Origin of the sequence: Serratia sp. CY56464 (genome assembly GCF_052168435.1) — a bacterium.
Lineage (GTDB): Bacteria > Pseudomonadota > Gammaproteobacteria > Enterobacterales > Enterobacteriaceae > Serratia > Serratia marcescens.
Window position 1 is genome coordinate 2643035 of sequence record NZ_JBJNMV010000001.1, and the last position, 56299, is coordinate 2699333.

Sequence of the window (56299 nt, forward strand, 5' to 3'; positions counted from 1 at the left end):
AGCGCAGGTTGGTCAGCGTCTGGCTGGACACCTGCCCCAGCGCTTCACCGGTTACCAGCGCCTGCACGCCGTAGCGTTCGGCCACTTGCGAAGCGGCGCGCACCATCATGCGCTTGAGCACCACGCCCATCTGGCCGTCGTCGACTTTCTCCAGGATCTCGCCCACCACCGGTTCGAAGTCGATGGCGACGAAGCGCACCTTGTGCGAACTGGCGAAACGGTTCCACAGATAGTGCGCCACCTGCTTCACGCCAATCTCATGCGCGGCGCCGCCCAGGTTAAAGAAGCAGAAGTGCACGCGGCAGCCGCGACGCATCAGCATATAGCTGGACACGCCCGAGTCGAAACCGCCGGAAATCAGCGACATCACGTCTTCCTGGGTGCCGACCGGGTAACCGCCGATGCCTTCGAGGCGGCGTTTGACCAGCATCAGCTTGTCGTCTTCAATCTCCAGATTTACCGTGACCTGCGGGCGGGTCAGGTTAACGCGCGCGCTCTCGATATGCTGGTTCAGGCCGCCGCCGACGTAACGCTCCACGTCCTGCGAATTGAACGCCTGCTTGCCGCGGCGCTTGACGCGCACGCAGAAGGTTTTGCCTTCCAGCTGGGCGCGGTAGGCTTCCAGCGTCTGCTCGAAGATGTGGTGGATGTCGGTATAAGCGCGATCTTCCACTTCCAGAATATGGTGGATGCCGGGAATGCGCGTCAGCGCGTCGGCGATGATCGGCCGTTGGTTTTCATCTTTGGCGCGAACTTCGATATGATCCCAGTGACGGACGACCGCCAGCGTTTCATCATACTGCTTCAGGACGTTGCGAATATTGGTCGAGAGAATCTTGATAAAGCGCAAGCGCACAGATTGGCTCTTGATGGTGATTTCCGGGAACAATTTAATGATAAACTTCATGGCGGTCTTTGTTGTCAGATAAGAATTACGGCGCGGAGTATATCACCATATCGCCGCGCTCTGCGCACAAAACCACACATGAGCGCCATGATTTGCTAATCAAGATCCGCTAGGATAGGCTCTGGCGCCACGGTTCACATGATGACGTAAAAAGAAAATTATGCCGAAAAAACCAGCACAATCAGCCAGTACAGAGCAAACAGCCAGCTTTGAAAGCGCCCTCGGCGAGCTGGAAAGCATCGTGACGCGTCTGGAGTCGGGCGAACTGCCGCTGGAAGACGCGCTGAACGAATTCGAACGCGGCGTGCAGCTGGCGCGCCAAGGCCAGCAGAAACTGCAACAGGCGGAACAGCGTGTGCAGATACTTCTTAACGACAGCGCCGACGATGCGGCGCTGGCGCCTTTCACACCGGATGCCGAGTAACCGACATGTCTGAGATCGCCCCATCGGCCGCTTTTGCCGATCAACTGCAGATTTTCCGCCAGCGCGCCGATCGCGCGCTGCTGGACTTCATCGCCCCGCTGCCGTTCAACGACGGCAACATGGTGGCGGCGATGCGTCATGGCGCCTTGCTGGGCGGCAAGCGCCTGCGCCCGTTCCTGGTGTACACCACCGGCCAGATGTTCGGCGTATCGCTGGCCAACCTGGACGCGCCGGCGGCGGCGGTGGAATGCATTCACGCCTACTCGCTGATCCATGACGATCTACCGGCGATGGACGACGACGATCTGCGCCGCGGCCAGCCGACCTGCCACATTAAATTCGGTGAAGCCAACGCGATCCTGGCCGGCGATGCGCTGCAAACGCTGGCGTTTTCGATCCTGGCCGATGCCGAGATGCCTGACGTGGCGCTGCGCGATCGGCTGGCGATGGTTTCCGAACTGGCGACCGCCAGCGGCGTAGCCGGCATGTGCGGCGGCCAATCGCTGGATCTGGAAGCTGAAGGCAAGCGCGTCGATCTGCAGGCGCTGGAACAGATCCACCGCCACAAAACCGGCGCGCTGATCCGCGCGGCGGTGCGCCTGGGCGCGCTGAGCGCCGGCGAAGCCGGGCGAGCGGCGCTGCCGCAGCTGGATCGATATGCCGCCGCGGTTGGCCTGGCGTTCCAGGTGCAGGATGACATTTTGGACGTTGTCGGCGAGACTGAAAAGATCGGCAAGCGCCAGGGAGCGGACCAACAACACGGAAAGAGTACCTACCCGGCGTTGCTCGGGCTTGACAGCGCGAAAGCAAAAGCGTGGGATCTCTATCAGGAAGCATTAGCTGCATTAGACACTTTGGCAGCGCAATCTTACAACACAGCGCCATTGCGAGCGTTAGCCAGCTTCATTATTGAACGCGACAATTAACGTGTGACGTTAACTCCTCTGATATGAGTATCGAATGAGTCTTGATATAGCCAAATACCCAACCCTGGCGCTAGCGGAAAACCCCGAGGAACTCCGCTCACTGCCCAAAGAGAGCTTGCCGAAGCTGTGCGATGAGCTGCGGCAATATCTGCTGAACAGCGTCAGTCGCTCCAGCGGCCACTTTGCCTCCGGGCTGGGTACCGTCGAACTGACGGTGGCGTTGCATTTCGTCTACAACACGCCGTTCGATCATCTGGTGTGGGACGTCGGCCACCAGGCCTACCCGCACAAAATTCTGACCGGTCGCCGCGACCGGATCGCCACTATCCGGCAAAAGAACGGCTTGCACCCCTTCCCGTGGCGTGCCGAAAGCGAATACGACGTGCTGTCGGTCGGCCATTCGTCAACCTCGATCAGCGCCGGCCTCGGCATGGCGGTGGCGGCGGAGCGTGAAGGCAAAGGCCGCCGCACGGTATGCGTGATCGGCGATGGCGCCATCACCGCCGGCATGGCGTTTGAAGCGATGAACCACGCCGGCGACATCAATCCGGACATGCTGGTGGTGCTGAACGACAACGAGATGTCGATCTCGGAAAACGTCGGCGCGCTGAACAACCATCTGGCGCAGCTGCTGTCCGGCAAGCTTTACTCCACCCTGCGCGAAGGCGGCAAGAAAGTGCTGGCCGGCGTGCCGCCGATCAAGGAGCTGGTGAAACGTACCGAAGAGCACCTGAAAGGCATGGTGGTGCCGGGCACGCTGTTCGAAGAGCTGGGCTTCAACTACATCGGCCCGGTAGACGGGCACGACGTGCAGGGGCTGGTCGCCACGTTGAAAAACATGCGCGATCTGAAAGGCCCGCAGCTGTTGCACATCATGACCAAGAAAGGCCGTGGCTACGCGCCGGCGGAAAAGGATCCGATCAGCTTCCACGCGGTGCCGAAGTTCGATCCCGCCAGCGGCACGCTGCCGAAAAGCGCCGGCGGTCTGCCGACCTATTCGAAAATCTTCGGCGACTGGCTGTGTGAAACCGCCGCCAAAGACAGCTCGCTGATGGCGATCACGCCGGCGATGCGCGAAGGCTCCGGCATGGTGCAGTTCTCCCGCGACTACCCGCAGCAATATTTTGATGTGGCGATCGCCGAGCAGCACGCGGTCACCTTCGCCGCCGGGCTGGCGATCGGCGGCTACAAGCCGGTGGTGGCGATCTATTCCACCTTCCTGCAACGCGCCTACGACCAACTGATCCACGACGTGGCGATCCAAAACCTGCCGGTGATGTTCGCCATCGATCGCGGCGGCATCGTCGGCGCCGATGGTCAGACTCACCAGGGTGCGTTCGATCTGTCGTTCATGCGCTGTATCCCGACCATGGTGATCATGACGCCGAGCGACGAAAACGAATGCCGCCAGATGCTGTATACCGGCTATCACTACAATGCCGGCCCGAGCGCCGTGCGCTATCCGCGCGGCACCGGCACCGGCGCGGCGCTGGAGCCGCTCAACATGCTGCCGATCGGCAAAGGCGTGGTGCGCCGCCAGGGGGAAAAGATCGCCATTCTCAACTTCGGCACTCTGCTGCCGGAGGCCGCGCAAGCGGCGGAAGCGCTCAACGCCACGCTGGTCGACATGCGCTTCGTCAAGCCGCTGGACGAGCAGTTGGTGCTCGAACTGGCCGCCAGCCATGAAACGCTGGTGACGCTGGAAGAAAACGCCATCATGGGCGGCGCTGGCAGCGGCGTCAACGAACTGCTGATGGCCAAACGCCGGCCGGTGCCGGTGCTGAACCTCGGTCTGCCTGACAGCTTCGTCTCGCAGGGCAGCCAGGAAGAGCTGCGCGCCGATCTGGGGCTGGACGCCGCCGGCATTCAGCGCCAAATCGAAACCTGGCTGGCGCAGTAATCCCCCCCGCGCCTGAAAAAACGCCTCCGCTCTCGGAGGCGTTTTCGTTTCCGCCCTCCGGGATCCGCGCTACAGTTACTGTCTGAGCTGTGAATGGGAGGCAAACATGAAGTACCTGAAACTGGGCAACACCGATCTGAACGTTTCGCGCATCTGCCTGGGTTGCATGACCTACGGCGAACCGAATCGCGGCAATCACGCCTGGACGTTGCCGGAAGAGAGCAGCCGCCCGCTGCTGAAACAGGCGCTGGAAGCCGGCATCAACTTTTTCGACACCGCCAACAGCTATTCCGACGGCAGCAGCGAGGAGATCCTCGGTCGGGCGCTGCGCGACTATGCGCGCCGCGAGGACGTGGTGATCGCCACCAAGGTCTATTTCCCGCTGAGCAACCTGGAGCGCGGTTTGTCGCGCGCCAAGATCATGCAGTCCATCGACGACAGCCTGCGGCGCCTGGGCACCGACTATGTCGATTTGCTGCAGATCCATCGCTGGGATTACGAAACGCCGCTGGAAGAAACGCTGGAAGCGCTGCACGACGTGGTGAAAGCCGGTAAAGCGCGATACATCGGCGCCTCCTCGATGTACGCCTGGCAGTTCGCCAAAGCGCTGTATACCGCCGATCTGCACGGCTGGACGCGCTTTGTCAGCATGCAGGATCAATACAACCTGATCCAGCGCGAAGAAGAACGCGAGATGCACCCGCTGTGCGCCGCCGAAGGCATCGCCGTGCTGCCGTGGAGCCCGCTGGCGCGTGGCCGCCTGACCCGCCCCTGGGGCGAAACCACCGCGCGGCTGGTCTCCGACCAGTTCGGCAAGAGCCTGTACGAGGACACTGAAGGCATCGACGCCATCATCGCCGAGCGCGTCGCCAGCCTCGCCGACGAACGTGGCGTTTCACGCGCGCAGATCGCGCTGGCCTGGCTGCTGAACAAACCGACGGTCAGCGCGCCGATCGTCGGTGCTTCACGCAGCGAGCAGTTGGATGACGCCATCGCCGCGGTCGATTTGAGTTTGTCGCCACAAGAGGTGGCGGAACTGGAGACGGCCTACGTGCCGCACCGGGTGACAGGGTTTGAATAAAGAGAAGCGGGCGCGAAGAAGCGCGCCCGTCTGTCAGAACAGCCCGATAGGCCAGTGGTGGCCAATCAGGTAGATGATGCCGGCGGACAGCACGCCGGCGATGATATCGTCGACCATGATGCCCATGCCGCCATGCACGTTGCGGTCGAACCAGCGGATCGGCCACGGCTTCCACATATCCAGAATGCGGAAGATGACGAAACCGGCGGCGACCCAGCGCCAGTCGTTGATCGGCAGCGCCATCAGCGTGATCCACATGCCGACGAACTCATCCCAGACGATACTGCCGTGATCGTGCACCTTCATGTCTTTTGCCGTGCGGTGGCAAATATAGACGCCGATACAGATGCTGAACATCACCGCCAACGAGTAGAGCTGCCACGGCAGCTGGATCAGCAGCAGCCAGAACGGGATCGCCGCCAGCGATCCCATGGTGCCCGGCATCACCGGCGACAAACCGCTGCCAAAACCGGTGGCCAGCAGGTGCCACGGATTGCTCATCCGCAGCCGACGTTTGGCTTCATCCATGGGTGCCCGGCTCCGCATTGAAATGATCGAACCCGGCCCAGTCCAGCTCTACCGCTTCGTCGTCGCGATAATAGCGGATGCCTTCAGACAGCGGACCAATTTGGCCGATGCAGGTGTAGTCGGCGCCGAGGTGGCTCAGCGCCACTTCCAGCGCGCCGCGGTTGATCTCCGGCACGGTGAAGCACAGCTCGTAATCTTCGCCGCCCGCCAGCGCCCAGCGCAGCGCCTGCTCGGCGTCGGTGTGGCTGCTCAGCGCCTGCGACATCGGCAGCTCGTCCAGCACGATGCGCGCCCCGCAGTCGCTGGCCTTCAGGATGTGTTTCAGATCGGAAATCAGGCCGTCGGAGATGTCGATCGCCGAGCTGGCCAGATCCCGCAGCGCCTGCCCCTGCAGCACCCGCGGCTGCGGCCGCAGATGGCGAGCGAGCAGGTAATCGCGCGCCGCCGCATCCGGCACCGCCAGGCGATCCTGCAGGATCGCCAGACCGGCGGCGCTGTCGCCCAGCGTGCCGGTCACGTAGATCCAGTCGCCGATGCGCGCGCCGCTGCGGGTCAACGCCCGACCGGCCGGGATCAAACCCTGAATGGTTAACGTCATGCTCAGCGGGCCGCGCGTGGTATCGCCGCCGATCAGCTGCATGCCGTAATAGTTGAGCTGATCAAACAGGCTGTCGCTGAAGGCCTTCAGCCAGGGTTCGTTCACCTCCGGCAGGGTCAGGGCCAGCGAGAGCCACGCCGGATCGGCGCCCATCGCCGCCAGATCGCTCAGATTGACCGCCAGCGCTTTATAACCGAGATCGGCCGGATCGATATCCGGCAAGAAGTGCACGCCCGCCACCAACGTATCGGTACTGACGGCCACCAGCTGTTTTTCCGGCACTGCCAGCAGTGCGCAGTCATCTCCAATGCCCAACTGTACATCCCGGCGCACGCGCTTAAACCGGTCAAAATAGCGGGCAATGAGGTCAAATTCGCCGCATGCCATATCGATATTCCACGAGAAGAAATTAAGGCCGGGAATGCCGGCCTTAATGTTTTACTTTTTCTTGCGAAGGGTTGGCGCCACTTTATCCAGCACCCCGTTCACAAACTTGTGGCTGTCTTCCGCGCCGAAGGTTTTCGCCAGCTCGATCGCTTCGTTGATCGCCACTTTGTAAGGGACATCCTCGCGCATCTTCAGTTCAAACAGCGCGACGCGCAGCACCGCGCGCTCCACCTGGCCCAGCTCTTCGAGCTGACGCGACAGGTATGGCGCCATCAGTTCGTCCAGCATACCTGCATTCACTGCCGCGCCGGACAGCAACTCGCGAAAATAGGCGACGTCAACATCTTTGACATCCTGCTCCGTCAGGAACTGGTGTTCAACATCGGCAAGGTCGTTTTTAGACAACTGCCAAGAGTAAAGCGCTTGAACAGCGCACTCACGAGCGCGGCGACGAGCAGCAGGTTTCACGGAATTCCCCTTAACTAAATTCAGGCTTTAATAGCTTTGATAACATTAATCATTTCAAGTGCGGTCAACGCGGCTTCAGCGCCCTTGTTGCCCGCTTTGGTGCCGGCGCGTTCGATCGCCTGTTCGATGCTTTCGGTGGTCAGCACGCCAAAGGCAACCGGGATTTCGGCATTCATCGCAACGTTGCCGATGCCGGAGCTGGCTTCGCCCGCCACATATTCGAAGTGCGCGGTGCCCCCGCGGATAACGGTGCCCAGCGCGATAACCGCGTCGTATTTGCCGGTTTTGGCCAATACGCTCGCCGTCAGCGGCAGCTCGTAAGCGCCCGGGACCCAGACAACGGTGATGTTGTCGTCAGCAACCTGACCAATGCGTTTCAGCGCGTCGATGGCGCCTTCCAGCAGGCTGTCGTTGATGAAATTGTTAAAACGTGCAATTGCGATCGCCACACGGGCATTTGGAGTAGCAACAACACCTTCGATAACTTTCATGGGCTTTCCTTAAAAATGGGTTCAATACCCCGCAGGGGGGCGGATTCTATCATATTCTTTCATCGCCTGCGCGGCGCTTTTGTAAAACCGGCGCGCGGGCGCGAGATTCAGTGTTTCGCCCGCAGGCGCAAACGCAGATCGGGGCCGACCTGGCGCACGTCGCTAAAGACGAATTCCGGCGCGTCGGCCAGCCGTTCCAGGCCCGGCAGATGACACAGGCCACGGCCATTATCGCCCAACAGTTTCGGCGCGATGTACAAAATGAGCTCATCCACCAGGCCGGCCTGCAGCAGCGCGCCGGCCAGCATTGCGCCCGCCTCTACCCAGATTGAATTCACCTGGCGCTTGGCCAACAGCATCATCATCACCACCAGATCAATGCCGCCGCCGTGCGCCGGGCAGATAAACTGTTCGACCTCTTGCGGCCAGGCCTGTTCATCCGCCTGCAGGCGCGCCAGCCAGGTAGCGCCCGGCTGCTGCACCACGCGGTGCTGCGGGGTGATGCGATTTTGGCTGTCGAGCAGGATGCGCAGCGGCTGGCGCAGATTTTCGCGCGGATAGAGGCGCTGCGTCTCGGCGTCCAGCTCATCCCAACGCACCGTCAGCGACGGATCGTCCGCCAGCACGGTGGCGCTGGTGCTGAGAATCGCGGCGCTCTGCGCGCGCAGGCGCTGCACGTCCTGACGCGCTTCGGGTGAGGTGATCCACTGGCTCTCGCCGGTGGCCATCGCCGTGCGGCCGTCCAGCGACGCGCCCAGCTTCAGCTGCACGTAAGGGAAACCGGTGCGCATGCGCTTGAGGAAGCCCAGGTTGACCGCTTCGGCCTCGGCCAGCATCAGGCCATGACGGACTTCGACGCCGGCCTGCTGCAGCTTGTACAGCCCGCGCCCCGCCACCTGCGGATTGGGATCTTGCATCGCCGCGACCACCCGCGTCACGCCGGCGGCCACCAGCGCATCGGCGCAGGGCGGTGTGCGGCCGTGGTGGCTGCACGGCTCGAGCGTCACATAGGCGGTGGCGCCGCGCGCCTTGTCGCCCGCCATGCGCAGCGCGTGCACTTCCGCGTGCGGCTCGCCGGCGCGCAGATGGTAGCCTTCACCGACAATTTCGCCGTCGCGCACGATAACGCAGCCGACGTTCGGATTGGGCGCGGTGGTGAAACGCCCCAGGCGCGCCAGTTCGAAGGCGCGCGCCATATAAAATTCGTCGTGATGCATGAAAGATCCTTTAGTCTTGCAGGCGGGCAATCTCTTCGCCGAACTCGCGCACGTCCTCGAAGCTGCGGTACACCGACGCAAAGCGAATGTAGGCGACCTTATCCAGCTTTTTCAACGCGTCCATCACCAGATTACCCACCAGTTTGGTCGGCACTTCGCGTTCGCCGGTGGCGCGCAGTTGGGATTTGATATGATTAAGGGCGTTTTCCACATCGTCCGAGCTTACCGGGCGCTTTTCCAGCGCTTTCAGCATGCCGCGGCGCAGTTTGTCTTCGTTGAACGGCTCGCGCACCTCATCGCTTTTAATCACTCGCGGCATCACCAGCTCGGCCACCTCGAAGGTGGTGAAGCGCTCATTGCACACCAGACACTGGCGGCGGCGGCGCACTTGCGAACCGTCCCCCACCAGGCGGGAATCAATGACTTTGGTATCAACGGCGGCGCAGAAAGGGCAATGCATAACACGTCCTGATAAACGTTTTTATAGATAAACGCAGTTTACCCCGAAGTGCAGCCACAACAAAGGGCGGCGGCCATTTGTTGCGACACGCCGCCGGGAAGCGGCGCCGATATGACTTTCCCCTCCGAGCGGACTAAGCTGATAGCAGGAGATTCAGCATAGGAAATCGCCGTCATGACAACCTGTTACCCCAAAATCGCCCTGCTCGCCGCCGCCGTGTTGCTGGCAGGCTGCGCGCACAACGCCGCCGTGCCTCAACTGCGCCATCAGGTCGCCGCGCTGAACCAGAAAGTGAGCGTGCTGACCGATCAAACCACCGCGCTGGAGCGGCAGAATATGCTCAATCAGCACTCCGACAACGGCGTCTACCTGCTGCCGGCGGCCCGAAGCGCCGCCCGTTTGCAGAGCGGCATCGGCGAGCTGAGCGTTTCGCTGAGCCACATCAAGAGCGAAGCCAACGGCACGCAGGCGCAGCTGCATGTGCGCATCCTCTCACAGGCCACGCTGCCGCCGTTCAAAGCGGTGGTGGAATGGGGCCAACTGGACGACGCCACCGGGCGGCCGCTGACCGCCGAGGCGCTGTCGCAACCGATCGCCAGCGCCGATTCGCTGCTGCCGAAACCCGGCCAGGACTTTGAGCTGCGCTTCAGCGGCGTGACGCCGGAACAATTGGGCTATATCCGTCTGCACAGTCTGGTTTCGACCGCCCAACCGGCGGTGGTGCAGCAACGCTGAAACCCAAAGCAAAAAAAAGGAGCGCCGATGGGCGCTCCTTTTCATTTCGCTGAATACTGCGGCGGTTAAGGCAGAATCGAAGGCTGATCCGCGCCCTCTTTTTCCACTTTTTGCTGCAGCATGTGCTCGCGTTTCATCCCCAGTTTCAACGCCAGCGCGGACGCGACGTAGATGGAGGAGACGGTACCGATCGACACGCCGATCAACATCGCCAGCGAGAAACCTTGCAGCATCGCGCCACCGAAGATGTACAGCATCAGCACCACCATCAGGGTAGTACCGGAAGTCATCAGCGTACGGCTCAGCGTCTGGGTCAACGACACGTTCATGATCTCGTAAGGCGTGCCGCGGCGGATCTTGCGGAAGTTTTCACGAATACGGTCGGAAACCACGATGCTGTCGTTCAGCGAGTAACCGATAACCGACATCAGGGACGCGACGATGGTCAGGTCAATCTCGATGTGGAACAGCGACAGCACGCCCAGCGTGATGATCACGTCGTGCGCCAGCGCGATAACCGCCCCCAGCGCCAGGCGCCATTCGAAGCGGAAACCGACGTAGATCAGGATACAGATCAACGCCACCAGCAGCGCCATGCCGCCGGTTTGCGCCAGTTCGCTGCCCACGCTCGGGCCGACGAACTCGATGCGCTTCACGGTGGCGTTTTTATCCACCGAGTCGTTGATCACGCCGATCACCTTGTTGCCCAGTTCCTGGCCTGCGGTGCCGGTCGCCGGTGGCATGCGCACCATCACGTCGCGGCTGCTGCCGAAGTTCTGGATGATCGGATCCTGGAACCCGGCCTTCTCCAGCGTATCGCGCATCAGGTCGAGGTTAGCCGGTTTCTCCAGGTTGATTTCAATCACCGTACCGCCGGTGAAATCCAGACCCCAGTTAAACCCGCGCACCGACATGGTGACGATCGACGCGACCAACAGCAGCAACGAGATGCCGAAGGCCAAATAGTCCCAGCGCATAAAGTCGTAGACTTTACGGCCGTAGTTGAGTTGCTCAACAGTATAATCCTGTGCCACAACGCACTCCTCAGATAGACAGCTTGTTAATGCGTTTGCCGCCGTAAAGCAGGTTGACGATGGCACGGGTACCGACAATCGCGGTGAACATGGACGTCGCCACACCGATAGCGGTGGTGATCGCAAAGCCTTTGATCGAACCGGTGCCCACTGCGTACAGGATGACCGCGGTGATCAGGGTGGTGATGTTGGCATCGACGATACTGGAGAACGCGCCTTTATAGCCCTCATGGATCGCCTGCTGAACGGACCGGCCGTTCTTCAGCTCTTCCTTGATACGTTCGTTAATCAGTACGTTGGCGTCAACCGCCACCGCCAGCGTCAACACGATCCCGGCGATACCCGGCATGGTCAGCGTCGCCCCCGGCAACAGGGACATCACGCCGACGATCAGCACCAGGTTGGCGACCAGCGCCGTGGTGGCGATCACGCCGAACTTACGGTACCAGACCACCATGAAGACGATAGACGCCACCAGGCCCCACAGACAGGCTTCCAGACCTTGGGTGATGTTCTGCTGACCCAGGGTTGGGCCGATGGTGCGCTCTTCGACGATCTGAATCGGCGCGATCAACGCACCCGCACGCAGCAGCAGCGAAAGCTGACGCGCTTCGTTCGGGTTGCCGATGCCGGTGATGCGGAAGCTGTTGCCCAGACGCGACTGAATGTTCGCCACGTTGATCACTTCTTCCTGTTTCACCAGCACCGCACGGCCGTTAGCGTCTTTCTTGCCGCTGTCCTTATACTCCACGAACAGGGTCGCCATCGGCTTGCCGATGTTATCCTTGGTGAAGTTGGACATGGACGTGCCGCCGGCGCTGTCCAGCGAGATGTTAACCTGCGGCTGGTTGTATTCGTCGGTGCTCGAGGTGGAGTCGGTGATGTGGTCACCGGTCAGGATCACGCGCTTGTACAGCACGATCGGCTGGCCGTCACGGGTGTATTTCACCTCGGAGTCGCCCGGCACGCGGCCGTTGGCCGCCGCAGTGGCGTCCGCATTGGTGTTCACCAGGCGGAACTCCAGGGTCGCGGTGGCGCCCAGAATTTCTTTGGCGCGCGCGGTGTCCTGAATGCCCGGCAGCTCAACCACGATGCGGTCGGCGCCCTGGCGCTGCACCAGCGGTTCGGCGACGCCGAGCTGGTTGACGCGGTTACGCAGGATAGTGATGTTCTGCTGGACGGCGTATTCGCGCGCTTCGCTCAGACGGGCGTCCGTCAGGTTGGCTTTCATGGTGTTGGCGCCGTTGGCGGACAGCACCAGATCGCGCTGACGCGGACCGATGTAGCTGATGGCCTGATCGCGAGCCGCATCGTCGCGGAAGCGAACTTCCACGCCGTTGTTGTCCAGCTTGCGGATAGACGCGTAAGGAATGCCCTTCTCGCGCAGCTCGCTGCGCAGGGTATCCATGGTCTGTTCCTGCAGCTTGCTCAACGCGGTGTCCATGTCCACTTCCATCAGGAAGTGTACGCCGCCGCGCAGGTCCAGGCCGAGTTTCATCGGCTCTGCGCCCAGCATGGCCAGCCAGGTCGGCGTGGCCGGCGCCAGGTTCAGCGCCACGACGAATTTGTCACCCAGCTCGGTCACCAGCGCTTCGCGGGCGCGCAGCTGAACGTCAGGATCTTTAAAGCGAGCCAGGATGGCGCCATTTTCCAGCGCAATCGACTTGCTCGCGATGTTGTCTTTTTCTAATACGGTACGGACCTGGTCCAGCGTAGTTTCACTGGCGGCGACGCCGCGCGCGCCAGTGATTTGTACGGCCGGATCCTCACCGTAGATGTTGGGAAGCGCATAAAGCAGACCGACGAGGATCACGACGATCAACATCAGATACTTCCACAAAGGATAACGGTTTAGCACGGCAATTCCCTTCGGGAAAAAAGATTACAGGGCCTTCATGGTACCTTTCGGCAGAACGGCCGCCACGAAGTCACGCTTGATCATCACTTCCGTGGTGTCGTTCAGCGCGATGGCGATGATGCCGGTGTCGGCCACTTTGGTCACTCGACCGATCAGGCCGCCGGTGGTCAGCACTTCGTCGCCTTTACCGATGGAGTCCATCAGCTTCTTGTGATCTTTAGCGCGCTTCTGCTGTGGGCGCAGGATCATGAAGTAGAAGATCAGGCCGAACACCACCAGCATAATGATCAGAGAGTACGGGCTTCCCTGAGCCGGAGCCCCTGCGGATGCGACGGCGTCAGAAATGAAAAAGCTCATTGAAATTCCCTCATTAAGTTATCAATTATTAGATCAAGCGTTTAAAGGCGGAATCGGCTTGCCGATCCGACCATAGAAATCCGCAACAAACTGCTCTAATTTACCCTCTTCGATAGCCTGGCGTAAACCCGCCATCAGGCGCTGGTAGTGACGCAGGTTATGAATTGTGTTCAGTCGAGCACCCAATATTTCGTTGCAACGGTCGAGATGGTGCAAGTAGGCGCGGCTGTAATGGCGACACGTGTAGCAATCACAGTCCTTATCCAGCGGAGAAGTATCATCCTTGTGCTTGGCATTACGGATTTTTACCACACCGTCAGTCACGAACAAATGGCCGTTGCGGGCGTTGCGGGTCGGCATGACGCAGTCGAACATGTCGATGCCGCGGCGCACGCCTTCCACCAAATCTTCCGGCTTGCCGACGCCCATCAAATAGCGTGGCTTATCTTCCGGAATTTGCGGGCAAACGTGTTCAAGAATGCGATGCATATCCTCTTTCGGCTCGCCTACAGCCAAGCCGCCCACAGCGTACCCGTCAAAGCCGATATCCACCAGCCCTTTGACGGAAACATCACGTAAATCTTCGTAAACGCCGCCCTGAATGATGCCGAACAGCGCATTTTTATTTTCCAGCTCGTCGAAACGCTGGCGGCTGCGCTGCGCCCAACGCAGCGACATTTCCATCGAACGCTTGGCGTAGTCCCAGTCGGCCGGGTACGGCGTACATTCATCGAAGATCATCACGATGTCGGAACCCAGGTCATACTGGATTTCCATCGATTTTTCCGGGCTCAGGAACACCTTGTCGCCGTTGATCGGGTTGCGGAAGTACACGCCTTCCTCTTTGATCTTGCGCATCGCCCCCAGGCTGAACACCTGGAAACCGCCGGAGTCGGTGAGGATCGGGCCCGGCCACTGCATGAAGTCGTGCAGATCGCCGTGCAGCTTCATGATCTCCTGGCCCGGGCGCAGCCACAGGTGGAAGGTGTTGCCCAGCAGGATCTGCGCGCCGGTCTCTTTCACTTCTTCCGGCGTCATGCCCTTGACCGTGCCGTAGGTGCCGACCGGCATAAAGGCCGGGGTTTCCACCACGCCGCGGTCGAAAATCAGGCGGCCGCGGCGTGCGCGGCCATCGGTAGTTTGTAGTTCGTACTTCACAAAGCCTCCAGCATCAGAGAAACAGTCTGATGTCGTTGAAACGGGGCCGCGCCGTAGGCGCAGCCCGGGAAATTAACCGCCGACGGACTCGTTTTCCGCCTGCGGGTTACGGCTGATGAACATCGCATCGCCGTAGCTGAAAAAGCGATACTGCTCGGCCACCGCCTGCTGATAGGCGTTCATGGTATTTTTATAGCCGGCGAAGGCCGATACCAGCATGATCAGGGTCGATTCCGGCAGGTGGAAATTGGTCACCAGCGCGTCGATCACCTGGTAGTGATAGCCCGGATAGATAAAGATGCTGGTATCGCCGAAGAACGGCGCAATCAGCGCCTCTTTGCTGGCCGCCGCGGCGCTTTCCAGCGAACGCACCGAGGTGGTGCCCACCGCCACGACGCGCTTGCCGCGCGCTTTGCAGGCCAGCACCGCATCCACCACGTCCTGCGGCACTTCGGCGTATTCGGCGTGCATCACGTGATCTTCGATGGTTTCCACGCGCACCGGCTGGAAGGTGCCGGCGCCGACGTGCAGCGTCACGAACGCCATTTCCACGCCTTTGGCGCGCAGCGCCGCCAGCAGCGGTTCGTCGAAGTGCAGGCCGGCGGTCGGCGCGGCGACCGCGCCCGGTTTCTCGCTGTAGACCGTCTGATACAGCTCACGGTCGGCGTCTTCATCCGGGCGAGCGATATAAGGCGGCAGCGGCATGTGGCCGGCCGCGTTAAGAATGGTGAATACGTCGCGTTCGTCGTTGAAGCGCAGCTCGAACAGCGTCTCGTGGCGCGCCACCATGGTGGCGGCGATGCTCTCGTCATCCCCCAACAGCAGCTCGGCGCCCGGCTTGGGCGCTTTCGACGCGCGCACGTGCGCCAGCACGCGATGGTCGTCCAGCACGCGCTCCACCAGCACTTCTATCTTGCCGCCGCTGACCTTGCGGCCGAACATGCGCGCCGGGATCACGCGGGTATTGTTGAACACCAGCAGGTCGCCGGCTTCCAGCTTATCCAGCAGATCGGTGAATACGCCGTGCGTCAGCGCCCCGCTCGGCCCATCCAGCTGCAGCAGGCGGCATGCGCTGCGCTCGGCCTGGGGATAGTGGGCAATCAGGGATTCGGGAAGTTCAAACGAAAAATCAGCGACGCGCATGGGTATTCACTTCTTCAATTTAAGGCTGGTTGGTAAAAAACAGGCGGCCTAGTCTAAAGCCGGGGGCGGTCAGCGGCAAGAAATAAGGAGGATTTGCCTGACTTCAGGTATAGTTGAGGGATGAATTTTCTCGCTCACCTTCACCTGGCCATGCTGGCAGACAGCTCGCTGCTGGGCAACCTGCTGGCCGATTTCGTTCGCGGCAACCCCGCCGCCGACTACCAGCCCGAGGTCGTGGCCGGCATCATGATGCACCGCCGCGTCGACGTGCTGACCGACAGCCTGCCGCAGGTGAAAGCCTGCCGCGACTATTTCAGCGCCCCCTACCGCCGCGTGGCGCCGATCACCCTCGACGTGGTGTGGGACCATTTTCTGGCGCGCCACTGGCAACAGTTGGAGCCTTCACGCGACCTGCACCAGTTTACCCAGGAAGCCCGCAGCCAGATCGAACCTTACCTGCCGCTCACGCCCCCGCGTTTTCAGAACCTGAACGGCTATCTGTGGCCGGAACGCTGGCTGGAACGCTACGCCGAATTGCCGTTCATCGCCCGGGTATTGCAGGGCATGGCCAGCCGCCGTCCACGCCTCGAAGCGCTGGCCGGCTCGTTCGCCGACGTCGAACAACATTATCATCAGCTTGAAACACACTTCTGGCAGTTTTATCCGAAAATGATGCAGCAGGCGAAGGAAAAAACGCTCTGAGGTCAAGCCCAAGCGTTTGAAATTGCAGCGCATTGCAAGAATTTACGTTTTGCCGCTTGCCCTTTTGCAGGAAAAGGTTATTTTTAAAGCTTGATAAATTATATCAACGACTTTGATAGGTAAAAGCTATCTCATTGATTGGTCTTTTACCCTTTATTCACCAAGTCATGGCCCCTATACTGGCCCTTGTTTTTACATCCACCCTTTAACACCTATTACAGGAGTAATTATGGTCCTGGTAACTCGTCAAGCCCCTGACTTCACTGCAGCTGCCGTACTGGGTAGCGGCGAAATCGTTGAAAACTTCAACCTGAAGAAGCACCTGAACGGCAAACCGGCCGTGCTGTTCTTCTGGCCAATGGACTTCACCTTCGTATGCCCTTCCGAGCTGATCGCTTTCGATCACCGCTATGAAGAGTTCCAGAAGCGTGGCGTTGAAGTGGTTGGCGTTTCCTTCGACTCAGAATTCGTCCACAACGCATGGCGTAAAACCCCTGTCGACAAAGGCGGCATCGGTGAAGTGAAATACGCAATGGTTGCTGACGTTAAGCGTGAAATCCAGAAAGCTTACGGCATCGAACACCCGGAAGCCGGCGTTGCGCTGCGCGGCTCCTTCCTGATCGACAAAGACGGCATCGTGCGTGCTCAGGTTGTTAACGACCTGCCAATCGGCCGTAACATCGACGAAATGATCCGTACCGTTGACGCGCTGCAATTCCACGAAGAGCACGGTGAAGTCTGCCCGGCTCAGTGGGAAAAAGGCAAAGCAGGTATGGGCGCTTCCCCAGACGGCGTGGCAAAATACCTGTCTGAAAACGCTGCCAAGCTGTAATTTCAGCCTGATAGTGAATCAACCGGCCCACGCGGCCGGTTTTTTTATGCCCCTTTTTGGGGCAGACCGCCCGTCTTCAGTGCTTTATTTCCCTGTTTCCGCTCACATTTCCCGCCCAGTTCGCCGCGCGAATGCCCATCTGCGGCTACTATCAATAACGCTGGCTCGCGCTTTGCAAGCGAACAGCGGCAAGCAAACACAACACAATAAAAAACTGACAGGGTAGGAATAACTATGTTTTTACAGAAATGGAGCAAACCCCTGACCATGGCGGCGCTGCTGGTCAGCGGCAGCCTGTATGCGGCATCCAACCCAGCGGTGGAAGCCCAAAACGGCATGGTGGTCACCTCGCAGCATCTGGCCTCGCAGGTCGGGGTGGATATCCTGAAGATGGGCGGCAACGCCATCGACGCCGCCGTGGCGGTCGGCTATGCGCAAGCGGTGGTGAACCCCTGCTGCGGCAACATCGGCGGCGGCGGCTTTATGACCGTCCACCTGGCGGACGGCACCGATACCTTCATCAACTTCCGCGAAACCGCGCCGGCGGCGGCCAGCGCCAACATGTATCTGGACGCCGACGGCAAGGTGAAGAAAGACGCCAGCCTGTACGGCTATCTGGCGGCGGGCGTGCCGGGCACCGTGCTGGGGATGGAAACCGCGCGTGAGAAGTACGGCAAACTGAGCCGCGAACAGGTGCTGGCGCCGGCGATCAGGCTGGCGCGCGAAGGCTTTGTGCTGACCCGCGCCGACACCGATATCCTCGACACCACCATCGCGCGCTTCAGGCAGGATCCCGAGTCGGCCAAAATCTTCCTGCGCCCGGACGGCAGCCCGCTGCAGCCGGGGGACAAGCTGGTGCAAACCGATCTGGCCAACACGCTGGAAGCCATCGCCAAAGGCGGAACCGACGCCTTCTATAAAGGCAAGATCCCGCAGGCGGTAGAGGCGGCGGCCAAACAGGGCGGCGGCATTTTGACCGCCGCCGACTTCGCCAACTATAAAGTCACCGAAACCCCGCCGATCACCTGCAGCTATCGCGGCTACAAGTTCGTGTCAGCGCCGCCTCCCAGTTCCGGCGGCGTGACGCTGTGCGAAATCCTCAACGTGGTGGAAGGCTATGATCTGAAAAGCATGGGCTTCAACTCGGCGGCGGCCATTCACACCATGACCGAAGCGATGCGCCATGCCTACATGGATCGCAACACCTACCTTGGCGATCCGGAATTCATCAAGAACCCGATCGACCGACTGGTGAGCAAGAGCTACGCCGAGCAGATCCGCAAGAAAATCGTCGCGGACAAGGCCACGCCGTCGGAAAACGTGCAGCCCGGCATGGAGCCGCATGAGAAGCCGGAAACCACCCACTATTCGATCGTCGACCATGACGGCAACGCGGTCTCCACCACCTATACCGTCAACGGCCGCTTCGGCGCCGTGGTGATCGCACCGGGCACCGGCTTCTTCCTCAACGATGAGATGGACGATTTTACGGTCAAAGTGGGCGAGAAAAACCTGTACGGGCTGGTGCAGGGCACCGCCAACAACATTGCCCCCGGTAAGCGCCCACTATCGTCAATGAGCCCGACGCTGGTAACCAAGGACAACAAGATCTTTATGGTGCTGGGCTCGCCGGGTGGTTCGCGCATCATCACCATCACCCTGCAGACCGCGTTGAACGTGATCGACCACGGCATGGCGCCGCAGGAAGCGGTGGACGCACCGCGCATCCATCACCAATGGCTGCCGGATGAGGTGTACTACGAACAGCGCGGCGTTTCCGCCGATACGCTGAAGCTGCTGAGCGGCATGGGCTACAAGATGGTCGAGCAAACGCCGTGGGGCGCCGCCGAACTGATTCTGGTCGGTTTGCCGGGCGCGGCGGGCGTCAGCCCGGCCAACTCCGGCAACGATTCGGCGGTATCCGGCAAAGTGCGCGAAGGCTATCTGTACGGCGCCAACGACGTGCGCCGCCCGGCAGGCTCCGCGGTCGGTTACTGATGTAAACGCCTACTCACCTTAACCGCGGGGGCGTTTCTGCCCCCGCACTCCCTTTAGCCCTCGCAGCGCCACACGGTGGCCGACTCTTCCGCCAACTGCAGGCGCAACCCGCCGGCCGTTTCGCTCAACTCGCCTCGCCCTTCCACACGCCGCCACGGGCCGCGGGCCAACAGCGGGTTGTGCGGCAACTGCGCCTGGCCGCTGCCGTCGCGCTGCAGCGCCACCAACACCAGCTCCTGCTGATACAGGCGCACGAACACCAGCGTTTCTCCGCTGGCGTACAGCACCTGACAGCCGCCTCGGCGCAACGCCAGGCTCTGTTTACGCAGCGCCGCCATGCGCTGGAACAGCGTCAACAACGGCCGATCCCAGTCGCCGACGTCCCATGGGAACGGCTTGCGGCAAAACGGATCGTTGCCGCCATCCAGGCCAATCTCATCACCGTAATAGAGGCAAGGCACGCCGATCCAGCTCAGCAACCACACCGCCGCCATCTGCATGCGCGCCGCATTCCCCTGCAACAGCGTGAGGAAGCGCGCGGTATCGTGGCTGTCCAGCTGATTGAACTGGATCAGTTGGCGGCTGTGCGGCAGCCCGGCGCGGTAACCGTCCATCCACTGCGCGCACCCGGCGGCGTCCAGCCGCACCGGGTGGTAGGCCACGTCCAGCCCCGCCAAAAACGCCCGCACCGGCAGCGCGAACCCCATGTAGTTCATCGCCGCATCCTCCACGCCGGCGTGCAGCCAGCGGCGCGCGTCGCCGAAGTGCTCACCCAAGACATAGGCCTGTGGATTCTCCTGCTTCACCGCCTGATAGATGCCCGCCAGGTGGCGCAGATTGCCGGTGGCGCCGCCGTTCTCCCCCAGCATATGCACCACGTCCAGCCGCCAGCCGTCGATGCTGTACGGCGGGCGCAGCCAGTGACGCACCACGCTGCCTTCCCCCTGATAAATCGCTTCCGCCACCTGCGGCTCGGCGAAATTGAGCTTCGGCAGGCTGGCGTTGCCCTTCCAGTCGAGCGCGCGGCCGTCCGGGTAAAAGTTGAACCAACCGCGATACGGCGAATCGGGGTGGTGACAGGCGCCGTTTTCGCCCTGACGATGGCGGTCGAACCACGGGTGCGAGTCGCCGGTGTGGTTGAAGACCCCGTCCAGCACCAGTTTCATGCCCACTTTGTGAGTGCTCACTCGCAAACGCTGCAGCGCCGCGTTGCCGCCGAAGTGCGGATCGACCTGGTAATAGTCCTCGGTATCGTACTTATGCACGCTCGGCGCGGTAAAAATCGGGTTCAAATACAGCGCCGTCACGCCCAGCTGCTGCAAATACGGCAGTTTGGCGCTGATGCCATCCAGATCGCCGCCGTAAAAGGTCGAGGCGGCGTGGCGATCCTCCAACGGGTGCTGCCAGTCGCGCCGAATCACCTCGGCGCCGGCCGCGTGATGGCGATAGCTGCCGCTCTGGATGCCGTGCTCGCCGCCGCTGCTGGCGAAGCGATCGGGGAAAATCTGGTAGAACAGCTGATCCGCCACCCACGCGGGGCCATTGTCAGGATCGTCGACGGCGAACTGCGCCAGCTGGCCCGGCGGCGTTGGCGACCAGCCCTGCGGGCCGAACCACTGTTGGCGATCGGCCCACAGCAGCTTGAAGCAGTAACGCCGCGTCGGCTCGCCCTCATTCAGCGTCAGGCTGGCCTGGTAGCGCCGCATCCCCTCGTGGCGCTGCGCTTTCATCGTCAGCAGCCACTCTTCGTTGTCCGGTTCGGCGCGCAAAAATACCCGTTCCGGCAGTTCATCCCCTTGTAACCACAGCGTGATATCCAAACGTTGCCCTTGTTTCACCACAAAAGGCGGGACCGGTTGATGCCAGGCGTTAAGCATACTGTTCTCCTGCTGTACCAAACGAAATCGACGGCGTTCTTCAAAAACGAACAATGCCACGTTAAGTGCAACTCCCCCTCCTCTCTGGCCGCAAAACCCGGGGATGAGCCGGGGGGCGGAGACTGAAAAATAACGCTAACTTGATGTAAAAAAAGGTAAACAGGCACAAATCCTGCACGTTACCCCTTAGGCTAACGCGTTTTAAGTTTACAGGATATTTTTTGCGCATTTTTTAAGGAGCGGTAATGCAACAACAGATAACGCGCTGGCTGGAACAGTTTGGTTTGGAATTCGGCGGAGTGATGTCGCTGTTGATGGTATTGGGGTTGATTGTTCTGATCTCGGTCGCGATCCACCTGGTGCTGCACCGGGTGGTGTTGGCGGCCCTTCAGCGCCGTGGCCAGCAGTCGCAGCGCGTCTGGCAACAGGCCATCACCCAATACAAACTGTTCCAGCGCGTGGCGCTGCTGCTGCAAGGGGTGATCATCAGCATCCAGGCGACGCTGTGGCTGCAGAGCGGCAGCCAGACTCAGGCGGTGATCGTCACCGCCGCGCAGGTGTGGATCCTCGCCTTCACCCTGCTGTCGCTGTTCTCGCTGCTGGATACGCTGCTGGCGCTGCTGCGCCAAAGCCCGATTTCCAATCAGCTGCCGCTGCGCGGCATTTTCCAGGGCCTGAAGCTGGTGGCGGCGATCCTGATCGGCATCATGATCGTCTCATTGCTGATGGGCAAATCGCCGCTGCTGCTGCTCAGTGGCCTGGGCGCCATGACCGCGGTCTTGATGTTGGTGTTCAAGGATCCGATCCTCGGGCTGGTGGCCGGCATCCAGCTCTCCGCCAACGACATGCTGAAGATCGGCGACTGGCTGGAAATGCCGAAATACGGCGCCGACGGCGCGGTCACCGACATCGGCCTGACCACGGTCAAAGTGCGCAACTGGGACAACACCGTCACCACCATCCCCACCTACGCGCTGATCTCCGACTCATTCAAGAACTGGCGGTCGATGTCGGAATCCGGCGGGCGCCGCATCAAGCGCAGTTTGAATATCGACACCGGCAGCGTGCACTTCCTGTCGGAAGAGGAACAGCGCCGCCTGCAGCGCAACCCGCTGCTGCACAGCTATCTGAACGTTAAGACCCAGGAGCTGAGCCAGCACAACCAGGAGATCGCCGTCGATCTGGCCTCGCCGCTCAACGGCCGCCGCCTCACCAACCTCGGCACGCTGCGCGCCTATCTGGAAGCCTACCTGCGCGCTCACCCGCGCATTCACCAAAACATGACGCTGATGGTGCGCCAGCTGGCGCCGACGCCGGAAGGCCTGCCGCTGGAAATCTACGCCTTCACCAACACCACGGTCTGGGCGGAGTACGAAAGTATTCAGGCGGATATTTTCGACCATATCCTGGCGGTGATCGACGAGTTCGGCCTGCGCGTGCATCAGACGCCAACCGGCAATGACCTGCGCGGCATGCTGCGACAAAGCGCGAACGCTTCCTGACGTCGGCTGACGTAACTGTGTCTGCTGGTAATTATTCTCTTTCAATTGCCAGCAGATATCTCCATCCCCTTCTTTTCCCCGGCGAAAACGGCGTTAATGCGCCATCACCTTCACCACCGAGAGGGAAAGCCCTTGCTGAAACGGATACGTCATCGGCTGTTTACCCTGCTGGCCACCCTGCTGTTTATCGGCTGCCTGCACAGCGCGTCGCTGGATGAAAGCCGCATGCCCCGCAATCTGCAACCTTCGCTGAGCGCCCTCAGCAGCAACCTGCAGGACATTCGCGAAGTGCTGGCGCGCTGCGCCGGCGAGGAAGAGGAGGAACGGCTGAACGACGGCGGCATGCGCATCGAAGCGCGCGCCGCCGGGGAGGAGGAAGCGGAAGACAAACGCTTGGCATAGCAGGTTAAAAAACGCCCCATCTTGTTGCGCCACACGCAACACCTGGCTGTGATGCGTATAGCGCAACACTCATGGAGCCATCAGGATGATAAGAAGCTTCAAGCATAAGGGACTCAAAAAGTTTTTCGAAACCGGTTCAACGGCAGGTATCGCCGCCAAGCAGGCGAAGAAAATCGCGCTGCGGCTGAGCGTGCTGGATCTGGCGAAAGTGATTGATGACGTAGATCTGCCCGGCTTCTTCTTGCACCCGCTAACGGGCGCTCGCAGCGGGCAGTGATCCGTCACCGTCACCGGCAACTGGCGTATCACGTTTGAACTGGTCGAGGGTGATGTTTATATCGTGAATTATGAGGACTATCACTAATGAACCGCATGCATAATCCTCCTCATCCTGGAGAATTGATCAAAGAAACCATGGAAACGCTGAATCTCAGCGCACGCGCGCTGGCCAAAGCATTGGACGTCGCGCCGTCTACGGTTCAACGCCTGATCAGCGGAAAATCCGATATCTCGCCGGAAATGGCCATCCGCCTGTCCATCGTAATAGGCAGTTCCGAACAGGTCTGGATGGGCATGCAAGATGCTTACGATCTGTGGCAGGCCAGGCAGTCCATCGACGTTTCGAAACTGCGCAAGCTGGACTTCGCTTAACGCCTGCCCCTAAAAAAACACCGGCCTCAGCCGGTGTTTTTCCATTTAGTCTTGCTGCGTCGCCAACGGCGCGCGTTTTTTCTGATGGTTGACCTTGAACCAGTACCCCGCCAGCAGCAACACCACCCAGACCAGGCCGGCGTACAGCGAGACGCGCGTGGTCGGGAAGTAACCGATCAGGCCGATGATGAACACCAGGAACACGATCGCCACCACCGAGGTGAACACCCCTCCGCGCAGCGGGAACGCCAGCTGCTTCACCTGCTCTTTGCTCAGGCTGCGGCGGAAGGCGATTTGCGAGAACAGGATCATGATCCACACCCACACGGTGGCGAAGGTCGCCAGGGAGGCGATCACCAGGAACACGCTCTCCGGCATGATGTAGTTGAGGTATACCGCCAGCAGCAGCGCCAGCATCATCACCACCACCGTCACCCAGGGAATGCCGCGTTTCGACACCTTGCTGAACATCTTCGGCGCGTGCCCTTGCTCGGCCATGCCATGCAGCATGCGGCCGACGCCGAACACGTCGCTGTTGATCGCCGACAGCGAAGCGGTGATCACCACGAAGTTGAGGATGCCCGCCGCCACGGTGATGCCCATATGCTGGAAGGTCAGCACGAACGGGCTGCCGTTGGTGCCCACCTGGTTCCACGGGTAGATCGACATGATGACAAACAGCGTGCCGACGTAGAACACCAGAATGCGCCACGGCACTGAGTTGATGGCTTTGGGAATCGATTTTTTCGGATCCTTGGCTTCGCCGGCGGTGATGCCGATGATTTCAATGCCGCCGTAAGCGAACATCACCAGCTGCAGCGACAGGATCATGCCGATAACACCGTTGCTGAAGAAGCCGCCGTTCGACCACAGGTTATGAATGCCGGTCGGTTGCCCGCCGTTGCCGATACCCCAGATGATGATGCCGATGCCGGCCGCGATCATGATGATGATGGTGGCGACCTTGAAGAACGAGAACCAGAACTCCAGCTCGCCGAATACCTTGACGCTCATCAGGTTGATGGCGCCGATGATCAGCACCACGCTCAGCACCCAGATCCAGTGCGGCACTTCCGGGAACCAAACCCCCATATAGATGCCGAAGGCGGTCACGTCGGCGATGGCGACGATCAGGATCTCAAAGCAGTAAGTCCAGCCGGTGATGTAACCCGCCATCGGGCCGAGGTAGTCCTGCGCGTAGCGGGAAAATGAGCTGGCCTGCGGGTTGTTGACCGACATCTCCCCCAGTGCGCGCATGATGATAAAGGCCACGATGCCGCCGATCAGGTAAGCCAGCAGCACGCTCGGGCCGGCCATTTTGATGGCGTCCGCCGAGCCGTAGAACAACCCGGTGCCAATGGCCGATCCCAGCGCCATAAAGCGGATATGACGCGTGCTGAGGCCGCGTTTCAGCTTATTGTCGGGGGCAGTGGTGGGTGACTGTTGTTGCATGAAAATGACCCATAGTTTTAAACGAAAAAAAGCCACGGACATGTCCGTGGCCCTGGATTTAGCCGGGGGATTATCAGTGCGCGGTCACTTGGGAACGCGTGCACACCCGATCATAAATCGCGACCAGCGCCAACATCAGCAGCGAAGGCGGCAACCATGCCAACCCCTGCTCCGCCAGCGGCAGGTGAGTGGACCAGGCCGGCAGCAGTTGCTGGAAACTGGACGCTTTCACCGCGTCAAGAATACCAAACAACAGGCTGACAAGCATCACCGGCGCAATGATGCGCGGCGCGCTGTGCCACCAACGCAGGGTGAAGCTCAGCACCACCAGCACGATGCACGGCGGATAAATCGCGGTCAGCACCGGAATGGAGATCTGGATCAGGTGGCTCAGGCCGAGGTTGGACACCACCATCGAGAACAGGCCCAGGATAAACACCAGCGTCTTGTAAGAGAACGGCAGGTATTGCGCGAAGAACTCGGCGCAGGCGCAGGTCAAGCCCACCGCGGTCACCATGCAGGCGATGAAGATCAGCGCCGCCAGGAAGAAGCTGCCGAGGCCGCCGAAGGTGTTCTGAACGTAAGCGTGCAGGATCACCGCGCCGTTGGTGGCGTCAGGCACCAGCGCGCCGCTGCCGGAGCCCAGCTTGAACAGGCTCAGATAAACCAGCGTCAGACCCACGCCGGCGATCAAACCGGCCAGAATGGTGTAACGGGTCAACAGACCGGCGTCTTTCACGCCGCGCGAGCGCGCCGCGTTGACGATAACGATGCCGAATACCAGCGCGCCCAGCGTATCCATGGTCAGATAGCCGTTAACGAAGCCGGAGGAGAAAGGCACGCTCTGATAAGCCGCCGTCGCCGGGATAGGCGCGCCGGCAGGCCACAGCAGCGCGGCGATGCCCAGTACGGCCAGCGCGACGATCTTCAGCGGCGCCAGCACGTGGCCGACGGTATCGAGCAGACGGCCCGGATACAGGGAGATGCCGATCACCAGCGCGAAGTACACCAGACTGTAGATGAACAGCGGCATGGCGCCGTCGCCGGTCAGCGGGGCGATACCCACTTCGAAGGACACGGTGGCGGTGCGCGGCGTGGCGAACAGCGGGCCGACGGCCAGGTAGCAGACGGTCGCCAGCAGCAGGCCGGCGCCGCGGCCGATCGGCGAACTGAGGGCGTCGATGCCGCCGCCGACGCGCGCCAGCGCGATGACGGTGATGACCGGCAGGCCCACGGCGGTGAGCAGGAAGCCCAGCGCAGCGATCCAGACGTGTTCACCGGACTGCAAGCCGACCATCGGCGGGAAGATGATGTTCCCGGCCCCAACGAATAAGGCAAAGGTCATGAAGCCCAGTGCCAGGATATCTTTTGACGTTAAACGATGACTCATACGATGTCGTGTTGCCTGTTCAAATGAAAAAAAATTGTCCGATAGCGTGGTGGCGAAACGCCCCACCCGGTTGCCGGCATGCCCGATCGTCGCAGCGCCAAATAAGCACCCTAAACGCAGTCGATCCGGCGTTTATGTCCCTATTCGAAAGTGGCCGCTCATGAAGATGGGCAAAATTTTAGGAGTTATAAAAATGGAGGTTTAATCCGACAACGAAGGCTAAGGTAAACGTTTATAGCGCTTCAAGGCAAGACGCACGGCGAAAAGCAGAGCTATCGACCATATAAACTTTAGCCACCAGTCGATCATATTGGCTATCAATAAATATACACTACATGATTTGTATCATTTTTGAACAATGAATTCACGAAACGTGAAGCATATATCGCTTTACCGCGCGAAAACGCCAATAAATGCCCGGTTTTCGCGTGGTATAAGCTCCGTTTTACCGTGAAAAAAGGCGAAAATTACGCCGATTCTTGTCGCTTATTGCGCCGTGGCCAGCGCGAGCGGTGGCAACCCGAGCGCCTGACGAGTCTTCTGCAGGGCGGCCGGCGGCAGCGGCAGATAGCCGTCGTGGTTGACCAAGCTTTGCCCTGGTGTCGACAGCACGCGATCGAGGAACGCGGCGGTCAACGGCTCCAGCGGTTGATTGGGGGCTTTGTTGATGTAGATATACAGATAGCGCGACAGCGGGTAGCGATCGTTGCGCACGTTGGCGGCGGTAGGCGCGACATAGTCTTCTCCCGACTCCGCCAGCGGCAGCAGCCGCACGCCGCTGGCGCGAAAACCGATGCTGGCGTAGCCGATGCCGTTGAGCGAACCGGCCACCGCCTGCACCACCGAAGCCGAACCGGGCAGCTCATTGACGCGCGGCATGAAATCGCCGCCGCACAGCGCGCGCAGTTTGAAATAGCCGTAGGTGCCGGACGCCGAGTTGCGGCCGAAGCGTTGCAGCGAGCGTGTCGCCCAGTCGCCGCGCAACCCCAGCTCGCCCCAGCGCGTCAGCGGCTGGCTTTCACCGCAGCGCCGGGTGGCGGAGAAAATGCGATCGAGCTGCTGCAGGTTAAGGCCGCGCAGCGGATTGTCCTGATGCACCAACACCACCAGCGCATCCACCGCTACCGGCACCGCCAGCGGCGCATAACCGTAACGGTGTTCGAACGCCGAAACCTCGGCCGCCTTCATCGGCCGGCTCATCGGGCCCAGCTGCGCGGCGCCCGCCGCCAACGCGGTCGGCGCGGTCGACGAACCGGCGGCCTGGATCTGCAGGTTGACGTTGGGATAATGCTGGCTGAAATCCTGCGCCCACAGCGCCATCAAATTCGCCAGCGTGTCGGAGCCGACGCTGGACAGGTTGCCCGCCAACATGCCGTCAGGCTGCGCCAGCGCGCCGCGTCCGGCCAGCAGCGCCAGGCAAAGCAACAGCCCTCGGGTAATTCGGGTCATACCGGTGTCTCGCGTTAATTTTTCACCGCATTCTCTGATAAAGCGGCGGGAACAATCAACCGATTGGGCAAGGTAAAGATAAAGCGGGTGCCGATCCCCGGTTCGCTGAGGATCTCCAGCCGCGCGTCGTGATGGCTGAGCGCGTGCTTGACGATCGCCAGCCCCAGCCCGCTGCCGCCGGTCTGGCGCGAACGGGCCTTGTCGACGCGATAAAAACGCTCTGTCAGGCGCGGCAGATGCTCGGCTGCGATGCCCGGCCCGTTGTCGCTGACCTGGAATTGCGCGCCGTGCGCCGTCTGCTGCCAGCTGACTTCGATATGGGTGCCCTTCGGCGTGTGGTTGACCGCGTTGTACACCAGGTTAGACACCGCGCTGCGCAACTGGTCTTCATTGCCGAACACGTTGAGCTGTTCGTTCACCCGGAAGGTGATCTCGTGATTCCCGCCGCTCAGCGATTGCGCCTCGCGCTGCAACACCCGCAGCATCAGCGGGATATCCACGCGCTCGTTCATGTCGACATTGGGCGCCGCCTCGATGCGCGACAGCGTCAGCAGCTGCTTGACCAGCCCGTCCATCCGGCGGGTCTGCTCTTGCATGGTGCTAAGCGCCTTGCTGCGCAGCGAGCCATCCTGCTCTTCGTCGCCCATCATCTCCAGATAGCCCTGCAGCACCGTCAGCGGCGTGCGCAGTTCATGACTGACGTTGGCGAAGAAGTTGCGCCGCGCGCCCTCCAGCTGGCGCATCTGGGTGACGTCGCGCGCCACCATCAGCAGTTGCCCTTCGGAATACGGCATCACGCGGAATTCGACGTAGTGTTCGTTGTTCAGCTGCAGCGTCAGCGGGCGCGAAAACTCCTGCTGTTGCAGATAGTGGCTGAATTCCGGATAACGCAGCAGGTTAAGGATGTGCTGGCCGTTGTCTTCCGGCCAGCGAAAGCCGAGCAGATGCTGCGCCAGCCCGTTGCACCAGAAGATGTTGCCCTCGACGGTGGTCATCACCACCGCGTCAGGCAGCGATTCGGCCCCGCTGCGAAAGCGCTTGATCAGCAGCGCCAGCTCGCGCCGGCGGCGGCGGTTGCGCTGCTGCATCTGATACAGGCCATAGAACAGCGGCTCCCAGCTCCAGCGGCCGGGCGGCGGCGTCATGCTGCGGTCGATCCACAGCCAATGGGAGAGTTTGAGCTGGTTGTAGAAATTCCACACCAGCGCTGCCAGCGCGGAGGCCAGCAGGAACCAGGGCAGATAACCGAAAATCAGCCCCAGCAGTAAGGCGGGCAGACAGAAAAGAGCCAGCTCCAGAGCCAGCCTCTTCCACGACAGACGTTCTAACACGGCATATTCTCCAGCGCGGCGCGATCAGTAGCGCGTTGAGAACCGGTAGCCGGTGCCCCGAACGGTTTGAACCATTTTATCATGCCCACTGGTTTCTAACGCTTTGCGGAGCCGACGGATATGCACGTCAACGGTACGGTCTTCCACATAAACGTTAGTGCCCCAGACGTGATTAAGCAACTGCTCACGGCTATAAACCCGCTCCGGGTGGGTCATAAAGAAGTGCAGCAGCTTGAACTCGGTCGGCCCCATGTCCAGCGCCTGATCGTTCGCCATCACGCGGTGGGAGGACGGGTCCAGGCTCAGCCCTTGCATTTCAATCACCTCCTCCACCGCCATCGGCGAAATGCGGCGCATGACCGCCTTGATGCGCGCCACCAGCTCCTTGGGCGAGAACGGCTTGGTGATGTAATCATCCGCCCCCACTTCCAGGCCGCGCACCCGGTCTTCTTCTTCGCCGCGCGCGGTCAGCATCATCACCGGGATATCGCGGGTCAGCGCTTCGCGCTTCATATGTTTGATAAACTGAATGCCGGAACCGCCGGGCAACATCCAGTCAAGCAACACCAAATCAGGGAACGGCTCAGACAGACGCGTCACGGCGCTGTCATAATCCTCGGCTTCCAACGGTTGGTAACCATTCTGTTCCAACACAAAGCACACCATCTCACGGATCGGCGCTTCGTCTTCCACCACCAGTATGCGTCTTGCCATCGTCAATCCTGCCAATGTGTTAGCGACTTTTCGGGCGCCATTATGCGTCAGTTTTGTGACACTTTTATGAAAAAAACCGGCTGTTATAGGCAGTAAGCATAGCGATTATTTCCCGCAGTAACGAAAAATCATCCGGTTGTCATCATCATTGCGCCGGGACAGCCGCCGCCGTGGCCTTTATAATCATCGCCATTATCTTCGCATCCGGGAGTGTCATGCGCCTGATCCACACCTCTGACTGGCACCTTGGCCAGTACTTTTTCACCAAAAGCCGCGCCGCCGAGCACCAGGCTTTTCTGAACTGGCTGATCGAACAGATCGAACAGCAGCAGGTGGATGCGCTGATCGTCGCCGGGGATCTGTTCGATACCGGCTCGCCGCCCAGCTATGCCCGCGAGCTGTACAATCGCTTCGTGGTGGAACTGCAGCGCACCGGCTGCCAATTAGTGGTGCTGGGCGGCAACCACGATTCGGTCGCAACGCTGAACGAATCGCGTGAACTGCTCTCTTGCCTGAACACCACGGTGATCGCCAGCGCGCAGGGCGCCCCGGAACAACAGATCGTGGTGCTTAACCAACGCGACGGCCAGCCGGGCGCGGTGCTTTGCGCCATCCCGTTCCTGCGGCCACGCGACCTGCTCACCAGCCGCGCCGGCGAATCCGGCGCGCAGAAACAGCAGGCGCTGCAGGAAGCCATCGCCGAACATTACCAAGCGCTGTATCAGGCGGCCTGCGAGCGCCGCGACCAGCTGGGCCTACCGCTGCCGATCGTCGCCACCGGCCACCTGACCACCGTCGGCGTCACCACCTCCGACTCGGTGCGCGACATCTATATCGGCACCCTCGACGCCTTCCCGGCGCAGGCCTTCCCGCCCGCCGACTATATCGCGTTGGGCCACATTCACCGCGCGCAGAACGTCGCCAAATCGGAGCATATTCGCTATAGCGGCTCACCGATCCCGCTCAGCTTCGATGAGCTGGGCAAAGCCAAAAGCGTCTTCCTGGTCGATTTCGCCGACGGCGCTTTGCAGCGGGTAGACGCGTTAACGATCCCGCAGTTTCAGCCCATGCAACTGATCAAAGGCGATCTGGCCGAGATCGAACGGCAGCTGCGGCAATTTGCCGACCATGCCGGCGAGCTGCCGGTGTGGCTGGATATCGAAGTGGCGACGCAGGACTACCTCAGCGACATCCAGCGCCGCATCCAGCTGATGGCGGATGAGCTGCCGGTGGAAGTGGTGCTGCTGCGGCGCAGTAAAGAGCAGCGCCGCCAGGCGATCGCGCAGCAGGATAAAGAAACGCTGAACGAGCTGAGCGTCAACGAGGTGTTCGAACGGCGTCTGACACAGGAGGCCGACATGCCCGAAGCGCGCCAACGGCGGATGCACCAACTGTTCCGCCAGGTGGTCGAAGCGGTGCAGCACAACGCCGAGGAGACCAACCCATGAAGATCCTCAGCCTGCGGTTAAAAAACCTCAACTCGCTGCAGGGCGAATGGAAAATTGACTTCACCGCCGAGCCGTTCGCCAGCAACGGCCTGTTCGCCATTACCGGCCCGACCGGCGCGGGCAAAACCACCCTGCTGGACGCCATCTGCCTGGCGCTGTACCACCAGACGCCGCGCCTCAACGTCACGCCGAGCCAGAATGAACTGATGACCCGCCACACCTCCGAATCGCTGGCGGAGGTTGAATTCGAGGTCAAGGGCGTCGGCTATCGCGCCTTCTGGAGCCAGCGCCGCGCCAAAAACGCGCCGGACGGCAATCTGCAGGCGCCGAAGGTCGAACTGGCGCGCCGCGAGGACGGCAAGATCCTGGCGGACAAGGTGCGCGACAAGCTGGAGCTTACCGCCGCCATCACCGGGCTGGACTTTGGCCGCTTCACCAAATCGATGATGCTGTCTCAGGGGCAGTTCGCCGCGTTCCTCAACGCCGACGCCAACGATCGCGCCGAACTGCTGGAAGAGCTGACCGGCACCGAAATCTACGGGCGGTTGTCCGAACAGGTGTTCGAGTCGCACAAGCAGGCCAAAACCGACCTGGATGCGTTGCATCAACGCGCCAGCGGCATCGAACTGCTGAACGACGAGCAGCGCCAGTCTCTGGCCGAACAGCTGATGGCGCTGAGCGCGCAGGAAATCGCCCTCGGCGAGCAAACCCAGCGGCAGCAACAGGCGCTGAGCTGGCTGCAGCAATGGCAACGCCTCCGGCAACAGCAAAGCGAGGGGCAATTGCGGCTGGACACCGCCCAGCGCGAGCAGGCGGAGGCCGCCCCGCAGCTGCAGCGGCTGGCGCGCAGCGAACCGGCCGAGAAATTGCGGCCGCTGCGCGGCGAACGCGATCGTTGCCGCGCCGAGCTGCAGACGATACAACAGCAGGCAGCCCAGCTGACGCAACAACAGGAACAGCACTCGGCGCAGCTGGCGCCGCTGCAGCAGGCGGTGGAAAAAACCCGTCTGGCGCAGCAAGCCCATGCCGAGCATATGCGGCAACAGCAACAGTTGATCGATGACCAGGTGGCCCCGCTCGACCATCAAATAGCCCAACTGCAGTCGACACAGGCCGAGCGGCGACAGGCCGGCGATGCCGCCGCGCAGCAATGCGCCCAGCAGCAGACCGCGCTGGAGCAGCTCACCGCCCAGCGCAGCCAACTGACGACGCAGGCCGCACAGCATCAGCAGCAGTTGAACGCGCTGACCGAAGCGCTGGCCGTTCAACAACAGCAGCAACAGGCGCTGGAGGCGCAAACGCCGTTGGCCCCGCTGCGCCAACGCCTGAGCGCCCTGGCGGATCTGCGCCCGACGCGCCGGCAGTTATTTGCTCTCGCTTCTTTATCGCAGCAAATCGTTAAACGGCTGGAACAACAGCGGCAAGAGCTAAACAGCGGCCAACACGAACTTACCCAGTTGGAACCACAGCTAGAACTCATCCGTCAGCAATTTAAGCAGCAGAAAGCCCACCAGGCCGATGTTGAAAAAACCTATGCGCTGGAACAACGGATCGTGGGTCTGGAGGCCGAGCGCGCCCGTTTGCAACCCGGCGCCCCCTGCCCGCTGTGCGGCTCATGCGAGCACCCGGCGGTAGAACAATACCAAGAGGTAAAACTGTCAGAAACCGCGCAACGTCTGGAGCAAATGAAAGTCCAGACCGAAGCATTGCAAAAACAAGGCGTCGAGCTGCGAGCCCGTTACGACAACCTGCAACAGCAATTGCAGCGTCAGCAGCAAACCATCGCGCAGGATGAACAACAGCTGGCCGGGCAACAGCAGCAGTGGCGGCAGCTCAGCGCGCCGTTGGCGTTCGACTTTACGCTGGCGGATGGCGAGCAACTCAGCGCCTGGCTGAACGGCTGCGACGACGAAGAACGGCGCGGGCAACACGCGCTGCAACAGCATGAACAGGCGGCGCAGGCGGTACAGCAGGCGAAGGATGCGCTCATCGCTCTGCAAACGCAGCAGCAGCAGACGCAGCAACAGCTGGCGTTGCTCGAAGAACGCTTTACGCTGCTGCAGAAAGCCCACGCCGACAGCCTGCAACAGCAGCAAGAGCTGCATCAACGCTGGCAAGAAGGCGAGAAGACCCTTGCCGAACGACGCGCGCAGCGGCTGGCGCTGTTCGGCGAACAGCAGGTCGCCGAGGTGCGCGAACAGCTGCGCGCCAAACAAACCGCCTGCGAACAGGCCAGCGTTCAGGCCGCCGAGCAGTGGCAAAAGGCGCAGGAACTGCGCGAACGCCTGGCCGGCCAGCAGGCCGGGCTGCAACATCAACACACTCAGATGCAGGAGCGGCTGCAGCAGGCGCAGCAGCAGTGGCAGCAGGCGCTGGCCGACAGCGAATTCGCCGATGAAACCGCCTTCACCGCCGCGCTGCTGGACGATGTCCTGCGCCGCGAATTGCAACAGCGCAAAGAACAGCTGCAACAGCGGCAGGTGGAGGCCGCCGCCCTGCTGACGCAGGCGACGCAAACGCTGGAGCAGCACCGGCAAAACCGCCCTGAAGGGGTGGATGAAGCCAACGCGGATCTCGATGCGCTCACCCAATCGCTGGCCGAACTGGCACAGCAGTTGAAGGCGCTGCAGCTGCGCCAGGGCGAACTGCGCAACCAGCTGGAAAGCGACGCCGAACGCCGTCTCAATCAACAGGCGCTGTTCGAGCAGATCGCCCGCAGCCAGCAAGACTACGACGACTGGAGCTGCCTCAACCAGCTGATCGGCTCAAAAGAGGGCGACAAATTCCGCCGCTTCGCTCAGGGGCTGACGCTCGATCATCTGGTGTATCTGGCCAACCTTCAACTCGGTCGGCTGCACGGGCGCTACCTGCTGCAGCGTAAGACCAGCGACGCGCTGGAGCTGCAGGTGGTGGACACCTGGCAGGCCGACGCGCTGCGCGATACCCGCACCCTGTCCGGCGGCGAGAGCTTCCTGGTCAGCCTGGCGCTGGCGCTGGCGTTGTCCGATTTGGTCAGCCACAAAACCAGCATCGACTCGCTGTTCCTCGACGAAGGTTTCGGCACGCTGGATGCCGAAACCCTCGATACCGCGCTGGACGCGCTGGACAGCCTGAACGCCTCCGGCAAAACCATCGGCGTGATCAGCCACGTCGAGGCGATGAAAGAACGCATTCCGGTGCAGATCAAGGTGAAAAAGGTCAACGGGCTCGGCGTCAGCCGGCTGGAGGCGCACTTCAGGCTGGAATGATCCCGCCGCGCGCCGCGCAGAAGTGTGACCGCGGCGGCACTCCGCGGTGAAAAGCGTTGAGCCGCGGCGGGCACGGGTTATTATGCCAGCATAACAGGATTGTTACTGTATCCCCTCCGCCGCTCAGGCCGCAGGGCAGAAACATAAAATACAGGCAAAACCTGACGCCCGGGATCGCTTCCGGGCGTCAGGTTTTTTCGTTTTCAGGATGCTGAAACACCGGGAAAAACCATGAAAATCGCTAAAATACTCAATAATAACGTGGTGATTACGCTGGACGACCGTCAGGCAGAGACGGTGGTGATGGGAAAAGGAATCGGCTTTAAAAAGAAGCCCGGCGATACGCTGGACGAAAGCCTGATCGAAAAGGTCTTCACCCATAACGGCGGTGAAATCGCCGAGCGCTATAAAGAGCTGCTCGCCGAGATCCCATTGGCCTGCGTCACCACCGCCGACAGGATCATCACCCTTGCCCGCGAACGCCTGCCGGGCAAGCTGCATAACATCGTCTACATCACGCTGACCGATCACATCCACTTCGCCCTGCAGCGCCATGCGCAAGGGCTGGATATCAAAAATGCGCTGCTGTGGGAGATTAAAAAGCTCTACCCGGCCGAGTTCGCCGTCGGGCTGGAGGCGCTGGCCCTGATCGCCCAGCGGCTGGATACCGCGCTGCCGGAAGACGAAGCCGGATTTATCGCCCTGCACCTGGTCAACGCTCAGCTTAACGACGAGATGCATAACACGCTGCACATCACCCGCGTGATGCAAGAGATCCTCAACCTGGTCAAATACCATTTCCGCTTTGATTACAACGAGGAATCCCTAAGCTACCACCGCTTCGTCACCCATTTGAAGTTCTTCGCCCAGCGCCTGCTGGGGAAAAACTACGTCGACAGCGACGACGACTCGCTGTATCAGGTGGTGAAAGAGAAATACCGCGAGTCTTTCGCCTGCGCCGGCAAGATCAACCGCCACATCGAAAAGCACTATCAGCATCAGCTCACCACGGAAGAGATGATGTTTCTGACCATTCATATCGAACGGGTGCGCAGCGAAAGCGAGGAAAAGCCGGTTTAACGGCGGGCGTCCGCCACCCGCACGCCGTACTGCGGAAACACCGCGTCGGCGGAGATCAGCGTCAGCCCCTCGGCCTGCGCCTGTGCGATCAGCATGCGATCGAAAGGATCCTGATGATAGGGCGGCAACTGCCCGGCCTGTTGGCAGTGAAAGGCGTCCATCGGCAACGACAGAAAATCCTCGGCCTCGATGATCGCAAAGATGTCTTCCGGCAGCGCCAGTTTGCCCAGCGCCTGCTTGATCGAGATCTCCCAAATGCTGACCGCGCTGACGTACACCGCATTGCCCGGATCGGCGATCTGCCTTTTGGCGTTCGCGCCCAGGCAGGCGTCATCAATCAACCACCACAGCAACGCGTGGGTATCCAGCAACAGGCGCTTCATTCATCGCCCTCAAACAACGCCGCAATGGCCGCATCCCCCGCGTTGAAATCCGCCGGCACGGTGAACTTGCCCTTGGCGGCGCCAGGGCGGCGCGCTTCCCCCTTGATGGCGACCAGCTGTACGTACGGCTTCCCTGCTTTTGCAATAATCACGGTTTCTCCCTCCGAGGCTCTGTCCGCCAACTGACTCAGATTGGATTTGGCTTCGTGCATATTGGCCTGAATCGGCATACGCGTCCTCCTTAGCTAAGTTAGCTAAAGCATAAAGCGCCGTCCAGTTTTTGTACAGTGAAGGGTTTAAAGCGCGAGCAGCCTCGCGCTTTGTTGCAACGCTTAGCGCTGCTGTTGCGGCCACAGCCAGGCCGCGCCGCGCACGCCGCTGGAGTCGCCGTGAACCGCCTTGCGGATCGGCGTTTCACACTCGCCGCCGAACACCCAGTCTTTCACTCGCTGCGGCACCGTGCGGTACAGGCGATCCACGTTGCTCATGCCGCCGCCGAGCACCACCACGTCCGGATCCAGCATGTTGATCACGTGCGCCAGCGATTTCGCCAATCGCATTTCGTAACGTACGATCGCCTGCTCCGCCAGCGCATCGCCCCGCTCGCTCAGCGCCATGATCTCATGCCCTTGCAGCGCGTTGCCGCTCAGGCGCGCATAGTCGGTGGCGAAACCGGTGCCGGAAATAAAGGTTTCGATGCAGCCCGGTTTGCCGCAGTAGCACGGCACTTCGCGGGCGTAACGCAGCTCATCGTCATCCTGCCACGGCAGCGGGTTGTGGCCCCATTCGCCGGCAATGCCGTTGCCGCCGGAATGCGCCTGGCCGTTCAGCGCCACGCCGGCGCCGCAGCCGGTGCCGATGATGACCGCAAACACGGTTTTCGCGCCGGCGCCGGCGCCATCGGTGGCTTCCGACACCGCCAGGCAGTTGGCGTCGTTGGCGATGCGCACCTCGCGCGCCAGCAGCGCCGACAGATCCTTATCCAGCGGCTGGCCGTTGAGCCACACCGAGTTGGCGTTCTTCACCCGCCCGGTAAACGGCGACAGCGTGCCGGGAATGCCGATCCCGACCGATCCTCGTTCGCCGGTATGATCCTCCGCCAGTTTCACCAGTCCGGCGATCGCCGCCAGGGTTTGCCGGTAGTCATGGCGCGGCGTGGCGATGCGATGGCGAAACAGCTCTCGCCCGTCATTCGCCAACGCGATCACTTCAATTTTTGTTCCACCCAAGTCGATGCCAATGCGCACGTATTTTTTCTCCTCAATGCCACGCAGCGTTGTCACAGCCTAATGTAAGCGCGCGAATGAATCACCTGTTTCCCATTCTCCGTCCCGTCCTTCCCCGGTGCGCAAAGCGACGCAATTCGGAGAGAATGGGGCGATTTTTCAGCGTCAATTCGTTATCATGCCGCCCTGCTTTTGACGAATCAGCGTGCCGAACGCACGCCCAGCCAGGGATAACATTATGCTGTGGTTTAAGAATTTGATGGTTTACCGTTTGAGCCGCGAAGTGGCGTTAAACGCGGATGAAATGGAAAAACAACTCAGCGCGTTCGCCTTCACGCCGTGCGGCAGCCAGGACATGGCGAAGACCGGCTGGGTCTCCCCGATGGGCTCGCACAGCGATGCGCTGACGCACGCGGTCAACGGCCAGATCGTCATCTGCGCGCGCAAGGAAGAGAAAATCCTGCCGTCGCCGGTGATCAAGCAAGAGCTGCAGGCCAAGATTGAGCGCCTGGAGGCGGAGCAACACCGCAAACTGAAGAAAACCGAGAAGGACGCGCTGAAAGATGAAGTGCTGCACAGCCTGCTGCCGCGCGCGTTCAGCCGCTTCAACCAGACCTTCATGTGGATCGACACTGTCAACGATCTGATCATGGTCGACGCCGCCAGCGCCAAACGCGCCGAAGACACGCTGGCGCTGCTGCGCAAAAGCCTCGGCTCGCTGCCGGTAGTGCCGCTGACCATGGAAAGCCCGATCGAACTGACGCTGACCGAATGGGTGCGTTCCGGCGAGATGCCGGCCGGCTTCGCCATTCAGGATGAAGCGGAACTGAAAGCGATTCTGGAAGAAGGCGGCGTGATCCGCTGCAAGAAGCAGAATCTGATCAGCGACGAAATCGCGGTGCACATCGAAGCCGGCAAGCTGGTGACCAAGCTGGCGGTGGACTGGCAGGAGCGCATCCAGCTGATGCTGTCGGACGACGGCTCGCTCAAGCGCCTGAAGTTCGCCGACACGCTGCGCGAGCAGAACGACGATATCGATCGCGATGACTTCGCCCAGCGCTTTGACGCCGACTTTATCCTGATGACCAGCGAGCTGGCGGCGTTGATCAAAAACACCATCGAAGCGCTCGGCGGCGAAGCCCAGCGTTAATCCCGCCTCAGAAACGACCAGGGCCCAGCCTTCGCTGAGCCCTGCGTTCCCCTAACGAGCAACGTTTATTTGCTCAGGTAGCGGCACAGATAGGCGGTGACGTCGGCCACCTGCAGGTTGAACTCGCTGTGCCCCGGCACGAAGAACTTCTCGCCCGGCGTAAACACCTGCCAGTCCGGCGCCCCCGGCAGCAGCACTTTCAGCGCTCCGGTGATCACCGTCATTTCTTCCGGCTGCGCGGTGGAGAAGGTGTATTCGCCCTCTTCCATCACGCCCACGCTGGTAAGACCGATGCTGCTACTGTCAAAACCGATAGACTTCACTTTTCCGGCAAAATACTCATTCACTTTCAGCATAGACTGGCACCCGCGTAATCATCTTGATGGAAAATCCATATTGGGGGATTGCGGTTGATCTGTCACTGGTTTTTCGCGCGAAATGCGATCGCGGCGCAGAGGCAAAGGTTTCCGTGCGCCACGCTCAGGCCATCGCCATGAAACAACCGCGTCAAAAACCCGCGCCGCGCAAACTGAAATCGATCGGCAACGTCAATTCCACCGTGCCGTTGACGTAGGCGTCCGCCGGCGGCGTGGGCAGCGGCGACGCGCGTTTGACCAGCGCCTGGATTTCACGATCCAGCGACGGCAGCCCGGCGCTGCTGACCAGCGTCACCGCCAGCACGTGGCCCTGTCTGTCCAACGTGAAACGCACTTGCCCGACGCCCTGGCGCTTCAGCCGCAGTGCGTCTTTGGGGTAACGCTTAAAGCGATTCAGGCGGCCGCTGATGCGGCTGCGCCAGTTGTCCTCCCCCGCCTGAGCATAGGGTGTCAGGCGGGTTTGCGGCGCGGCCGTTTTATCCGCGCGGCCCGGCGGCGGCGCGCCGGCGCTTTGCTCCTGAACCTTCGGCGGCGCGATGATTCTCTCCTGCGGCGGCGTGCGGGGCAGGTTGTTTTTCTTCACCGGCTTAGGTGGTTTTTTCTGTTTCGGCGGCACGGCGATGTTCGGCTGCGCGGCGTCAGGCGCTTTCACCAGCGGCAACGGCTCCGGCAGCGCCGACGGTTCAGCCTGAGGCGGCAGCGTCCTTTGTCCCGGCGGCTGTTTCACCTCGGCCGGGGCCTGCGGCGCGGCGGCCATCAGCACCATCACCGCCGGCGGCGGCACCCACGGCGGCACGGCCTTGTCTCTCCAGGGCCAAAGCAGCGCGGCAACCAGCAGATGCAGCGCCAGCACCAACACCAGACAACGGCGCCAGGGCATGGCGGCGCCGGGCGCGGCGAAAGGCAGCGGCGAAACCGACATGCTCACTCTTCCGTCAGCGCCAAATGAAGGCGATCGGTCAGCGGTTTGAACAGATAGTTCATCATCGAACGCTCGCCGGTGCGGATGAACCCTTCAACCGGCATCCCCGGGCGGATCTCCAACTCGTTCAAACGTTGCAATCCTTCTTCGCTGACCTTGGCGCGCACGCTGTAATAAGGCGCGCCGCTTTTCTCGTCGGTCAGGCGATCGGCCCCGACCAGCGTCACTTCACCCTCGACGCGCGGCGTGGTGCTTTGGTTGAACGCCGAAAACAACAGTTCGACCGGCAGTCCCACCTGCACCTTGTCGATCAGTTCGACCGGGATGCGCGCCTCCACCTGCAGCCCCCGATCGCTGGGCACGATCTCCATCAGTTGCTGACCGGCGCCGATCACGCCGCCTTCGGTGAACACGCTCAACCCCACCACGGTGCCCGCCACCGGCGCTTTCACCTGCGTATGCCCCAGATCGGCCTCCGCCTTGGCCAAGCGGTTATCCAGCTCGTCCAGTTTCATCCGTACCTCGGCCAATTGGCTGCTGACCTCTTTCTGATACTCCTCCCGCCGCTGGATCGCCCGCAGTTTCAGCTCCAGGATTTGGCGGCCCAGGCGGCCGATATTCCCGGTATCCTCGGACGCCTGGCCGTCGATCTGCGCATGCTGCCCTTCCAGATCCAACAGCCGATTGCGCGCCACATACCCCTGCGCCGCCAGCTTGCGCATGCCGCTCAGTTGCTCCTGCAACATGGCCTTTTGCCGTTGCTTGCTGGCGTAAGATTGCCGAACCCCTTCCAACATCGCCTGCGATCCGGCGATGCTCTCCGCGATCGCCGCCAGCTCGCTCTGCAGCGCCGCACGGCGGCTGGTGAACAGCTGTTGTTGCAGCAGCATCAGCGACATCACCTCCGGCTCTTCTCGCCGCGCTTGCAGCAATGGCGGGAAAGCGATCGCCTGCAGACCGTCGCGCTCGGCCTGCAGCCGCGCCTGCTGCGCGGCGTTGCTCAACTGCTGGCTGCGCAGCGCATCGCGCTGGGTGCGGCTGTCGACGGTATCCATCAGTAACAGCACCTGCCCGGCGCGGACCCGGTCACCCTCATGCACCTGAATCTGCGACACCACGCCGCCGCTCGGGTGCTGCACCGCCTTGCGGTTACCGGCCACCACCACGCTACCGGAAACCGGCACGCCCTTATCCAACGGCGCCAACAGCCCCCACAGCAGGAAGCCGCCAAATCCCAGCAGCACCAGCCAGCCGCCGAGCCGCAGATGGCGCCCTTCGTCAAACTGCCGGGAAAGGGTGTCGATATCGCCGGGGATCACACTCTGATTGCTCATACTTTTCGTTCACCGCTGGCCGTTTTGGCGAAATTGGCGTAATTGACGTTGAAGCCGCCGTTGCTGCGCCCGGTATTGGCCGGAGCGGCGGCAGCGGCGGGCGCAAAACCAGGCAGTTTTTTCAGGATGGCGTCGCTGGGGCCGAAGTGCTGCACCTGGCCGGCGGTCAGCACCAGTAATTTGTCGGTGGTCGCCAGGATCGCCGGTTTGTGGGTCACCAACACGATAGTGGTGCCGCGCGCCTTTAGCGCTTCGATCGCCCTCTGCAGCGCCTCTTCCCCTTCGCGATCGAGGTTGGCATTCGGTTCGTCCAACACCACCAGCGCCGGAGATCCATACAGCGCGCGCGCCAGCGCCACCCGTTGACGTTGGCCTCCGGACAGGCCGCTGCCGCCTTCACCCAGCTCGGTCTCATAGCCTTTCGGTAAATGCAGGATCAGCTGATGCACGCCGGCCAGCGCCGCCGCGGCCACCACCTTCTCGGCGTCGACCTGGCCAAAGCGGGCGATGTTGTCCGTCAAGGTGCCGGCGAACAGCTGGATATCCTGCGGTAAGTAGCCGATATGCGGCCCGAGTTGTTGCTTGTCCCACTGTTGAATGTCTGCACCGTCCAGCCGCACGTCGCCGCTGATCGGCGTCAGCGCGCCGACCAGTTGGCGCATCAGCAACGTTTTGCCGGAGCCGGACGCGCCAATCACGCCCAGCACCTCGCCGGCTTCCAGACGAAAACTGACGCCGTGCAACACCGGCGCCGTGCCGCCGGGCGCACTGGCGGTCAACTGGCTCACGGTCAATGCGCCGCCGGGCGCCGGCAGCGGCAGACTCGGTATTCGTGGCGGGTTAGCGGCCAGCATCACCTCCAGACGCTGCAGGGACTGGCGCGCCGATGACCACTGCTTCCAGGCGCCGATCAGCTGATCGATCGGCCCCAGCACCCTGCCGATCAGGATCGATCCGGCGATCATCATGCCCGGCGTAATGTCACCGCTGACCGCCAACAGCGCGCCGCAGCCCAACATCAGCGACTGCAGCGCCAGCCGCACGGTTTTCGACCAGGCGGTGACGGCGGCGATTTTCTCGCTGGCGCGGTTCTGCAACAGCAGGAACTGCTGATGCTGCCGCAGCCAACGCAGGCGCAAGTCGGTCAGCATCCCCATGGCGGCGATGGCTTCGGCGTTGCGCAGATTGCCGTTGGCCTGCTGTGTGGCGCTCAGCGCGACCCGGCCGGCCTCCGCCAGAGGCGCTTGCGACACCCGCTGATTGAGCCAGGCCAGCAGCACCAGCACGATTACTCCGGCGCTGGCCAACGCGCCAAGCCAGGGGTGGAGCAGAAAAACCACCAGCAGATAAACCGGGAACCAGGGGGCATCGAAAAAGGCGAACAGCGCATTACCGGTGGCGAACTGGCGCAGGTTGGTCAGATCGTTCAGCGCCTGCCCCGCCAGCGGGTTGCCGGTTTTCAGATTGGTTTCGAAGGCGGCGTCGTAGACTCGCTGATTGAGGCGCATATCCATCTGGGCGCCGAGGCGGATCACCACCTGGCTGCGCACCCACTCCAGCAGCCCCATAAACAGGTAAAGGCCGACCACCATCAGGGTCAGCATCGCCAGCGTCATGCGGTTGCCCGACGGCAACACGCGATCGTAGACCTGCAGCATGTACAGCGCCGGTGCCAGCATCAGCAGGTTGATCACCGCGGTAAACAGCGCGATGCCCCAAAATCCGCGCCGGTATGCGGCCAGCACGCTCATCACTTCTCCGCGCCTGACGGCGTTTTTCATGGCGTTTTCCATCGGCTAAAAACGAGAAAACGCCCGCCGGGGCGCACGGCGCCGGCGGGCAAACGGCCGCGATCAGGCCGCCAGCAGTTCCGGGCTGTCGGCGTGCTGCACGCCCACCGCCGTCGCCGCCGCCACCTGATCGAAGGTGGAGTTGACGCTCAGGCCGTAGTCGTCGAGGATGCCGTTCAGCGCGGTCTCCAGCGCGCCGGTATCGCCGGACATCAGGCCGTACACCACCTGGTGCACCACGCCATCATGACCCTGCGCCTGCAGGCTGCTGAGGTTCAGGCCGCCAAAGCTGACGTCAGGCACCTGGATGCTGTACGGCGATGTATCGCCACCGCTCAAACCGTCGCCGAAGGACAGGGAATCCAGCTGGCCGTACAAGGTATGCGCCGGTTCGTTGAACAACGTGTAGGTCAGGTTGCCGCCCGCCACGAAGGCGGTCACCTGGTTTGCCGTGCTGCTGATGGCATACTGACTACCGGACAGGCTGCCGCCATAGAAGCCGCCGCTGTTGGCGTCGGTGACATTGCCGTTGGTGTGATTGACATCACCGAATGTCGAAGCCCACTGGCCCAGATAGTCATGAATGCTGTAACCGCCGAAGCTGCTGTCATAATTGACTGAAAATGCCATTTCTCTATCTCCATTGATGAACGGCGCCCCTTGCGAGGCGGCCCTTGTGCTCAAGGATGAGCAACGCCCTTTTACTGCTTAAAAACGGTATTCCACCCCGCCCTGCACGGTGCGGCCGCGCCCCAGGGTATTGGCCAACGTCTCGCCGTAGCTGACGACATAGGCGCGGTTGGTCAGGTTCTCCACCGAGCCGCGCAACGTCAGGCTGTCGGTCAGCTTGTAGCTGGCGTACAGATCGAACAGGGTGTACTTCGGCCAGTCGGCCAGGTACGGGTAGTTGGACGGTACCGAGCTGTCCTGATAACCCGGCGCAAAGCGTACGGTCACCCCGGCGTCCAGCTTGCGATCGAAGGCACGCCCGCCCAGCGTCACCGAACCGCGATCGCCCGGCAGGTAGGCGGCGGAGCCAAACTGCGTCCCCCCATCACACGTGACGAAGTCATTGGAAGCGGCATCAGGCTCAACATAGAAGTTCCCGCGGCGCGAGCCGTCGCCGTAGCGCAGACGCCCTCCCAACCAGGCCTTGTTCGAGCAGAACTCGTTTTTGCCGATCATGTGGGTGTAGGTCAGGTCGGCGTAGAACACCCCGGCGTCATAGTTGAGCTGGTACTCCAGCCCGCGGAAGCGGGTTTTCGACAGATTGTTGACGTAAGCGGCATTGCCGATGCTCGGCTGCACCAGCCCCGGTTTATTGCGATCTATCGCCAGGTTGATGTAGTTATCCACTTTGGTGTCGAAGTAGGCCACCTTGGCCACCAACCGATCGCCCTCAAACCACAGATCCGGCTGCTGCACGTTGAACCCGACTTCCCAGGCGCGCGAACGCTCGGGCTGCAAGAACGGATTGGGGTATTGCGTGGAAGAACTGTGCGCGCTGCCGTTGGTCAGCGTTTCAGTGATCGCCGGCGGCCGCCAGGATTTGCCGTAGGTGGTATACAGCTCCAGCCACTCCACGCCGGGGCGCACCGCCACCGCCAGCGTCGGCGATAGCTTGCCCTGATCGCGATCCACGTCCCAATCTTCGCGGGTGGTGGTTGAACAGCCGGTCAGACGCAACGCTTTACAAGGATTGTCAATCGTGTAGCGTTGCCCATCCTTGGCCAAATCCGGATAGCTCAGGCCGGTCTGGCCGCGCAGGCGATAGCGGTCGTAACGCAGCCCGCCTTCCAACGTCAGCCAGCCGTCGTAGTCGTAGGTCAGATTGGCGAACAGGCTGGCTACCGAACGGTTGCCGGCCGGCGTCACCCCTTCCATGCCTTGGCGAGAAGAGTCGCTGGTCGCTTTGTCGTAATAGAACTCCAGCCCGTAATTGGCGCGGAAGTCATGCCCCGGCGCCAGGCTGAAGCGCGAGGTGTTTTGCGCCTGTGCGCCATAGGTACGCAGGCGGGTGCGCGTCGCGTAGCCGTTGTCCAGCAGCGAACTGGTGCTGTAGGTGTCGCTGTCGTCCTGAGTATCGACGTAATACAGCTTGGCCTGAAAATCGAGCCAGTCGACGTCTTCCGGCGCCAGGCTGTAGTCGAACGCCGCGTTGCGCGCCATCACGTCGGTGTAGCCGGTGCGTTTCCAGCCCAGTTCATAGGGCGGGCGAGTGCCCAGGTTAGTCAAGGTGCCGGCGATCGGCGATGCGGTCTGGGTCTGCAGATAACTCAGCTGCAGGCGCTGGTTGGCGGGCAGATTCCAGCCCACCTTGGCCAGCCGCGAGTGCATGCGGTAATGGGTGTCGGGGATTTTGTTGTTCTTGATGCTCTCGGCGTAGCGATCGTAATTGCCGGTGTCGTTATTGATGCGAATGTTGCCGATGTCGCCCTTGTTGCCGGGCCAATAGTCGCCGAGGTGGCGTTCGCTGGCGGCCAGCAGGATATCGCCGGTTTCGTTGCCCAATGCCAGTATGCCGCTGCCGATGAAGTGGGTGCCGTTATCGCCGGTGCTGGCGTGCAGCTTGCCGCCCAGCTCTTTGCCCGGCGCCAGGAAATCGCTCGCGCTGACGGTATTGAAGGTGGCGATGCCGCCGAGCGTGCCGGCGCTGCCCATACCGCCGGTGGTGCCTTTGTCGATGGTCACGCCGGACAGCAGTTCGGAATCGATGTACATGGTGCCATTACGCTGGCCATGGCCGCTCTTTTGAAAATTCTGCCGCATGCCGTCGATATTCATGTTCACCCGGCCATAGTCTTGTATGCCGCGGATGTTGACCGACAGCGCAGGATCTTGCTGGCTGACGCTGGAATAGGCTCCCGTAGTCTGCTCCAGAATATCGGCCGCGTGTCGCGCCGGGCGGTTGTCCATCTGTTCGCGGCTGATGACGCTGACCGAGCGCGGTTCGTCGTAAACCCAATCGTTGGCGTTGATGCCGCCGGCGCCCAGCACCGTCAGGCTGTCCAACGCCAGCGCGCCACCGTCGCCGTTCGCCGTCGGCAGCCGGCTCAATACGATCTGCCCCTGCGGCTGCAGGCGGAAAGCCACCGGATTGCCGCCGATCAAGCGCCGCAGGCCCTGTTCTACGCTCATGCTGCCATTCAGCGCCGCCGCCTGCATGCCATCGAGTTTCACCTCGTCAAAAAACACCTGCATGCCGGCCTGCTCGGCGAAGCGCAACATGGCGCTCTGCAGCGGCTGCGCCGCAATATTGAAATTCTTTTGCTGTACGGCCTGCGCGCCGTTCGCCTCAGCCAGGACGGCGAGCGCCACAGCCGGCTGAGTCAACATCATCGCCGCCAGCGCGGCGCGTACCGCCGTGGCCAATCGGCCGGCCGGCGTGGTTCCCTTGTGAATAAGCATGCGTGTGTGTTCCACCCGAAAGAACGTCAAACCAAGTGATAATGGAAATCAATCTCGTTTAAACATAAGGACGTTCCGGGAGGCAAAAACCCGTAAAGATTTTTTACAGAAAGTGAAAATAGCGGCGAAGCGGGCATCCCGGCCCGCCTTGGCCGCTCAGTAAAGCAGCGTGATGCCGGGGAGATTCAGCTGGCGGGCGGAGAGTTCCTGACGAATGGCGCCGACGCCGTCGTCGAGTTTATTGAGCGCGAACACGCCGCTGACCGTGCGCGTTCTTAGCGTGGGATTGACCGCCACGATGCGGGTCTCGCGATAGCGGTTGAGCTGCGCGAGCGCCTGCGTCAGCGGTTGGCGGTCGATCACCAGCCAGCCGCGTCGCCAGGCGTCATCACCGGCCGTTTGCCGCGTCAGCTGCAGCTGCCCGTTGCGGTAATGCGCCGCCTGGCGTTGCGCGACCACCAGCGAGCGCTCGCCGCGCTCAAGCGTCACCCGCACGCTGTGCTGATGCACGCTGACGTCGACGCCCTGTTCAGTGCGCGCCACGCTGAACTCGGTGCCCAGCGCCTGGGTGACGCCGTTTTTCGCCTCCACCCTGAAAGGGCGGCTTTCCGCCCCGCCCAACGGCGCGACGATAAAATAGGCGGCGCCGCTCAGCAGCCGCACCTTGCGCTCGTCTGCGGAATACGCCAGCGCGATCGCGCTGCCGCTGTCCAACGCCACCCGGCTGCCGTCCGGTAACGCAACTTCGCGCACCTCACCGCGAACGGTTTGATAATCGGCCTGCAGGCCGATCCACAGATCCGGCCCGCGATAAACGCCGAATGAAACGGCGAGCGCCACCGCCGCTGCCACCGCCCAGCGGGGCCATCGATGGCGAGATGGCGTTTTCAGCGCCGCCACCTGCGGTTGTAACGCCTGCCGCTGCTCAGGCGGCAGTTGCCCAAGCGTCGTCCACAGCAGGCGAGCCTGACGCAGCGCCGCTGGATGCTGCGGATCGGCGGCCAGCCAGGCGTCCAACGCTCGCCGCCGATCGGCCGGCAGCGCCCCTTCGGCCAGACTCACGGCCCAGGCGGCCGCCTGCTGTCGCGCCTGTGCGGTTAGCGGTTTCATAATGGCATAGACCTCTGTTTTTTCTGGTTATAGGTTAAGACGTCTGAGCGCGGATAAACCCGTAAAAAAATTGCCATTATTGTTCTTCCATCCGCGCCATCAGCCGCTCCAGCGCGCTGGCCAGGTGTTTTTCCACCGTGCTGAGCGACACGCCCAGCTGCGCCGCCACCTGCGCCTGGGTCAGGCCATCGAGCCGGTTAAGGCGGAAAATCTGCTGCGTGCGCGGCGGCATGTCCGCCAGCGCCTGCTGTAACAACTGCAGCAGTTGGCTATCGATCGCCCGTTGTTCAAGCGCCGGTTCACCCGAGGGATACTGCGCCAGAATGTCGTCTTCGACCGCTTCGGTCTGCCGCCGCTGCTGCTGGCGCAGATGGTCGAGCATCAGATTCTTGGCGGTTTTATACAGGTAGGCCTCAATATCGAGAATGTTACCCTGCGGATACTGCTCGGTAAGGCGGGTAAAACTTTCCTGCGCCAAATCCGCGGCCAGCTGAGGGTCGCGCAGTTTGGCGTTCAAATAGGCTTGCAGCGGCCGCATATGGCGCAGAAACAGCGCCTGCAACTCGGAATTGGACATCTCTTTTCCCAGAAGTGAAACACCCAATAGGGGCGATAAAAATCACATAAATGATTATCATTATCAATATTGTTCTGGGAAATATGTGCTAAGGCGGGGATAAACAGGAAACCGGCCTGACGCCGGTTTCCGCTGGGCTGCAGGTCAGTGCTCTAGCGCCTCGTCTTCATAGCGGTGCTTGGCGTCGAGCGCTTCCTGCTCGGTTTCATGTTCACTGAGCAGCGTATTCGGCTCAATGTCGTCGGTGCGCACTTCAAAACGGCGCAGATGCAGGTTCGGATCACCCCGAAACACCTCTACGACGCGGGCACTCCGCGGATAAGCAGGTTGATCATTTTCGCGCATGCCGTTCTCCCGTGTGTTTCACACAGTAGCAAGTATAGCAGCCGCCCTCATTCCGACACGCGCGAGCCAAGATCGCGATCGCCGGGGGCGCCCGTCAACAGCTCGGTCAATTCGTCGCAGGCGCAAATACGCCCTTCACGCACGGTGAAGTGCGCCAGCACCCGCACGCGGCTGCGGGAACCGTCGCGCTTTTCCACCTCGACCAGATGGTGGGTCAGCACCGCCTCGCCCTGCGCCGCCGCCGCGATCACGCTCAGCGTCATGCGGCGGGTTTGCCGCTTCAGCAGCGCCATATGCTGCTCAAACTGCTCGAAGTTCAGCACCTTGCCATCCACCTGCTGGCGGTAGCCTGCGCTAAAACGGGCGGCGAGCTGCGTCGGCCGATGCTCCGGGCTGGCGACCACCTGCTGCAGCGTATCGAGCACCAGATTCAGCGGGGTAAGTTGAGTCATCACATTTCTCCGAAATAGGGTGAAAGGCGATCCTATCCCGGCCAGACGATGGCATAATAACCACATCAAGACTTTCAATAACGTTAAACGGCCAACATGACGCAGATCCGCAGCCAACGCCTTCAGCATGAAAAAAAGCACCTGACGCCCTGGCACCGGCACGAAGACGGCCAGATCTATCTCTTGACGCGCGGCATGCTGGCAATGGAACTCCCGGGCCGGCAATGGGCGATCACCGGCGGTGCGCTGGGCTGGCTGCCGCCGGGATGCGCCCATCAGGCGCTGGCCTGTGGCGACGTAGTGGGCTGGAGTCTGTATCTGCCGGTGGACAGCGTGCCGGAGATGCCGCCGCAGCCGCAGCTGTTCACGGCCTCTGCGCTGTTGCAGGCCCTGGTGGAGCGCATCGCGCAGTTCCCCGCCGGCCCGCTGAGTGCGCCGCAACGGCGGCTGCTGCAGGTGCTGCTGGATGAAATGCACACGGCAAGCCGCGCGCCGTTGCAATTGCCGCTGCCGCAGGACGCCCGGTTGCTGAACATCGCCCGGGCGCTGCTGAACGATCCCGCCAGCCTGCGCAGCCAGCGCGACTGGGCCGACTGGGCCGGGCTCAGCCCGCGCACCCTGAGCCGCCGTTTTCTGCAGGAAACCGGCATCAGCTTCGCGCTGTGGCGCCAGCAGGCGCGGGTGTTGCGTTCACTGGAGGGATTATCACGCGGCGCCGCGGTCGCCGAGGTGGCCGACGCCTGCGGCTACGACAACGTCAGCGCCTACATCGCCGCCTTTCGCCGCCGCTTCGGCGTCACGCCCGGGGCGTACTTTGCGGCCGCTCGGCAAACGGAATAAGAAAACGGGCGCCCAGCGCCCGAAGAGAAGAAAGGGTTACTTCACCGTCTCACGCGGCAGCACCGCGAGAATTTGTTCCACCACCCGCTGCGGATCGGCGGCGCCGTCTATCACGTAATGCGCGGCGTCCTGATACAGCGCTTCGCGCGCCGCCAGCACCTCGCGCATCTCCTCGGCGATCGGCCTGCCGGTGAGCGTCGGGCGCTGCGCATCTTCCGGGTACTCTTCCAACCGCTGCGCCAACACGCTGGCCGGCGCGCGCAGGTAGATAACGGTGCCATGCTGACGCATAAACTGACGGTTCTCCTCCGCCAGGATCGCCCCGCCGCCGGTGGCAACTATAGTTGACGGCTTGGTCACGGTTTGCAACGCGATGGTCTCGCGGCGGCGGAACCCCAGCCAGCCCTCGCGCTCGACCATTTCCGCCACGCTCATCTGCGCCGCCTGCTGCATAAACAGATCGGTATCGACGAACTGATAGCCCAACGCCAACGCCAATGCGCTGCCTACCGTGGTCTTGCCGGCTCCGCGAGCGCCTATCATGAACAGGGTTTGTGTCATTACGGGTTGTCCCTTATGCGGTGACTTGAGTGCATTGCATACCAAAATACCGAGCGGGTGCGATGGCGTGGTGGCAGCATCATACCCTGCCCGCTCTGTATTTCAATATTTACGATAGTGTAAATTCCATAGCACAGCGACTGCCGACGGCAAAGCCGTGCGCCAGATCCTCATCCAGGTGCCGCCGTAAAGCGGTCGTGAGCCGCGCGTCGTCAAGCGGCCGGAATCCCAGCCGCCGGTAGTAAGGCGCATTCCACGGCACCTCAATGAAGGTGGTGAGCGTCAGGCGGTCGGCCCCCTGCCGTTTGGCCTCTTCCGCCACCGCGCCGATCAGGCGGCGGCCGACGCCCTGCCGTTGCCAGGCACCGGCGACCGATAATTCGGCGATATGCCAGTCTTTCCCCTGAGCCAGCACGGCGATAAAACCGGCGCACTCGCCGTTGTCGCTTTCCGCCAGCCATTCACGGCGCTCGGCGATAAACGCGGCATGCTGCTGCGGGGCCATCACCTCGCCTTCGGCGATAAAGCGCCATTCCGGCTGTTGGCGAAACAATTGCGCCGCCGAGCGCTCAACCGCCATCAGATGCGCGATATCCTGCTGCTGCGCCAAACGGATCTGCAGGCTCATGGGTTCTCCTTAACGTTGGGGCGGTTATTTAAGCAAATTTCACCGCCCGTGGCTCAGAAATCGATACTGCCGCGCAGCACCACCTCACGCGGTTCCCCCACCGCCACGCGCAGATTGCCGCCGCTGGACGGATAGTAGGTTTTATCGAACAGGTTCTTCACGTTCAGCTGCCATTTCACCCGATAGCCGTTGATCGGCATGGTGTAAGCGGCGAACGCATCGGCAACGGTGTAGTTATCCAGGTAGAAGCTGTTGGCGGCGTCGCCCGGGCGGCGCCCTACGTAGCGCGCACCGGCGCCAATGCGCACCTCATCGCCGCTGTACAGGCCCAGGCTGCCGAGGTTCTGGGTCAGGAACAGCGAGGCGGTATGGCGCGCCACGTTGGTCATCTCTTTGCCCTTGTTGTCCGGATCGTCCACCACGCGGGCGTCGGTATACGCATAGGAACCGATCAGGCTCAGCGAGTCGGTAAGATTACCGGCCACGTCCAGCTCCACGCCCTGCGAACGCACGCGCCCGGCGGTGCGCGTCACGGTTTCGCCCTCCACCAGCTCATTGACCATCACGTTGCGTTTGGTGATGTCGAACAGCGCCAGCGTGCCGGTGACGCCGTTCGGCAGCGCCAGCTTGCCGCCGACTTCCCATGACTTGCCCTGTTCCGGCGGCAGCGAATCAATTTGGGTGGCGATGGAAGAGTTCGGCTTGAACGACTCGGTATAGCTGCTGTACAGCGACACGTAAGGCGTCAGCTTGTAGACCACACCGGCGCGCGGCACCAGCTTGCCGTCCGAGCTGTCGGTGTTGGTCTGGAACGGCCGCCCCTTGCCGGCATAGACGTCGAAAGCGTCGTAACGCAGCCCGCCCATCACCAGCCATTTATCGGTCAGTTGGATGGAGTCCTGCATAAACCAGCCGTAGCTGGTGAGATTTTCCCGCTGGTCGCTGTCTTTGGCGCTGACCGCGGTCGACGGTGGCATCAGGCCGTATACCGGATGATAGATATTGAAATCGCTGTTCTTTTTACCGCGGATCATGTCGCCGCGGTAGGTACGGTTATCTTCAAAATCAAAGCCGAACAGCATCTGGTGGTTGATGCTGCCCCAGTCCACGTCGCCATTGAGCGTCAGCTGCACCGCGTTGGCGTGGCTGACGGCATGGGCGGTCGAGTCGGCCTGGCGGCTCAATGCGCCGCTCTCCGGGTTCAGCGCCGTAGCGCGCGCCTGGTTGTCGCTGTAGCTGTTGCGGCTGTAGGCGTAGGTCAGCGAGCTTTTCCAGCGCTCATTGAGCGTTTGATCGATCTGCAGAGTGACGCTGTCCTGATCGCCGCGGGTGGCGTTATAGGCTTCGTCGAAACGGCGATCGCGCGGCGTATTCACCGGTTTGCCGGTGCGCGAATCGATAATGGTGCCGCGATCGAACGGCACCAGGTATTCCATATGTTCATAGGCCAACCGCACGGTGGTGTTCTCGCCGTACCACATCAGCGAGGGCGCGATCACCGTCTGGCGATTGCGGCCAAAGTTGCGCCAGTAGTCGGTTTCATCGTGATCGACGATCATCCGATAGGCAAATCCCGACGTGCCGAGCGGCCCGGTAACGTCAAGCTGGCCGCCGCCGCCGTTGAAGCTGCTGCCCCAACCTTCCACGTGGGTGTGCTGCTGCAGCTGGGGTTTTTTGGTGATCATATTGATCATCCCGCCCGGCTCGCCCATGCCGTACAGCATCGAGGCAGGCCCCTTAAGCACCTCCACCCGCTCGGTGGTCGGCGTAAAGTTGCGCGCCTGCACCGAACGCACGCCGTCGCGCAGAATGGAGCCGTCGCGGTTGTCGCCGAAGCCGCGTTTCATTACCGCGTCCTGGGTGCCCCCCAGCGTGTTGGCCTGGGTAATGCCGCTGACGTTGTACAGCGCTTCGTCCAGGCTGCTGACAGCCTGATCGGCAATCACCTGTTGCGGCACCACGTCGATCGCTTGCGGCACATTCAGCAGGTTGGTTTCGCTGCGGGTGCCGGTGACGCTGGTCAACGGCTGATAGCTCTGCACGCCGTCGGCGTCTTTGCGGCCGACCACCACCAGGTTCTCTTCCTGCGGCGCGGCTTTTTCCGCCGCCCACGCCGGCGATGTCGCGCAGGCCGCCAAAGGCAATGCGCACCACCAGCCGCGCTTGTTGTTATTCATTATCTAACTGACTCCAATAGGTCCCTGAAAAAGGTAACGGCAAAAACTGCTGATACAACTGTTGGAAGGTCTGCTGCGGGTTGATGTCGGCGAACAGATCCGGGTAAAACGCTTTGGCGAACATCTCGACCAACACGACATGGTACGGGCTGAGGTAAAAATTGTGCCAGACGCTCCAGGCGCGGTGGTTTTTCACCGCCTGCAGGTTGGTCAGCATCGGCTGTTTGGCGATCAGTTGGCGGAAGCTGTCGGCGGCCTCTTGTCGGCTGACCTGCGGCCCGAGGCGCAGATCGGACAGCCGTTTGCCCTGCGGCCCGGCCATGCCGGTGGCGAGGTACACATCGGGATTGGCGCTCAGAATGGTTTCCGGGTTCAGCTCGCCATACACCCCTTTGACGCTGGCGTTGGCGATGTTGTCGCCGCCGGCGAAGGTCAGCAGATCGCCGAGGTTGCCGTGCGCGGCGGTGGTGCAACAGGTGTCGCGCCGCCCCAGATGCAGGTGCAGCATCACCTTGGGCTTCGGCCCCTGATAGCCCGCCAGCCGTTGCTGAACCACCGCCATATGCTGCTGATAAAACGTGATGAATTGCTCGGCGCGCTGCTGGCGATTGAGCACTTCGCCCAGCAGCCGCACGCTCGGCACGGTGTTGTTCAGCAGATCGATGCGCAGATCGACGTAGATCACCGCCACGCCGGCCTTGCTCAGTGCGGAAACCAGCAGATCGTTGTCGCCGTCTTCACGCGCGTAGCGCGCCAAAATCACCAGATCCGGCTTCAGCTGCAGCAGGCTTTCGATGTTGACCTGGCGAAAGTTATTGCCGCTGATGACGGGGATCTGGGCTATCTGGGGAAACTTCTGCGTATAAAGCTGCCAGCTTTGCGCATCAAAGCGCGCCAGATCCGCCGGCCAGCCGATGATGCGCTGCGCCGGGTTGCCCGGCTCCAGCAGCGCCAGCGTATACAGCATGCGGCTCTCCCCCACCACGATGCGCTGCGGGTTGTCCGGCACCGCGACCTGGCGGCCGGTGATATCGGTCACCGTCTTCGCCTGGGCGGAGAACACGCCGAACCACAGGGAAAGCAGCAGTAAAATGAGGGAATTGCGCATGATTGAGCCGAAACGGGGGAAATAGTGTGCGCATGATAATCACTCTCATTAGCACTTGCAATCCCACGCCGCGATTGCCAAAAGAAATCCGGGAAACGGTGCCGGGCACGCGGTGAAACACCGTGAAACCGCTAAAATAGCGGCTTTAAAAAGTTAAAAAAATGGCGGAAAAATCGGTTAAATAGGAGGGGGAAACAGCAAAAAACCGGGAGACCGCCATGACTCAACGCATCATTCCGCTGTCGGAGTGCCCGCAGTTTGCCGATGTGTGCGCCGCCTGGGCTTTCGGCCAATGGGGCTCACAGCGCGGCGGTTCGCTGGCGCGCACCCAGCTGCGTTTCGCCCAATGCAGACGGCCAAGCGACGATCACCTGACGCTGATGATGATCGACGGCGATCGTCCGGTGGGCATGGCCAGCCTGTGGCCCAGCGACGACCATCAGCGCCAGGATCTCACCCCGTGGCTGGCCGGCGTCTTCGTGCATCCCGATCACCGCCGCAAGGGCATCGCCCACCGTCTTGAAATGGCCATCGTCGAGGCGGCACGGCAGCGCCATCACTCGGTTCTGCATCTCATCACCGACAAATCGGAAGCGTTGTACGCCGGCTGGGGTTGGCAACCTCTGGAGCGCCGGCGGCAGCATGACGAAGAGGTGGTGGTGATGGAGAAAAAACTGTAGCTAACGCGGCGTACAGACATACACCAGCGCCGGCGGGAAGTTGCGCACCACCCGCAGGCGCCTCCAGTGAAAATAGCGCGACAGCAATTTTTCCGACAGGTGGCTGTATTGGAACAGCACCAGCGTGCCGTTGCGCGCCAGCAGCCGCTGCCGGGCCTGCTGAAGAATGCGCACGCTGATCCTGACCGGGATCGACAGCAGCGGCAGGCAGGAAAACACCACGTCGTAATCCGTGGCCATCCGGGTCGCCGAATGGCCCATCACCTGCAGCCGCCGATCGTCTATCCCGCGCAGCCGATGCACGAAATGGGGCTGGATTTCGAAAGCCTCCAGCGCCGCATCGGCGCGCATCCGCCCCAAAATGCGTTTGGTCAACACCCCGTCGGCCGCCCCCAGTTCCGCGATCGACAACGCCCGGGTCCATTCAATCTGATTCAGCATCGCCTGACACAGCCACGGGGAAGAAGGTGCCAGCGTACCGACGGTGCGCGGTGAAGCCATAAATTGCTGCAGGTAAGCGAAGTGATTCATCAGTTGCAGCCGGGTCGCATTTAACATTGAGGCCTCCTTGGGTTAAGCCCTCAATGTGAGCCGAATTTCTTAAGTAATCATTAACATGATTCCGAAAGCGGCAGACACAGTTGTAATAAAATGCAACCTCATCAGCGGCACGCAAAGAAAAACGGCCGTAATAATGACCTGAAAATAAGTCGTTTATACACCGACTACCCAGATAATTATTACGACCGTTTATTTTATTGACCGTGTTGCCACGGCCAAAGCGTAAAAAAGCCGATGCTTAGCGATAAATTTCCGCATTGCCGCGCCAGTTGCTGGAATCCCCGGGGGTGTCCAGACCGATAATGCGATAATGGCTGGCGCCGTCCGCCGCGGCTTTTTCTTTAAGGGCGGTGATGGCATCATGCGGTGAGCCGCTAATGCCGGAAACCGACACGACGCCGATGCTTTGCAGATTGGCGGCCTGCTCGCTGTTGACCTGTTTCACCGACGACAGCGGCGCGGCGAAAGTGGAGAAGGAAGCGGCGGCGATCAATACGGCTGCGATGCTTGGGATGAGTTTCATGATTGACTCCAGGTGTTCTTGTTTATTAGCTCGTTGTCAGTGATGTTAATTATCCGCCAGCCAATGAAAACGGACGTCATGCAACGTAAAGAACATCAATCATTGTGAGGAGAATAAGGAGGAAGTGAGAGCGGGTGTGTATTTTCAGGCGAGAGTGGCTTTATAGGCTTCACCTTATCCCTATTTGATGAACAATTAAAGGCAGGGTGAAAGAAAGAACGCGCGCTGCGTCTATTTAAGATTTTTTACCCGCCGGAGCGCGCTGAGCTACGCTGATTTTGTGGCTTACCCTTTTAAGGAAGAACGCTTATGTCGCAAAACCTGCTGCGCGTGCGTGACGGTCAGGGCGCTTCGGTGTCATTTTCCGAGCTGCTGTTCGATCTGATCTACGTTTTCGCC

The 56299-nt window shown here is 61.4% G+C and carries 55 protein-coding genes and 1 pseudogene (2 of these 56 cut by a window edge); 19 read left to right on the top strand and 37 right to left on the bottom strand.

Annotation, left to right across the window (positions count from 1 at the left end; genetic code table 11):
- On the bottom strand, nt 1-907 hold the 5' portion of the coding sequence (gene thiI / locus ACJ8KE_RS12875; RefSeq protein ID WP_004940377.1) for a tRNA uracil 4-sulfurtransferase ThiI. Its footprint begins 542 nt before the window's first position; the window shows 907 of its 1449 coding nt (coding positions 1-907); it begins with the start codon at nt 905-907; its stop codon lies off the left edge, out of view.
- A 160-nt stretch (nt 908-1067) separates the two neighbouring features.
- Between thiI and xseB the strand changes: the two genes are divergently transcribed.
- The 4 genes from xseB (at nt 1068) to ACJ8KE_RS12895 (ending at nt 5238) form a co-directional block, all read left to right on the top strand.
- Nucleotides 1068-1331, top strand: coding sequence for an exodeoxyribonuclease VII small subunit (gene xseB / locus ACJ8KE_RS12880; protein ID WP_015376838.1), 264 nt, complete (start codon nt 1068-1070; stop codon nt 1329-1331).
- 5 nt (nt 1332-1336) lie between these two features.
- Nucleotides 1337-2257: a (2E,6E)-farnesyl diphosphate synthase gene (gene ispA, locus ACJ8KE_RS12885; RefSeq protein ID WP_047728733.1), complete on the top strand. Its 921-nt coding sequence runs from the start codon at nt 1337-1339 to the stop codon at nt 2255-2257.
- Between the two features lie 34 nt (nt 2258-2291).
- The gene (gene dxs, locus ACJ8KE_RS12890) at nt 2292-4157 is read left to right on the top strand and encodes a 1-deoxy-D-xylulose-5-phosphate synthase (RefSeq protein ID WP_028128213.1); all 1866 of its coding nucleotides are present in this window, start codon (nt 2292-2294) and stop codon (nt 4155-4157) included.
- A gap of 106 nt (nt 4158-4263) precedes the next feature.
- A complete protein-coding gene (locus ACJ8KE_RS12895) occupies nt 4264-5238 on the top strand; it encodes an aldo/keto reductase (RefSeq protein WP_016928870.1) in 975 nt (324 codons plus the stop codon).
- A gap of 33 nt (nt 5239-5271) precedes the next feature.
- Here ACJ8KE_RS12895 and pgpA read toward each other — a convergent pair whose 3' ends face one another.
- From pgpA to nrdR, 6 genes are all read right to left on the bottom strand, one after another.
- Nucleotides 5272-5766 (bottom strand): phosphatidylglycerophosphatase A, encoded by a 495-nt coding sequence (gene pgpA / locus ACJ8KE_RS12900; protein WP_016928871.1) that lies wholly within the window; start codon nt 5764-5766, stop codon nt 5272-5274.
- Nucleotides 5759-6751 (bottom strand): thiamine-phosphate kinase, encoded by a 993-nt coding sequence (thiL, locus tag ACJ8KE_RS12905; protein ID WP_016928872.1) that lies wholly within the window; start codon nt 6749-6751, stop codon nt 5759-5761. Before thiL ends, pgpA begins: the two co-directional genes overlap by 8 nt.
- A 51-nt stretch (nt 6752-6802) precedes the next feature.
- On the bottom strand, nt 6803-7219 hold the full coding sequence (nusB, locus tag ACJ8KE_RS12910; RefSeq protein ID WP_004940384.1) for a transcription antitermination factor NusB: 417 nt from the start codon (nt 7217-7219) through the stop codon (nt 6803-6805).
- 20 nt (nt 7220-7239) lie between these two features.
- Nucleotides 7240-7710 (bottom strand): 6,7-dimethyl-8-ribityllumazine synthase, encoded by a 471-nt coding sequence (gene ribH, locus ACJ8KE_RS12915; RefSeq protein WP_004940385.1) that lies wholly within the window; start codon nt 7708-7710, stop codon nt 7240-7242.
- Between the two features lie 107 nt (nt 7711-7817).
- Nucleotides 7818-8927, bottom strand: coding sequence for a bifunctional diaminohydroxyphosphoribosylaminopyrimidine deaminase/5-amino-6-(5-phosphoribosylamino)uracil reductase RibD (gene ribD / locus ACJ8KE_RS12920; protein ID WP_016928874.1), 1110 nt, complete (start codon nt 8925-8927; stop codon nt 7818-7820).
- A gap of 10 nt (nt 8928-8937) precedes the next feature.
- Nucleotides 8938-9387, bottom strand: coding sequence for a transcriptional regulator NrdR (gene nrdR / locus ACJ8KE_RS12925; protein WP_004940387.1), 450 nt, complete (start codon nt 9385-9387; stop codon nt 8938-8940).
- A 174-nt stretch (nt 9388-9561) separates the two neighbouring features.
- Here nrdR and ACJ8KE_RS12930 point away from each other — a divergent pair, with 174 nt between their 5' ends.
- On the top strand, nt 9562-10122 hold the full coding sequence (locus ACJ8KE_RS12930; RefSeq protein ID WP_016928875.1) for a DUF3251 domain-containing protein: 561 nt from the start codon (nt 9562-9564) through the stop codon (nt 10120-10122).
- 65 nt (nt 10123-10187) lie between these two features.
- Here ACJ8KE_RS12930 and secF read toward each other — a convergent pair whose 3' ends face one another.
- The 5 genes from secF to queA form a co-directional block, all read right to left on the bottom strand.
- Nucleotides 10188-11156, bottom strand: coding sequence for a protein translocase subunit SecF (gene secF / locus ACJ8KE_RS12935; RefSeq protein WP_004940389.1), 969 nt, complete (start codon nt 11154-11156; stop codon nt 10188-10190).
- Between the two features lie 10 nt (nt 11157-11166).
- A complete protein-coding gene (gene secD, locus ACJ8KE_RS12940; protein ID WP_004940390.1) occupies nt 11167-13014 on the bottom strand; it encodes a protein translocase subunit SecD in 1848 nt (615 codons plus the stop codon).
- Between the two features lie 24 nt (nt 13015-13038).
- Entirely contained in the window at nt 13039-13371 is a 333-nt protein-coding gene (gene yajC / locus ACJ8KE_RS12945) for a preprotein translocase subunit YajC (protein WP_004940391.1), read from the bottom strand.
- Nucleotides 13372-13404: 33 nt separating this feature from the next.
- Nucleotides 13405-14529 carry a tRNA guanosine(34) transglycosylase Tgt gene (gene tgt / locus ACJ8KE_RS12950; RefSeq protein WP_016928877.1) on the bottom strand — a complete coding sequence of 375 codons (1125 nt, stop codon included), beginning with the start codon at nt 14527-14529 and terminating at the stop codon, nt 13405-13407.
- 72 nt (nt 14530-14601) lie between these two features.
- Nucleotides 14602-15672 carry a tRNA preQ1(34) S-adenosylmethionine ribosyltransferase-isomerase QueA gene (queA, locus tag ACJ8KE_RS12955; protein ID WP_016928878.1) on the bottom strand — a complete coding sequence of 357 codons (1071 nt, stop codon included), beginning with the start codon at nt 15670-15672 and terminating at the stop codon, nt 14602-14604.
- Nucleotides 15673-15792: 120 nt separating this feature from the next.
- Between queA and ACJ8KE_RS12960 the strand changes: the two genes are divergently transcribed.
- The 3 genes from ACJ8KE_RS12960 to ggt all read left to right on the top strand — a co-directional run bounded on the left by ACJ8KE_RS12960 (nt 15793) and on the right by ggt (nt 19204).
- Nucleotides 15793-16374: an acyl carrier protein phosphodiesterase gene (locus ACJ8KE_RS12960; RefSeq protein WP_016928879.1), complete on the top strand. Its 582-nt coding sequence runs from the start codon at nt 15793-15795 to the stop codon at nt 16372-16374.
- Nucleotides 16375-16603: 229 nt separating this feature from the next.
- Nucleotides 16604-17206 carry a peroxiredoxin C gene (locus ACJ8KE_RS12965; RefSeq protein WP_004940403.1) on the top strand — a complete coding sequence of 201 codons (603 nt, stop codon included), beginning with the start codon at nt 16604-16606 and terminating at the stop codon, nt 17204-17206.
- 234 nt (nt 17207-17440) lie between these two features.
- Nucleotides 17441-19204, top strand: coding sequence for a gamma-glutamyltransferase (gene ggt / locus ACJ8KE_RS12970; RefSeq protein ID WP_442517256.1), 1764 nt, complete (start codon nt 17441-17443; stop codon nt 19202-19204).
- A gap of 53 nt (nt 19205-19257) precedes the next feature.
- On the opposite strand, the gene malZ is transcribed toward ggt, so the two are convergent.
- A complete protein-coding gene (malZ, locus tag ACJ8KE_RS12975; RefSeq protein WP_097102665.1) occupies nt 19258-21081 on the bottom strand; it encodes a maltodextrin glucosidase in 1824 nt (607 codons plus the stop codon).
- Between the two features lie 245 nt (nt 21082-21326).
- Between malZ and ACJ8KE_RS12980 the strand changes: the two genes are divergently transcribed.
- From ACJ8KE_RS12980 to ACJ8KE_RS12995, 4 genes and pseudogenes are all read left to right on the top strand, one after another.
- Complete coding sequence (locus ACJ8KE_RS12980; RefSeq protein WP_016928882.1) at nt 21327-22583, top strand: mechanosensitive ion channel family protein; 1257 nt, start codon at nt 21327-21329, stop codon at nt 22581-22583.
- Between the two features lie 132 nt (nt 22584-22715).
- Complete coding sequence (locus ACJ8KE_RS12985) at nt 22716-22985, top strand: hypothetical protein (RefSeq protein WP_016928883.1); 270 nt, start codon at nt 22716-22718, stop codon at nt 22983-22985.
- A gap of 85 nt (nt 22986-23070) precedes the next feature.
- Nucleotides 23071-23349: pseudogene (locus ACJ8KE_RS12990) on the top strand (type II toxin-antitoxin system RelE/ParE family toxin).
- On the top strand, nt 23349-23636 hold the full coding sequence (locus ACJ8KE_RS12995) for a HigA family addiction module antitoxin (RefSeq protein ID WP_025160069.1): 288 nt from the start codon (nt 23349-23351) through the stop codon (nt 23634-23636). Before ACJ8KE_RS12990 ends, ACJ8KE_RS12995 begins: the two are co-directional and overlap by 1 nt.
- Nucleotides 23637-23681: 45 nt before the next feature.
- Here the strand turns inward: ACJ8KE_RS12995 and proY are convergent, their stop codons facing one another.
- The 5 genes from proY to phoB form a co-directional block, all read right to left on the bottom strand.
- Complete coding sequence (gene proY / locus ACJ8KE_RS13000) at nt 23682-25088, bottom strand: proline-specific permease ProY (protein ID WP_097103129.1); 1407 nt, start codon at nt 25086-25088, stop codon at nt 23682-23684.
- Between the two features lie 73 nt (nt 25089-25161).
- Nucleotides 25162-26478 (bottom strand): branched-chain amino acid transport system II carrier protein, encoded by a 1317-nt coding sequence (gene brnQ, locus ACJ8KE_RS13005; RefSeq protein WP_016928887.1) that lies wholly within the window; start codon nt 26476-26478, stop codon nt 25162-25164.
- A gap of 486 nt (nt 26479-26964) precedes the next feature.
- The gene (locus tag ACJ8KE_RS13010; protein ID WP_016928888.1) at nt 26965-27927 is read right to left on the bottom strand and encodes a PstS family phosphate ABC transporter substrate-binding protein; all 963 of its coding nucleotides are present in this window, start codon (nt 27925-27927) and stop codon (nt 26965-26967) included.
- Nucleotides 27928-27941: 14 nt separating this feature from the next.
- On the bottom strand, nt 27942-29258 hold the full coding sequence (phoR, locus tag ACJ8KE_RS13015) for a phosphate regulon sensor histidine kinase PhoR (protein ID WP_004940434.1): 1317 nt from the start codon (nt 29256-29258) through the stop codon (nt 27942-27944).
- Between the two features lie 24 nt (nt 29259-29282).
- Nucleotides 29283-29972: a phosphate response regulator transcription factor PhoB gene (gene phoB, locus ACJ8KE_RS13020; protein ID WP_004940438.1), complete on the bottom strand. Its 690-nt coding sequence runs from the start codon at nt 29970-29972 to the stop codon at nt 29283-29285.
- 215 nt (nt 29973-30187) lie between these two features.
- Here phoB and sbcD point away from each other — a divergent pair, with 215 nt between their 5' ends.
- From sbcD to licT, 3 genes are all read left to right on the top strand, one after another.
- Nucleotides 30188-31420 (top strand): exonuclease subunit SbcD, encoded by a 1233-nt coding sequence (sbcD, locus tag ACJ8KE_RS13025; RefSeq protein WP_079450867.1) that lies wholly within the window; start codon nt 30188-30190, stop codon nt 31418-31420.
- Nucleotides 31417-34668 carry an exonuclease subunit SbcC gene (sbcC, locus tag ACJ8KE_RS13030; protein WP_442517257.1) on the top strand — a complete coding sequence of 1084 codons (3252 nt, stop codon included), beginning with the start codon at nt 31417-31419 and terminating at the stop codon, nt 34666-34668. The genes sbcD and sbcC overlap by 4 nt, the downstream gene beginning before the upstream one ends.
- Before the next feature lie 231 nt (nt 34669-34899).
- Nucleotides 34900-35748 carry a BglG family transcription antiterminator LicT gene (licT, locus tag ACJ8KE_RS13035; protein ID WP_015376821.1) on the top strand — a complete coding sequence of 283 codons (849 nt, stop codon included), beginning with the start codon at nt 34900-34902 and terminating at the stop codon, nt 35746-35748.
- Here the strand turns inward: licT and ACJ8KE_RS13040 are convergent.
- The 3 genes from ACJ8KE_RS13040 to mak all read right to left on the bottom strand — a co-directional run bounded on the left by ACJ8KE_RS13040 (nt 35745) and on the right by mak (nt 37378).
- On the bottom strand, nt 35745-36131 hold the full coding sequence (locus ACJ8KE_RS13040) for a type II toxin-antitoxin system VapC family toxin (RefSeq protein ID WP_149559405.1): 387 nt from the start codon (nt 36129-36131) through the stop codon (nt 35745-35747). The two genes, licT and ACJ8KE_RS13040, sit on opposite strands and share 4 nt — an antisense overlap.
- Nucleotides 36128-36361: a type II toxin-antitoxin system Phd/YefM family antitoxin gene (locus tag ACJ8KE_RS13045; RefSeq protein WP_442517258.1), complete on the bottom strand. Its 234-nt coding sequence runs from the start codon at nt 36359-36361 to the stop codon at nt 36128-36130. The genes ACJ8KE_RS13040 and ACJ8KE_RS13045 overlap by 4 nt, the downstream gene beginning before the upstream one ends.
- 102 nt (nt 36362-36463) lie before the next feature.
- The gene (gene mak, locus ACJ8KE_RS13050) at nt 36464-37378 is read right to left on the bottom strand and encodes a fructokinase (protein ID WP_048796822.1); all 915 of its coding nucleotides are present in this window, start codon (nt 37376-37378) and stop codon (nt 36464-36466) included.
- A 217-nt stretch (nt 37379-37595) separates the two neighbouring features.
- Between mak and rdgC the strand changes: the two genes are divergently transcribed.
- Nucleotides 37596-38507 (top strand): recombination-associated protein RdgC, encoded by a 912-nt coding sequence (gene rdgC / locus ACJ8KE_RS13055; protein ID WP_004940461.1) that lies wholly within the window; start codon nt 37596-37598, stop codon nt 38505-38507.
- A gap of 65 nt (nt 38508-38572) precedes the next feature.
- On the opposite strand, the gene ppnP is transcribed toward rdgC, so the two are convergent.
- From ppnP to ACJ8KE_RS13105, 10 genes are all read right to left on the bottom strand, one after another.
- Nucleotides 38573-38863, bottom strand: a complete 291-nt coding sequence (gene ppnP / locus ACJ8KE_RS13060) for a pyrimidine/purine nucleoside phosphorylase (protein WP_261425516.1) — start codon at nt 38861-38863, stop codon at nt 38573-38575.
- A 151-nt stretch (nt 38864-39014) separates the two neighbouring features.
- Nucleotides 39015-39806: an energy transducer TonB gene (locus ACJ8KE_RS13065; protein ID WP_442517259.1), complete on the bottom strand. Its 792-nt coding sequence runs from the start codon at nt 39804-39806 to the stop codon at nt 39015-39017.
- Nucleotides 39807-39808: 2 nt separating this feature from the next.
- Nucleotides 39809-41140 carry an HlyD family type I secretion periplasmic adaptor subunit gene (locus ACJ8KE_RS13070; RefSeq protein WP_442517260.1) on the bottom strand — a complete coding sequence of 444 codons (1332 nt, stop codon included), beginning with the start codon at nt 41138-41140 and terminating at the stop codon, nt 39809-39811.
- Nucleotides 41137-42921, bottom strand: a complete 1785-nt coding sequence (locus ACJ8KE_RS13075) for a type I secretion system permease/ATPase (protein ID WP_033634212.1) — start codon at nt 42919-42921, stop codon at nt 41137-41139. The genes ACJ8KE_RS13070 and ACJ8KE_RS13075 overlap by 4 nt, the downstream gene beginning before the upstream one ends.
- Before the next feature lie 72 nt (nt 42922-42993).
- On the bottom strand, nt 42994-43560 hold the full coding sequence (locus tag ACJ8KE_RS13080; RefSeq protein WP_016928898.1) for a hemophore HasA: 567 nt from the start codon (nt 43558-43560) through the stop codon (nt 42994-42996).
- Between the two features lie 78 nt (nt 43561-43638).
- Entirely contained in the window at nt 43639-46338 is a 2700-nt protein-coding gene (locus ACJ8KE_RS13085) for a TonB-dependent receptor (protein WP_116403933.1), read from the bottom strand.
- A 156-nt stretch (nt 46339-46494) separates the two neighbouring features.
- Nucleotides 46495-47448: a FecR family protein gene (locus tag ACJ8KE_RS13090; protein ID WP_016928900.1), complete on the bottom strand. Its 954-nt coding sequence runs from the start codon at nt 47446-47448 to the stop codon at nt 46495-46497.
- A 76-nt stretch (nt 47449-47524) separates the two neighbouring features.
- Nucleotides 47525-48025, bottom strand: coding sequence for an RNA polymerase sigma factor (locus tag ACJ8KE_RS13095; protein WP_025301723.1), 501 nt, complete (start codon nt 48023-48025; stop codon nt 47525-47527).
- Nucleotides 48026-48169: 144 nt separating this feature from the next.
- On the bottom strand, nt 48170-48370 hold the full coding sequence (locus tag ACJ8KE_RS13100; protein ID WP_015376810.1) for a YaiA family protein: 201 nt from the start codon (nt 48368-48370) through the stop codon (nt 48170-48172).
- A 47-nt stretch (nt 48371-48417) separates the two neighbouring features.
- Nucleotides 48418-48822 carry a nuclear transport factor 2 family protein gene (locus tag ACJ8KE_RS13105; RefSeq protein WP_115435609.1) on the bottom strand — a complete coding sequence of 135 codons (405 nt, stop codon included), beginning with the start codon at nt 48820-48822 and terminating at the stop codon, nt 48418-48420.
- A 96-nt stretch (nt 48823-48918) separates the two neighbouring features.
- Here ACJ8KE_RS13105 and ACJ8KE_RS13110 point away from each other — a divergent pair, with 96 nt between their 5' ends.
- Entirely contained in the window at nt 48919-49662 is a 744-nt protein-coding gene (locus ACJ8KE_RS13110; RefSeq protein WP_442517261.1) for a helix-turn-helix domain-containing protein, read from the top strand.
- A gap of 36 nt (nt 49663-49698) precedes the next feature.
- Here ACJ8KE_RS13110 and aroL read toward each other — a convergent pair whose 3' ends face one another.
- The 4 genes from aroL to ACJ8KE_RS13130 form a co-directional block, all read right to left on the bottom strand.
- The gene (aroL, locus tag ACJ8KE_RS13115) at nt 49699-50223 is read right to left on the bottom strand and encodes a shikimate kinase AroL (protein ID WP_116403931.1); all 525 of its coding nucleotides are present in this window, start codon (nt 50221-50223) and stop codon (nt 49699-49701) included.
- A 109-nt stretch (nt 50224-50332) separates the two neighbouring features.
- The gene (locus ACJ8KE_RS13120; protein WP_442517262.1) at nt 50333-50851 is read right to left on the bottom strand and encodes a GNAT family N-acetyltransferase; all 519 of its coding nucleotides are present in this window, start codon (nt 50849-50851) and stop codon (nt 50333-50335) included.
- 53 nt (nt 50852-50904) lie between these two features.
- On the bottom strand, nt 50905-53028 hold the full coding sequence (locus ACJ8KE_RS13125) for a TonB-dependent siderophore receptor (protein ID WP_049191782.1): 2124 nt from the start codon (nt 53026-53028) through the stop codon (nt 50905-50907).
- Complete coding sequence (locus tag ACJ8KE_RS13130) at nt 53021-54136, bottom strand: ABC transporter substrate-binding protein (RefSeq protein ID WP_240293904.1); 1116 nt, start codon at nt 54134-54136, stop codon at nt 53021-53023. The genes ACJ8KE_RS13125 and ACJ8KE_RS13130 overlap by 8 nt, the downstream gene beginning before the upstream one ends.
- Before the next feature lie 218 nt (nt 54137-54354).
- Here ACJ8KE_RS13130 and ACJ8KE_RS13135 point away from each other — a divergent pair, with 218 nt between their 5' ends.
- Nucleotides 54355-54816: a GNAT family N-acetyltransferase gene (locus ACJ8KE_RS13135; protein WP_274985231.1), complete on the top strand. Its 462-nt coding sequence runs from the start codon at nt 54355-54357 to the stop codon at nt 54814-54816.
- Here ACJ8KE_RS13135 and ACJ8KE_RS13140 read toward each other — a convergent pair whose 3' ends face one another.
- Nucleotides 54817-55374, bottom strand: coding sequence for a class I SAM-dependent methyltransferase (locus ACJ8KE_RS13140; RefSeq protein WP_016928909.1), 558 nt, complete (start codon nt 55372-55374; stop codon nt 54817-54819). It lies immediately after the preceding gene.
- Between the two features lie 241 nt (nt 55375-55615).
- Entirely contained in the window at nt 55616-55900 is a 285-nt protein-coding gene (locus ACJ8KE_RS13145) for a YdgH/BhsA/McbA-like domain containing protein (protein WP_004940519.1), read from the bottom strand.
- A gap of 309 nt (nt 55901-56209) precedes the next feature.
- On the opposite strand from ACJ8KE_RS13145, the gene ACJ8KE_RS13150 reads away from it, so the two are divergent.
- Nucleotides 56210-56299: the 5' portion of a low temperature requirement protein A gene (locus tag ACJ8KE_RS13150; protein WP_016928910.1), read on the top strand. 1086 nt of this gene lie beyond the right edge of the window; only the first 90 of its 1176 coding nucleotides appear in the window; its start codon is at nt 56210-56212; the stop codon falls past the right edge of the window.

Coding starts and splice junctions, on each gene's coding strand:
- xseB (WP_015376838.1), top strand. CDS start 1,068: ATGCCGAAAAAACCAGCACAATCAGCCAGTACAGAGCAAACAGCCAGC.
- ispA (WP_047728733.1), top strand. CDS start 1,337: ATGTCTGAGATCGCCCCATCGGCCGCTTTTGCCGATCAACTGCAGATT.
- dxs (WP_028128213.1), top strand. CDS start 2,292: ATGAGTCTTGATATAGCCAAATACCCAACCCTGGCGCTAGCGGAAAAC.
- ACJ8KE_RS12895 (WP_016928870.1), top strand. CDS start 4,264: ATGAAGTACCTGAAACTGGGCAACACCGATCTGAACGTTTCGCGCATC.
- pgpA (WP_016928871.1), bottom strand. CDS start 5,766: ATGGATGAAGCCAAACGTCGGCTGCGGATGAGCAATCCGTGGCACCTG.
- thiL (WP_016928872.1), bottom strand. CDS start 6,751: ATGGCATGCGGCGAATTTGACCTCATTGCCCGCTATTTTGACCGGTTT.
- ribH (WP_004940385.1), bottom strand. CDS start 7,710: ATGAAAGTTATCGAAGGTGTTGTTGCTACTCCAAATGCCCGTGTGGCG.
- ribD (WP_016928874.1), bottom strand. CDS start 8,927: ATGCATCACGACGAATTTTATATGGCGCGCGCCTTCGAACTGGCGCGC.
- nrdR (WP_004940387.1), bottom strand. CDS start 9,387: ATGCATTGCCCTTTCTGCGCCGCCGTTGATACCAAAGTCATTGATTCC.
- ACJ8KE_RS12930 (WP_016928875.1), top strand. CDS start 9,562: ATGACAACCTGTTACCCCAAAATCGCCCTGCTCGCCGCCGCCGTGTTG.
- yajC (WP_004940391.1), bottom strand. CDS start 13,371: ATGAGCTTTTTCATTTCTGACGCCGTCGCATCCGCAGGGGCTCCGGCT.
- queA (WP_016928878.1), bottom strand. CDS start 15,672: ATGCGCGTCGCTGATTTTTCGTTTGAACTTCCCGAATCCCTGATTGCC.
- ACJ8KE_RS12960 (WP_016928879.1), top strand. CDS start 15,793: ATGAATTTTCTCGCTCACCTTCACCTGGCCATGCTGGCAGACAGCTCG.
- ACJ8KE_RS12965 (WP_004940403.1), top strand. CDS start 16,604: ATGGTCCTGGTAACTCGTCAAGCCCCTGACTTCACTGCAGCTGCCGTA.
- ggt (WP_442517256.1), top strand. CDS start 17,441: ATGTTTTTACAGAAATGGAGCAAACCCCTGACCATGGCGGCGCTGCTG.
- malZ (WP_097102665.1), bottom strand. CDS start 21,081: ATGCTTAACGCCTGGCATCAACCGGTCCCGCCTTTTGTGGTGAAACAA.
- ACJ8KE_RS12980 (WP_016928882.1), top strand. CDS start 21,327: ATGCAACAACAGATAACGCGCTGGCTGGAACAGTTTGGTTTGGAATTC.
- ACJ8KE_RS12995 (WP_025160069.1), top strand. CDS start 23,349: ATGAACCGCATGCATAATCCTCCTCATCCTGGAGAATTGATCAAAGAA.
- proY (WP_097103129.1), bottom strand. CDS start 25,088: ATGCAACAACAGTCACCCACCACTGCCCCCGACAATAAGCTGAAACGC.
- brnQ (WP_016928887.1), bottom strand. CDS start 26,478: ATGAGTCATCGTTTAACGTCAAAAGATATCCTGGCACTGGGCTTCATG.
- ACJ8KE_RS13010 (WP_016928888.1), bottom strand. CDS start 27,927: ATGACCCGAATTACCCGAGGGCTGTTGCTTTGCCTGGCGCTGCTGGCC.
- phoB (WP_004940438.1), bottom strand. CDS start 29,972: ATGGCAAGACGCATACTGGTGGTGGAAGACGAAGCGCCGATCCGTGAG.
- sbcD (WP_079450867.1), top strand. CDS start 30,188: ATGCGCCTGATCCACACCTCTGACTGGCACCTTGGCCAGTACTTTTTC.
- sbcC (WP_442517257.1), top strand. CDS start 31,417: ATGAAGATCCTCAGCCTGCGGTTAAAAAACCTCAACTCGCTGCAGGGC.
- licT (WP_015376821.1), top strand. CDS start 34,900: ATGAAAATCGCTAAAATACTCAATAATAACGTGGTGATTACGCTGGAC.
- ACJ8KE_RS13040 (WP_149559405.1), bottom strand. CDS start 36,131: ATGAAGCGCCTGTTGCTGGATACCCACGCGTTGCTGTGGTGGTTGATT.
- ACJ8KE_RS13045 (WP_442517258.1), bottom strand. CDS start 36,361: ATGCCGATTCAGGCCAATATGCACGAAGCCAAATCCAATCTGAGTCAG.
- rdgC (WP_004940461.1), top strand. CDS start 37,596: ATGCTGTGGTTTAAGAATTTGATGGTTTACCGTTTGAGCCGCGAAGTG.
- ppnP (WP_261425516.1), bottom strand. CDS start 38,863: ATGCTGAAAGTGAATGAGTATTTTGCCGGAAAAGTGAAGTCTATCGGT.
- ACJ8KE_RS13065 (WP_442517259.1), bottom strand. CDS start 39,806: ATGTCGGTTTCGCCGCTGCCTTTCGCCGCGCCCGGCGCCGCCATGCCC.
- ACJ8KE_RS13070 (WP_442517260.1), bottom strand. CDS start 41,140: ATGAGCAATCAGAGTGTGATCCCCGGCGATATCGACACCCTTTCCCGG.
- ACJ8KE_RS13075 (WP_033634212.1), bottom strand. CDS start 42,921: ATGAAAAACGCCGTCAGGCGCGGAGAAGTGATGAGCGTGCTGGCCGCA.
- ACJ8KE_RS13080 (WP_016928898.1), bottom strand. CDS start 43,560: ATGGCATTTTCAGTCAATTATGACAGCAGCTTCGGCGGTTACAGCATT.
- ACJ8KE_RS13085 (WP_116403933.1), bottom strand. CDS start 46,338: ATGCTTATTCACAAGGGAACCACGCCGGCCGGCCGATTGGCCACGGCG.
- ACJ8KE_RS13090 (WP_016928900.1), bottom strand. CDS start 47,448: ATGAAACCGCTAACCGCACAGGCGCGACAGCAGGCGGCCGCCTGGGCC.
- ACJ8KE_RS13095 (WP_025301723.1), bottom strand. CDS start 48,025: ATGTCCAATTCCGAGTTGCAGGCGCTGTTTCTGCGCCATATGCGGCCG.
- ACJ8KE_RS13100 (WP_015376810.1), bottom strand. CDS start 48,370: ATGCGCGAAAATGATCAACCTGCTTATCCGCGGAGTGCCCGCGTCGTA.
- ACJ8KE_RS13105 (WP_115435609.1), bottom strand. CDS start 48,822: ATGACTCAACTTACCCCGCTGAATCTGGTGCTCGATACGCTGCAGCAG.
- ACJ8KE_RS13110 (WP_442517261.1), top strand. CDS start 48,919: ATGACGCAGATCCGCAGCCAACGCCTTCAGCATGAAAAAAAGCACCTG.
- aroL (WP_116403931.1), bottom strand. CDS start 50,223: ATGACACAAACCCTGTTCATGATAGGCGCTCGCGGAGCCGGCAAGACC.
- ACJ8KE_RS13120 (WP_442517262.1), bottom strand. CDS start 50,851: ATGAGCCTGCAGATCCGTTTGGCGCAGCAGCAGGATATCGCGCATCTG.
- ACJ8KE_RS13125 (WP_049191782.1), bottom strand. CDS start 53,028: ATGAATAACAACAAGCGCGGCTGGTGGTGCGCATTGCCTTTGGCGGCC.
- ACJ8KE_RS13130 (WP_240293904.1), bottom strand. CDS start 54,136: ATGCGCAATTCCCTCATTTTACTGCTGCTTTCCCTGTGGTTCGGCGTG.
- ACJ8KE_RS13135 (WP_274985231.1), top strand. CDS start 54,355: ATGACTCAACGCATCATTCCGCTGTCGGAGTGCCCGCAGTTTGCCGAT.
- ACJ8KE_RS13140 (WP_016928909.1), bottom strand. CDS start 55,374: ATGTTAAATGCGACCCGGCTGCAACTGATGAATCACTTCGCTTACCTG.
- ACJ8KE_RS13145 (WP_004940519.1), bottom strand. CDS start 55,900: ATGAAACTCATCCCAAGCATCGCAGCCGTATTGATCGCCGCCGCTTCC.